54 protein-coding genes and 3 pseudogenes (2 of these 57 running past the window's edge) are annotated in these 54,941 nt (G+C 71.3%); 22 read left to right on the top strand and 35 right to left on the bottom strand.

Annotation, left to right across the window (positions count from 1 at the left end; genetic code table 11):
• The 8 genes from repSA (ACIP9H_RS11390) to ACIP9H_RS11355 all read right to left on the bottom strand — a co-directional run.
• Positions 1-974: the 5' portion of a replication initiator protein RepSA gene (repSA, locus tag ACIP9H_RS11390; protein WP_401958876.1), read on the bottom strand. It extends 427 nt beyond the left edge of the window; only the first 974 of its 1,401 coding nucleotides appear in the window; it begins with the start codon at positions 972-974; its stop codon lies beyond the left edge, outside the window.
• A gap of 5 nt (positions 975-979) precedes the next feature.
• Positions 980-1,162 carry a hypothetical protein gene (locus ACIP9H_RS11385; RefSeq protein WP_401958874.1) on the bottom strand — a complete coding sequence of 61 codons (183 nt, stop codon included), beginning with the start codon at positions 1,160-1,162 and terminating at the stop codon, positions 980-982.
• A 94-nt stretch (positions 1,163-1,256) separates the two neighbouring features.
• On the bottom strand, positions 1,257-1,571 hold the full coding sequence (locus ACIP9H_RS11380) for a hypothetical protein (RefSeq protein WP_401958872.1): 315 nt from the start codon (positions 1,569-1,571) through the stop codon (positions 1,257-1,259).
• 21 nt (positions 1,572-1,592) lie between these two features.
• On the bottom strand, positions 1,593-1,781 hold the full coding sequence (locus ACIP9H_RS11375; protein ID WP_401958870.1) for a mobile element transfer protein: 189 nt from the start codon (positions 1,779-1,781) through the stop codon (positions 1,593-1,595).
• A 3-nt stretch (positions 1,782-1,784) separates the two neighbouring features.
• Positions 1,785-1,964 (bottom strand): hypothetical protein, encoded by a 180-nt coding sequence (locus ACIP9H_RS11370; protein ID WP_401958868.1) that lies wholly within the window; start codon positions 1,962-1,964, stop codon positions 1,785-1,787.
• Positions 1,965-1,980: 16 nt separating this feature from the next.
• The gene (locus tag ACIP9H_RS11365; RefSeq protein WP_401958866.1) at positions 1,981-2,658 is read right to left on the bottom strand and encodes a DUF2637 domain-containing protein; all 678 of its coding nucleotides are present in this window, start codon (positions 2,656-2,658) and stop codon (positions 1,981-1,983) included.
• An 81-nt stretch (positions 2,659-2,739) separates the two neighbouring features.
• Positions 2,740-4,116, bottom strand: a complete 1,377-nt coding sequence (locus tag ACIP9H_RS11360) for an FtsK/SpoIIIE domain-containing protein (protein WP_401958863.1) — start codon at positions 4,114-4,116, stop codon at positions 2,740-2,742.
• Between the two features lie 3 nt (positions 4,117-4,119).
• Entirely contained in the window at positions 4,120-4,449 is a 330-nt protein-coding gene (locus ACIP9H_RS11355) for a hypothetical protein (RefSeq protein WP_401958861.1), read from the bottom strand.
• 180 nt (positions 4,450-4,629) lie between these two features.
• Here ACIP9H_RS11355 and ACIP9H_RS11350 point away from each other — a divergent pair, with 180 nt between their 5' ends.
• Positions 4,630-5,388 (top strand): GntR family transcriptional regulator, encoded by a 759-nt coding sequence (locus tag ACIP9H_RS11350; protein ID WP_401958859.1) that lies wholly within the window; start codon positions 4,630-4,632, stop codon positions 5,386-5,388.
• A gap of 878 nt (positions 5,389-6,266) precedes the next feature.
• Here the strand turns inward: ACIP9H_RS11350 and ACIP9H_RS11345 are convergent.
• The 9 genes and pseudogenes from ACIP9H_RS11345 to ACIP9H_RS11305 form a co-directional block, all read right to left on the bottom strand.
• Positions 6,267-7,508, bottom strand: coding sequence for a PP2C family protein-serine/threonine phosphatase (locus tag ACIP9H_RS11345; RefSeq protein WP_401958856.1), 1,242 nt, complete (start codon positions 7,506-7,508; stop codon positions 6,267-6,269).
• Between the two features lie 467 nt (positions 7,509-7,975).
• Positions 7,976-9,130 (bottom strand): tyrosine-type recombinase/integrase, encoded by a 1,155-nt coding sequence (locus ACIP9H_RS11340; RefSeq protein WP_401958853.1) that lies wholly within the window; start codon positions 9,128-9,130, stop codon positions 7,976-7,978.
• The gene (locus ACIP9H_RS11335; RefSeq protein ID WP_401958850.1) at positions 9,130-9,321 is read right to left on the bottom strand and encodes a helix-turn-helix domain-containing protein; all 192 of its coding nucleotides are present in this window, start codon (positions 9,319-9,321) and stop codon (positions 9,130-9,132) included. The genes ACIP9H_RS11340 and ACIP9H_RS11335 overlap by 1 nt, the downstream gene beginning before the upstream one ends.
• A pseudogene (gene repSA / locus ACIP9H_RS11330) lies at positions 9,318-10,708 on the bottom strand (replication initiator protein RepSA). The gene ACIP9H_RS11335 and the pseudogene repSA (ACIP9H_RS11330) overlap by 4 nt, the downstream one beginning before the upstream one ends.
• Positions 10,701-10,886: a hypothetical protein gene (locus ACIP9H_RS11325; protein ID WP_401958848.1), complete on the bottom strand. Its 186-nt coding sequence runs from the start codon at positions 10,884-10,886 to the stop codon at positions 10,701-10,703. The pseudogene repSA (ACIP9H_RS11330) and the gene ACIP9H_RS11325 overlap by 8 nt, the downstream one beginning before the upstream one ends.
• 91 nt (positions 10,887-10,977) lie before the next feature.
• A complete protein-coding gene (locus tag ACIP9H_RS11320; RefSeq protein WP_401958845.1) occupies positions 10,978-11,295 on the bottom strand; it encodes a SpdD-like protein in 318 nt (105 codons plus the stop codon).
• An 11-nt stretch (positions 11,296-11,306) separates the two neighbouring features.
• Complete coding sequence (locus tag ACIP9H_RS11315) at positions 11,307-11,465, bottom strand: hypothetical protein (RefSeq protein ID WP_401958842.1); 159 nt, start codon at positions 11,463-11,465, stop codon at positions 11,307-11,309.
• A 12-nt stretch (positions 11,466-11,477) separates the two neighbouring features.
• The gene (locus tag ACIP9H_RS11310; RefSeq protein ID WP_378354633.1) at positions 11,478-11,669 is read right to left on the bottom strand and encodes a mobile element transfer protein; all 192 of its coding nucleotides are present in this window, start codon (positions 11,667-11,669) and stop codon (positions 11,478-11,480) included.
• Positions 11,670-11,690: 21 nt separating this feature from the next.
• Positions 11,691-12,302: a DUF2637 domain-containing protein gene (locus tag ACIP9H_RS11305; RefSeq protein WP_401958839.1), complete on the bottom strand. Its 612-nt coding sequence runs from the start codon at positions 12,300-12,302 to the stop codon at positions 11,691-11,693.
• 200 nt (positions 12,303-12,502) lie between these two features.
• Here ACIP9H_RS11305 and ACIP9H_RS11300 point away from each other — a divergent pair, with 200 nt between their 5' ends.
• From ACIP9H_RS11300 to ACIP9H_RS11290, 3 genes are all read left to right on the top strand, one after another.
• Entirely contained in the window at positions 12,503-12,943 is a 441-nt protein-coding gene (locus tag ACIP9H_RS11300) for an SUKH-3 domain-containing protein (RefSeq protein ID WP_401958836.1), read from the top strand.
• Positions 12,944-13,403: 460 nt separating this feature from the next.
• The gene (locus ACIP9H_RS11295) at positions 13,404-13,835 is read left to right on the top strand and encodes a hypothetical protein (RefSeq protein WP_401958833.1); all 432 of its coding nucleotides are present in this window, start codon (positions 13,404-13,406) and stop codon (positions 13,833-13,835) included.
• Between the two features lie 233 nt (positions 13,836-14,068).
• Positions 14,069-14,368, top strand: a complete 300-nt coding sequence (locus ACIP9H_RS11290; RefSeq protein WP_401958831.1) for a hypothetical protein — start codon at positions 14,069-14,071, stop codon at positions 14,366-14,368.
• Positions 14,369-14,637: 269 nt separating this feature from the next.
• Here the strand turns inward: ACIP9H_RS11290 and ACIP9H_RS11285 are convergent, their stop codons facing one another.
• Both ACIP9H_RS11285 and ACIP9H_RS11280 read right to left on the bottom strand, forming a co-directional pair.
• Positions 14,638-15,210, bottom strand: coding sequence for a HEPN domain-containing protein (locus ACIP9H_RS11285; protein WP_401959000.1), 573 nt, complete (start codon positions 15,208-15,210; stop codon positions 14,638-14,640).
• Between the two features lie 38 nt (positions 15,211-15,248).
• The gene (locus ACIP9H_RS11280) at positions 15,249-16,373 is read right to left on the bottom strand and encodes a ParA family protein (protein ID WP_401958828.1); all 1,125 of its coding nucleotides are present in this window, start codon (positions 16,371-16,373) and stop codon (positions 15,249-15,251) included.
• A gap of 499 nt (positions 16,374-16,872) precedes the next feature.
• On the opposite strand from ACIP9H_RS11280, the pseudogene ACIP9H_RS11275 reads away from it, so the two are divergent.
• Positions 16,873-17,037: pseudogene (locus ACIP9H_RS11275) on the top strand (hypothetical protein); the annotation flags it as partial.
• A 120-nt stretch (positions 17,038-17,157) separates the two neighbouring features.
• On the opposite strand, the pseudogene ACIP9H_RS11270 reads toward ACIP9H_RS11275, so the two are convergent.
• Positions 17,158-17,430 (bottom strand): annotated as a pseudogene (locus ACIP9H_RS11270) (DUF4279 domain-containing protein); the annotation flags it as partial.
• A gap of 136 nt (positions 17,431-17,566) precedes the next feature.
• Here ACIP9H_RS11270 and ACIP9H_RS11265 point away from each other — a divergent pair.
• Positions 17,567-18,853, top strand: a complete 1,287-nt coding sequence (locus tag ACIP9H_RS11265; protein WP_401958825.1) for an alpha/beta hydrolase — start codon at positions 17,567-17,569, stop codon at positions 18,851-18,853.
• 38 nt (positions 18,854-18,891) lie between these two features.
• Here ACIP9H_RS11265 and ACIP9H_RS11260 read toward each other — a convergent pair whose 3' ends face one another.
• Positions 18,892-20,397 (bottom strand): metallophosphoesterase family protein, encoded by a 1,506-nt coding sequence (locus tag ACIP9H_RS11260; RefSeq protein WP_401587367.1) that lies wholly within the window; start codon positions 20,395-20,397, stop codon positions 18,892-18,894.
• Between the two features lie 181 nt (positions 20,398-20,578).
• On the opposite strand from ACIP9H_RS11260, the gene ACIP9H_RS11255 reads away from it, so the two are divergent.
• The 3 genes from ACIP9H_RS11255 to ACIP9H_RS11245 all read left to right on the top strand — a co-directional run bounded on the left by ACIP9H_RS11255 (position 20,579) and on the right by ACIP9H_RS11245 (position 24,141).
• The gene (locus tag ACIP9H_RS11255) at positions 20,579-22,639 is read left to right on the top strand and encodes a SpoIIE family protein phosphatase (RefSeq protein WP_401587365.1); all 2,061 of its coding nucleotides are present in this window, start codon (positions 20,579-20,581) and stop codon (positions 22,637-22,639) included.
• An 81-nt stretch (positions 22,640-22,720) separates the two neighbouring features.
• Positions 22,721-23,452 (top strand): hypothetical protein, encoded by a 732-nt coding sequence (locus tag ACIP9H_RS11250; RefSeq protein ID WP_401587362.1) that lies wholly within the window; start codon positions 22,721-22,723, stop codon positions 23,450-23,452.
• A gap of 467 nt (positions 23,453-23,919) precedes the next feature.
• Positions 23,920-24,141: a cold shock domain-containing protein gene (locus ACIP9H_RS11245; RefSeq protein ID WP_360901234.1), complete on the top strand. Its 222-nt coding sequence runs from the start codon at positions 23,920-23,922 to the stop codon at positions 24,139-24,141.
• Positions 24,142-24,151: 10 nt separating this feature from the next.
• Here the strand turns inward: ACIP9H_RS11245 and ACIP9H_RS11240 are convergent, their stop codons facing one another.
• Complete coding sequence (locus ACIP9H_RS11240; protein WP_401587359.1) at positions 24,152-24,592, bottom strand: Lrp/AsnC family transcriptional regulator; 441 nt, start codon at positions 24,590-24,592, stop codon at positions 24,152-24,154.
• 5 nt (positions 24,593-24,597) lie between these two features.
• Positions 24,598-25,956 (bottom strand): transaminase, encoded by a 1,359-nt coding sequence (locus ACIP9H_RS11235; RefSeq protein ID WP_401587356.1) that lies wholly within the window; start codon positions 25,954-25,956, stop codon positions 24,598-24,600.
• 366 nt (positions 25,957-26,322) lie between these two features.
• On the opposite strand from ACIP9H_RS11235, the gene ACIP9H_RS11230 reads away from it, so the two are divergent.
• Together ACIP9H_RS11230 and ACIP9H_RS11225 are read left to right on the top strand one after the other, a co-directional pair.
• The gene (locus tag ACIP9H_RS11230; RefSeq protein WP_360901228.1) at positions 26,323-26,532 is read left to right on the top strand and encodes a heavy-metal-associated domain-containing protein; all 210 of its coding nucleotides are present in this window, start codon (positions 26,323-26,325) and stop codon (positions 26,530-26,532) included.
• Entirely contained in the window at positions 26,529-28,814 is a 2,286-nt protein-coding gene (locus ACIP9H_RS11225; RefSeq protein WP_401587354.1) for a heavy metal translocating P-type ATPase, read from the top strand. The genes ACIP9H_RS11230 and ACIP9H_RS11225 overlap by 4 nt, the downstream gene beginning before the upstream one ends.
• A gap of 29 nt (positions 28,815-28,843) precedes the next feature.
• Here the strand turns inward: ACIP9H_RS11225 and ACIP9H_RS11220 are convergent, their stop codons facing one another.
• Positions 28,844-29,263 carry an SsgA family sporulation/cell division regulator gene (locus ACIP9H_RS11220; protein WP_360901223.1) on the bottom strand — a complete coding sequence of 140 codons (420 nt, stop codon included), beginning with the start codon at positions 29,261-29,263 and terminating at the stop codon, positions 28,844-28,846.
• A gap of 212 nt (positions 29,264-29,475) precedes the next feature.
• Here ACIP9H_RS11220 and ACIP9H_RS11215 point away from each other — a divergent pair, with 212 nt between their 5' ends.
• Both ACIP9H_RS11215 and ACIP9H_RS11210 read left to right on the top strand, forming a co-directional pair.
• A complete protein-coding gene (locus tag ACIP9H_RS11215; RefSeq protein ID WP_401587351.1) occupies positions 29,476-30,648 on the top strand; it encodes a winged helix DNA-binding domain-containing protein in 1,173 nt (390 codons plus the stop codon).
• A 67-nt stretch (positions 30,649-30,715) separates the two neighbouring features.
• Positions 30,716-30,904, top strand: a complete 189-nt coding sequence (locus tag ACIP9H_RS11210; protein WP_384291690.1) for a hypothetical protein — start codon at positions 30,716-30,718, stop codon at positions 30,902-30,904.
• Positions 30,905-30,937: 33 nt separating this feature from the next.
• On the opposite strand, the gene ACIP9H_RS11205 is transcribed toward ACIP9H_RS11210, so the two are convergent.
• The gene (locus ACIP9H_RS11205) at positions 30,938-33,352 is read right to left on the bottom strand and encodes a D-alanyl-D-alanine carboxypeptidase (protein WP_401587348.1); all 2,415 of its coding nucleotides are present in this window, start codon (positions 33,350-33,352) and stop codon (positions 30,938-30,940) included.
• 254 nt (positions 33,353-33,606) lie between these two features.
• Between ACIP9H_RS11205 and ACIP9H_RS11200 the strand changes: the two genes are divergently transcribed.
• The 4 genes from ACIP9H_RS11200 (at position 33,607) to ACIP9H_RS11185 (ending at position 37,772) form a co-directional block, all read left to right on the top strand.
• Positions 33,607-34,317, top strand: coding sequence for a GPP34 family phosphoprotein (locus ACIP9H_RS11200; RefSeq protein WP_360901211.1), 711 nt, complete (start codon positions 33,607-33,609; stop codon positions 34,315-34,317).
• Between the two features lie 285 nt (positions 34,318-34,602).
• Complete coding sequence (locus tag ACIP9H_RS11195; RefSeq protein WP_360901209.1) at positions 34,603-35,460, top strand: helix-turn-helix transcriptional regulator; 858 nt, start codon at positions 34,603-34,605, stop codon at positions 35,458-35,460.
• Between the two features lie 182 nt (positions 35,461-35,642).
• Positions 35,643-35,852: a DUF397 domain-containing protein gene (locus ACIP9H_RS11190; RefSeq protein ID WP_401592571.1), complete on the top strand. Its 210-nt coding sequence runs from the start codon at positions 35,643-35,645 to the stop codon at positions 35,850-35,852.
• Between the two features lie 384 nt (positions 35,853-36,236).
• Positions 36,237-37,772 (top strand): sodium:solute symporter family protein, encoded by a 1,536-nt coding sequence (locus ACIP9H_RS11185; RefSeq protein WP_401592569.1) that lies wholly within the window; start codon positions 36,237-36,239, stop codon positions 37,770-37,772.
• Between the two features lie 28 nt (positions 37,773-37,800).
• Here ACIP9H_RS11185 and ACIP9H_RS11180 read toward each other — a convergent pair whose 3' ends face one another.
• Both ACIP9H_RS11180 and ACIP9H_RS11175 read right to left on the bottom strand, forming a co-directional pair.
• A complete protein-coding gene (locus tag ACIP9H_RS11180) occupies positions 37,801-38,907 on the bottom strand; it encodes an ADP-ribosylglycohydrolase family protein (protein ID WP_401958815.1) in 1,107 nt (368 codons plus the stop codon).
• A gap of 141 nt (positions 38,908-39,048) precedes the next feature.
• The gene (locus ACIP9H_RS11175; protein ID WP_401592565.1) at positions 39,049-41,622 is read right to left on the bottom strand and encodes a bifunctional FO biosynthesis protein CofGH; all 2,574 of its coding nucleotides are present in this window, start codon (positions 41,620-41,622) and stop codon (positions 39,049-39,051) included.
• A gap of 121 nt (positions 41,623-41,743) precedes the next feature.
• Between ACIP9H_RS11175 and ACIP9H_RS11170 the strand changes: the two genes are divergently transcribed.
• Entirely contained in the window at positions 41,744-42,145 is a 402-nt protein-coding gene (locus ACIP9H_RS11170; protein WP_401592563.1) for a MerR family transcriptional regulator, read from the top strand.
• The gene (locus ACIP9H_RS11165; RefSeq protein WP_401592561.1) at positions 42,142-42,516 is read left to right on the top strand and encodes a thioredoxin family protein; all 375 of its coding nucleotides are present in this window, start codon (positions 42,142-42,144) and stop codon (positions 42,514-42,516) included. Before ACIP9H_RS11170 ends, ACIP9H_RS11165 begins: the two co-directional genes overlap by 4 nt.
• Before the next feature lie 4 nt (positions 42,517-42,520).
• Here the strand turns inward: ACIP9H_RS11165 and ACIP9H_RS11160 are convergent, their stop codons facing one another.
• The 5 genes from ACIP9H_RS11160 to ACIP9H_RS11140 form a co-directional block, all read right to left on the bottom strand.
• Positions 42,521-43,351 (bottom strand): TIGR03619 family F420-dependent LLM class oxidoreductase, encoded by an 831-nt coding sequence (locus tag ACIP9H_RS11160; RefSeq protein WP_401592559.1) that lies wholly within the window; start codon positions 43,349-43,351, stop codon positions 42,521-42,523.
• A gap of 116 nt (positions 43,352-43,467) precedes the next feature.
• Positions 43,468-43,890 (bottom strand): roadblock/LC7 domain-containing protein, encoded by a 423-nt coding sequence (locus ACIP9H_RS11155; protein ID WP_401592557.1) that lies wholly within the window; start codon positions 43,888-43,890, stop codon positions 43,468-43,470.
• Positions 43,887-45,983, bottom strand: coding sequence for a nitrate- and nitrite sensing domain-containing protein (locus ACIP9H_RS11150; RefSeq protein ID WP_401592555.1), 2,097 nt, complete (start codon positions 45,981-45,983; stop codon positions 43,887-43,889). The genes ACIP9H_RS11155 and ACIP9H_RS11150 overlap by 4 nt, the downstream gene beginning before the upstream one ends.
• A 139-nt stretch (positions 45,984-46,122) precedes the next feature.
• Positions 46,123-46,599, bottom strand: a complete 477-nt coding sequence (locus ACIP9H_RS11145; RefSeq protein WP_401592553.1) for a hypothetical protein — start codon at positions 46,597-46,599, stop codon at positions 46,123-46,125.
• Positions 46,600-46,694: 95 nt separating this feature from the next.
• On the bottom strand, positions 46,695-47,423 hold the full coding sequence (locus ACIP9H_RS11140; RefSeq protein WP_401958808.1) for an AMP-binding protein: 729 nt from the start codon (positions 47,421-47,423) through the stop codon (positions 46,695-46,697).
• A 301-nt stretch (positions 47,424-47,724) separates the two neighbouring features.
• On the opposite strand from ACIP9H_RS11140, the gene ACIP9H_RS11135 reads away from it, so the two are divergent.
• The 3 genes from ACIP9H_RS11135 to ACIP9H_RS11125 all read left to right on the top strand — a co-directional run bounded on the left by ACIP9H_RS11135 (position 47,725) and on the right by ACIP9H_RS11125 (position 51,528).
• On the top strand, positions 47,725-50,661 hold the full coding sequence (locus ACIP9H_RS11135; RefSeq protein ID WP_401592549.1) for a BTAD domain-containing putative transcriptional regulator: 2,937 nt from the start codon (positions 47,725-47,727) through the stop codon (positions 50,659-50,661).
• A gap of 173 nt (positions 50,662-50,834) precedes the next feature.
• Positions 50,835-50,969 (top strand): hypothetical protein, encoded by a 135-nt coding sequence (locus tag ACIP9H_RS11130; RefSeq protein ID WP_401592547.1) that lies wholly within the window; start codon positions 50,835-50,837, stop codon positions 50,967-50,969.
• Between the two features lie 355 nt (positions 50,970-51,324).
• The gene (locus tag ACIP9H_RS11125; protein ID WP_401592545.1) at positions 51,325-51,528 is read left to right on the top strand and encodes a hypothetical protein; all 204 of its coding nucleotides are present in this window, start codon (positions 51,325-51,327) and stop codon (positions 51,526-51,528) included.
• Positions 51,529-51,633: 105 nt separating this feature from the next.
• Here ACIP9H_RS11125 and ACIP9H_RS11120 read toward each other — a convergent pair whose 3' ends face one another.
• The 3 genes from ACIP9H_RS11120 to ACIP9H_RS11110 all read right to left on the bottom strand — a co-directional run.
• Positions 51,634-51,816 (bottom strand): hypothetical protein, encoded by a 183-nt coding sequence (locus tag ACIP9H_RS11120; RefSeq protein WP_401592543.1) that lies wholly within the window; start codon positions 51,814-51,816, stop codon positions 51,634-51,636.
• 299 nt (positions 51,817-52,115) lie between these two features.
• Complete coding sequence (locus ACIP9H_RS11115; protein ID WP_401592541.1) at positions 52,116-54,437, bottom strand: PQQ-binding-like beta-propeller repeat protein; 2,322 nt, start codon at positions 54,435-54,437, stop codon at positions 52,116-52,118.
• 136 nt (positions 54,438-54,573) lie between these two features.
• Positions 54,574-54,941, bottom strand: partial view of a VOC family protein gene (locus tag ACIP9H_RS11110; RefSeq protein ID WP_401958803.1) — the final stretch only. It continues 541 nt past the right edge of the window; 368 of the gene's 909 nt are visible here — the last part of the coding sequence; its start codon lies beyond the right edge, outside the window; it ends in the stop codon at positions 54,574-54,576.

Here is a 54,941-nt window from a genome sequence, read left to right as displayed (position 1 = left end):
CGGCGGTCGACGGTGCCGGTGGTCTCTGCGGCTTTGGTGGCGTACTTGGCGACGTAGGAGGCCACAGCCTGTTCGGTCAGTTCCCCGTCCGTGCCGGCGTCGGCAGAGCGGATGGGCTGCACGTCGAGCTGGGTGCCCCAGGTGAGGGTGCGGGCAGGCTGGTCTCCGGCCGCGGGGACGGGGACGGCGACGCGGCGTGCGGCGGCACCAATGGCGTCGGTGAGGAGGTCGAGGGTCGCCCACGGCGGGGGCGGGGAGTCGGGTCCGTCCGGGCCGTCGAAGCGGACGACGGCATGGAAGTGGACGGCGCCGCGACGTTGGTATTCGGCGACCTTCCCGAAGGAGACCCGGCACTGTTCGCGAGCGGCTTTCTGTGTGAGGCCGACGCGGGCGGCGACTTCGCGGCGGAGGTAGATGGTGAAGTACCGCCACAGGTCCGAGGCGTAGTTGTTCCACAGCACCGCCCCCGCGTAGTCGTAGCCGTCCGGGTCCAGCGGCGTGCCTAACGCGCCGTCGTCGTCGGCGTGGCGGAGCCCGCAGCGGCAGGCCGCGGTGCCGGGGCGGTTGTGGACGGGGCCGAAGGACGGAGCGGTGAGGGTGGCGAACACCTTCGGATGGACCCGCACCGTCTCGGGGGTGCCCTTGTTCGGGTCGCCGACGAGCCCGGCGCGGATGAGGTGGTAGGTGTCGCCCGCGTAGGTCCAGGCGCAGGCCGGGCACCGCGAGGCCCGGCGGTTGCCGCAGGCGACGCGGAGTCGTCCGCCGGGTTCGGTGTCGGTGCTGTAGGTGTGGAGGACGGTGCCGGTGGCACGATCGAGGGTCTTGGTGTAGCCGGTCAGGTGGATCGGGTCGGAGCAGCCGCCGGTGCGGCGGATCTGGTCCTGCCAACGGTCGAAGCCGTCCGACCCGGCCACCCGCAGCAGATCGCGGAGGGTGGCCGGGTCCAGGCCCGCCGCGGTGGCGGTGTCGGTCAAGCCGCTCACCTCCCGGTCCGGGCGAGGACCGGGGCGGGGGTGGTGTGGCCGGTGCCCCGGCAGGCCGGGCAGGCGACGCGGAGCGTGGCGCGGGAGCCATCGGCCAGGCAGGTGCCGGTGGTGATGGCGACGACGGGGAACCCGTCGCAGTGGCCGCAGACGGGCCGGTTCTGGTGGCGCTGGGGCATGATGTGCCAGTCCTTTCGGGTCCGTTGGATCTGGGAGGGAGCAGGGCGCCCGGGGCGGTCGATGCTTGGCGGCGTGTGCCGCCCCGGGGGCCCGTCAGTGCTTGTGCTGGTTGTTGAGCATCGAGCGCAGGACCACCGCGCAGACCGCGACGGATGCGGCGGTGACGGCGACGGCCAGGAGCAGCGAGACCAGGACCGTGCCGATGATGAGGACAGCGGCGGTGCCTCCGGCGACGATGGTGATCAGGGCGCCGGGGGTGAGCTGCACCGTGGGCCGGGCCGGGACCGGTGCCGGGGAGTGCAGGACGGTCGGGGCCGGGGTGGGCGGGTGCTCGGTGGGCACGAGCGGTGCGGCCGGCGGCGCCACGATGGTGATGGTCGGGTTCACGGGGATCTTGGGGCGGAGCATGGCGTTTCCCTCCTTTGGGCGTCAGGGCTGGCAGCGGTGGGTGCGGGCGGCGAGTTCGGCGCCGGAGCGGTCGCGGTAGTCGGTGGAGAAGCCGCAGCCGGGCGCGGTGCAGGCGGCGGTGTGACGGGTGCGGCCACGGCCGTCGTAGTAGCTGCCGACCTTGACCGGGCCGATGCGGATCACGTCGTAGAAGCGGTTCGGCCGCGACACGGTTCAGTCCTCCTGTCCGGTGAAGTCGTCGGCGTGGTCGGTGAGCCACTGCTGGATCTCGGGGTGTTCGTCGTCGGTGGCCTGGTTGATCGCGGCCTCGCCCATGCGCATGCCGTCAACCAGGCGGTTGGCGCGGGTCAGTTCGGCGGAGCGTTCCAGGGCGGCGCGGATGTGCGGTCGCATCGGGGTGTCCTCCTTCTCAGGTGAGTTGGGCAGCGATCACGTCGGCCAGGGCCGGCGGAACGCCGAGACGGGTCCGCAGGGTCGCTGCGTCGATCGGTGAGCCCGTGGCGGCGTGGTGGGTGTCGGCGACCTTCCGGGCGTGCGCCAGCAGCGCCGGCGGAACCTGCGAGGGTGCCGCGGCAGGAGCGGGTGCGGCCTCGGGCGTAGCGGGTGCGGGGAGTTCCGGCACGGGGTCGGGGGTGCGTTCGACCGTGACCCGTGGTGCCGGTTCGGCCGCCGGAGGGATGTCGGCCGCTGGCGTAGGCGCAGCGGAGGGTACGGGGGCGTGGTCGTGGGCGAGGAGGGTGCCGCCGAGGAAAGCCAGGGCGGGCCATCCCGCGACGAGGATGCGCAGCCAGGTCGGGACGGCGTTGATGTCGAGGAGTCCGGCGGTGGCGATGTTCGCCCCGAGGGACGCGGTCAGGGCGATGACGAACCAGGTCCAGGCGGCACGGGCGGGACGGTCAGCGGCGCGGAGGGTGCGCATGCGGCGCCAGGCGGCGACCAGGAGCAGGTCAACGGAGACGGGGTAGGCCCAGGCTTTCCAGTCGTGCTGGCCGGCGGCTTCGGCGATGTCGTGGAGATGGGCGAAGGACAGCGCACCGGCGATCACGGCCTGAATCAGCACGGGATCGAGGCGGTGGGGGCGGGCCACGGGGATCACCTCCTTGAGGCATGGGCGGGGTAGGGACCTGGCGCGAAGCGGTCGCACCAACCGTTGGGTCAGGGGGCGGGGTTATTCGGTGATCGGGCGGGGCCGGGTCAGCGGCACCACATCGGCCGGAGCAGCGATCTCCGGGACGTGCGGGCGGAACGGGGCCAGGACGGGAAGGTCCGGGACCAGGTGCGCGTGCGCGCGGCAGACGGCTGCAGTGTCGGTGATCGAGGTCAGCGGCGTACGAATCCGGGTCCAGCCGCCCGAGGCGTCACCCGCGACCGCGACCCCGGGGCGCTCCGCGGCGATGGCGGTTGCCGCGTGCATGGCCTCGGGTGAGATGTCCCCGAGGCCCATCTCGGCGGTCTGCCTGTCGTTGACCCGGTGGACCACGCGGCCGGTGAGCTGGGCCCGGAGCATGGTGGCGCCCTTGCCGAGTTCGGCGCCGAACCGCTGGCCGCAGATCTCCAGGTAGATGCCGACCGCGCGGGCCATCTGCGCGAGCCGGATCAACTGGGTGACCATGCGGTCCCGGCGTTCCTCGTCCTTCTTCGTCGCCGTCAAGAACAGCTCGGCGACCTCATCCACGAGGACGACGATCGGCACCGGCCGCACCTTCTTCGGCAGGCCCCAGATGTCGCTGGTGATCTCCCCGTTCCGCGTCGACAGCGCCGTGCCCTGGTACTCCTTGAGCAGATCGAAGCGGGCCTCCATCTCCCCCACGAGCGCATCGAGGAGGCCGGCGGCTTGTTCCGGGTCGGTGGCAAGCGCCGACAGGCGCGGCGCGTACGGGGTCTGTTCCACCCCGCGCTTGCAGTCGATCCCCACCAGAGCCACCGGGAGCTTGGCGAGTTGCTTGATCAGGTTGCGCTGATACACCGACTTGCCCGACTGATTCGCCCCCAGCGTCAGCGCGTGCGGGATCTCTCGGTAGTTCCGGGCGAACGCGGTCCCGTCCTCCCGCAAAGCGACCGGCACCACCATCGGACCGGACGGCAGACGCCGCGGCATCCGCACGGTACGGAGCACGTCGTAGCCGGTCATCCGCAGCTCCACCACACCGGGCTTGATCTCCACCACATGCACCGCGTGGACACCCCAGGCGTGCCGCAGCCGGTTCGACGCCGCCGCCACGTCATCGGGCTCCAGGCCGGCAGGGAGCCGGAGCCGGACGCGTAAGCCTGTGGCGGACCCGGCAACGCGGCGGATCTTCGGCGGGACCGGCTGCACCTCACGGCGAGCGACCGTGCGGACCATGAACGCCCGCAGCCGGGACGGGGCCACCGTCAGCCCGCACACATCCATCGTGGAGGCGTAGGTGAAGTGGAACCGGCCCATCGTGACCGGCAGGCCCACCAGCGACCAGTACACGCCCGGCGCTTTCACCCGGGCATAGCCCAGGCCGCCGGCAGCCCCCGCCAGGGGGGTGCCTATCTCGATCAGCGTCGCCAGATCCATGGCTCAGGCCACCGCCGTGATCGCCACCGCGCGGAACGAGATCCCGTGCCGGGTCTGGCCGTTGAACGTGTTCTCCCAGTCACGGGCCTTGAGCCCGATCACCGACACCGGCATCCCCGGCGTCAGCGTCGCATCGATCCCCGTCGACGGCACGGTCACCTGGTACAGGTTCCCCTCACCCTCATCCGAGATCAGCAGACCCACGGTCAGCAGTTGCGCACCGGTCTCCCGGTCGATCGCCACCTCACCGGTCTGCTTGCTCACCAGCTTCGGGGTAGGCGCAGTCGCAACGAACGTCACCGCGGACGAAAGGTCGATCTTGAAGGACGGCATGAATGCGTCTCCCTGTTCGTGAGGTCGCTCCGGACGAGCAACCTGTCTAGAGATGTCTCCAGTGAAGCCAACATCTCTATACACGTCAACGTCTCTAGACATGTTGGCTGAATCGGTCTCACGGGGAGGCGCCTGAACGGCTACCCGCTAGGCTGTCTAGAGAGGAAGGAGGGATCGCTCATGACCACCGAGGACACCGACCGCCGCCCCAAGTACCAGCGGATCGCGGACACGTTGAAGGACGCCATCCGGGCAGGTGAGTACGGCCCTGGTGATCGACTGCCAGGCGAAAACGAGCTCATGACCGTCCACGGCGTAGCCCGTATGACGGCACGGCAGGCACTGAGCGTCCTGCAGAACGAGGGCATCGCCGAGTCCCGGAAGGGAGCAGGTGTCTTCGTACGCGACTTTCGGCCACTGCGACGCCGCGGCATGGCGCGCCTGGCACAGGAGCAGTGGGGATCGGGCCGATCAATCTGGTCGGCCGACATCGGCGACCGCGAGTTGGTGGTGGACCAGGTCGCCGTGACCGAGGAAGCCGCCCCGGAACACATCGCCGGCGTACTCGACGTACCAGCGGGCGCAGCGGTGTGCGTGCGCAGCCGTCGCTTCGTGCTGGACGGGAAACCGGTCTTGCTGTCGACCTCGTACCTGCCAGCGGACCTTGTGGCGGGTTCAGCCATCACTCAGGAAGACACAGGACCAGGCGGCACCTACGCGCGCCTTGCGGAGCTCGGCTCCAAGCCCGTGCACTTTCGCGAGGAGATCCGCAGCCGGATGCCGTCCCAAGACGAGGCAACCAGGCTCGGGCTGTCCATGGGCATGCCCGTCATCTTGATCTGCCGCACAGCGTTCGCCAACGAGGGCCGCCCAGTCGAGGTCAACGAGATGACCTTGGACTCTGCCGCCTACATCCTCGAATACGACTTCGACGCATAGGCTCATGGTTGGTGCCTGATCCAGCAACAGGCGCGCTACGGACGGGAGCAGTCACGAGGGTGCGATGCTGATCGTTTTCAGGTGTCGGCAATGCGATGCTCCCTTGTCGAATCCTCTGGGGCAAGCCGAGTGGAAACCCCTGCCGAGCATGAGGGGGCGAGAGCACTACACGTACGGCCCTTCGACAGTGGCGGTGGGTTCCTTCTCTCCTGACCCGGATCCGTACGCTCCTGCCGGTTCAGTTGCCACCTGGGTTATCAACCCCCTGGACGGCGTGCTGTTGCGGCCCCATATAGACCCGACTCGGCTGTACGGGTGTTGCAGGTTGGACGGGCTCAACGGGCCGAACTTGATGTGCGCCCGCTGCGGCAGCGAGGTTGGCATCGAGAGATCGGATTGCTGGACCGAGTACGACATCCGGCTGCTGCGCTCGGCAGTCATCGAGAGTCGTCACCGCTGATCAACGACTCGCACACCGGCGGGTTGTTACAGATTTCCCTACCTCATCAAGACACCCGGCGTCGCTCACGCTCCGCCGGGCGCGCGGCCGACGTCCGGCCGCGCCCACGCTCCAGTCTTCGCCCCGCTCGGCGCGCCGTCCGCCGCCGCGCGCCCACAGAGGCAGGCCGAGGGCATGAGGTCAGAACCGCGGTGGCTGGGGCAGCCGGCGCTCCGATGCTTTAGGCAGCCACCATGGGGCGAGCCTCGAAGATCGGGGCCCACATCGGGCATGAGCGGGCAGGTCCACAGACCGCCCGAGTCGCCGCAAGCTTACGGGCCCCGATCTCTCGCCCCATGGCAGCTCCAGCCCAAAGCCTCTGCGCACCGACCGTCGGTGTAGGTAACGGCTTGCTGTGGGGACGATCAGCAGTGGCTGTCTAGCCCATGGTTGCCAGGCGGTCGGTGGTGTCGCCGCGCCACTCGAAGAGGAAGATCGTCGCGTCGTCGCTGGTGACCCCGCCTCGTGCACGCTTCAGCGCGTGGGAAAGGACCCGCACCATGGCCCGTACACTCGTCTCCTTGACCCCGACCTGCGTGATGATGTCGACCAGTTGGTCAAGGCCGAACTGTTCCCCTCCGGCCTCGCGTTCCTCGATGAGACCGTCGGTGAAGCACAGCACCCGATCGCCGCGTCGCAGCATCAGTTCACTGATGCGGGGCTCCTCTCCACCGAAGCCAACCGGCAAGGTCGTCCGGCTCTCCAGCCGCTGGATGACACGCCGGTCGCGGATGAGGAGCGGTTCCGGATGGCCAGCGTTCACCCATTGCAGGTGTCCTGTCGAGATGTTGAGGTGCATCATCTGCGCGGTGACGAAGTGCTCAGGCCCGAACTGTTCAGCGATGACCTGGTCCATGAACGCGTAGATCTCGGCCAGTTCAACATCGGCGCGTCGGGCGTGGCGGTACGCACCGATGGCCGCGGTCGCCATCACGGCGGCGTCCAGACCGTGGCCCATCGCGTCGATCACGGCCAGGTGCAGGATCTCGTCGTTGAGGGCGTAGTCGAAGCTGTCGCCCGCGACCGCGTAGGCGGGCTCGAGGATTCCCGCCACCTCGACCTGGGGGACGGACATCATCAGCGGGGGCAGCAGGGACCACTGGATCTCTGCGGCTACGGTCATCGGGGCTCGACGCCGAGCCTTCGTGAATTGATCGGTGTAGCTGTTCTTCGTCACCAGCATGTCGGCGACCATGCCGGCGAGCCGCCGCAGCAGCCGCCGGTCGTCGTCATCCACGGTGTCCATCGTGACGCCCAGCACCCCCACCTGATCGCTGCCATCTAGCAATGGCAGGAACAGCCGGATTCCGTCCGACAGCGGTACCTCCACGAGCGTTGCCTCCAGAAACGCCCGACCGGCATGAGATCCCGCGATCGGTACGGCCGTGCCACCGGCGAGTCGTCTGCCCGGCAGCGGCACGAGCATGATCTGTTCGTAGTCCTGCAGGAGCACGGAGACGGTACGTCCACCCATCCTGGCGATCTCTTCCGCGATCAGCGGCGCGATCAATTGCGGCGGCATCTCGTGGGCACGGTCGAGCAACGCGCCCAGCAGCCGTTCACCGAATCCCTCGGACCGGTCGACCGGGACGTCGTCAGGACCGCAGGGTACTTCCGACATACCCCTATATGAACATGATCTCCGCGCTCTCCTGCGCCGACACTCATGAGGCGAGCTGACAGGGCACTTCCGCCCCCGCTGCGCCGTGGCGGACTGAGTGTCTAACTGCGCTACAACGTCCCCGTACGGGGACGGACGAGCACGGACGATCGCGCACAGTTCACGCAGGTCACCGGAGGACCAACCCCAGGTCGCAGCACCACACGCATTGCTTCGGGACGAAGAGCGGCCGTGCCACATCCGTGCCAGATCGGGCGGGGTCTCACGGGGAATCGGGGTGCGCAGGGGTACGTGACGCCGGACTCCGCCCAGGGTAGGGAACCCGCAGGTCACAGCCTCGATCGCCCCACCTCGCTCCTAAAGCGGGTGTCGCAGGTTCGAATCCTGCCTGGGGCACAAGGGAAAAGGCCCCGGACCGATCAGGGTCCGGGGCCTTTGACATCCACTTTTGACATCAACGGCGGCGGTCAGCCGCGGTCGACGCGCCTCCTCAACAGCCGGTCCATGTGGCTGATGGCCTCGCGCTGAGTGTCCTGCACGACGTGCGTGTAGACGTCCATGGTGATGCTGATCTGACTGTGCCCGAGGATCTCCATCACCACGCGGGGAGCTACGCCGGCCGCGGTCAGCAGGGTGGCGCAGCCGTGCCGAGCGTCGTGCAGTCGGATGACGCGGAGCTGGGCGGTCTCAGCGACCCGAGTGAACGAGCGGTACAGGTTGCGCGGCTCGATCGGGCGGCCGGTGCGGGTGGTGAAGACGTAGCCCCCGTTGTCCTGCCACATCTCCCCTGCACGCTGCTGGGTGGCCGTCTGCCGCATCCGGTGCCAGCGCAGCGGCGCGATGCACAGCGCAGGCATGGGCACGGCCCGGCGACGGCGGCCCTTGGGGTCGTCGTCGTACAGCACCCCGCGCCGACGCTGTGTCTGCTGCCGGACGTAGAGAACGCGTTTGTCCAGATCGACGTCCGTCCAGCGAAGTCCGATGACCTCGCCCCGGCGCAGGCCCATGGCGATGGCCAGCACGAACGCGGCATAGAGCGGATCCTTGCGCGCGGCGGCAAGGAAGGTCAACGTCTCGTCCAGCGTCCACGGGCTCAGCTCACGGGCCCGAGGCCGCGGAGGCTCGACCAGCGCAGCCACGTTGCGGGCCACCAGCTCCTCACGGCAGGCCGCCGAGAGTGCAGTACGCAGAACCCGGTGTGACTCCTTGGCGGTTGGGCCCGTGGTGTCACACTCCAAGCCGTTCAGGAAGCGGCGGACGTCAGTGACACTCAGGGACTCCAGCCGCTTTGACCCGAGCCGGGGCACGAGGTAGAGGCGCGCGTGCGCTTCGTACTTGTCGTACGTGCTGAGCTTGCGACGCGGCTTGACGATGTTCTCCAGCCAGTAGGGCAACCACTCGGCAAGCTTGGCCGACCGAGTAGGCACGGGGATGCCGCTGTCGACCTTGTCGAGCAATTCGCGGCGCTTGGCATCGCATTCGGCCCAGGTCTTGCCGTAGGCGAACTTGCGGGCCCGGGTGCCGTCCGGCTGGAGGACGTAGACGGCGGCTTGGTAGCGGCCGTCCTTTCGCTTGGTGATGGTGCCAGCGCCGTTCGGGTTGCGCTTGCGCTGTCCAGGCATCAGGCCGCGGCCTCCTCGGTCTCGTGTGAGATGAAGTCCCGCACGGCGTCAGCGGGGATGCGGCGTGAGCGGCCGATGGTGATGGAGACCAGGCGGCGCGAACGGATCAGGTCATAGACGGTGGAGCGTCCGAGCTTGAGCCGCGCCATCACTTCCGGCACGGTCAGCAGCTCCGCGGTCGTGGTCGTCATGCTGCGGCGCCTTCCAGGGCCAGTTGGTCGCGCAGGGCTTCGCGGGCGGTGTCGCGGTTGAGCCGGATGTCGCGGTGGATGGTGGCGGCGAGGGCGGATTCGCCGGGGGTGTGGCCGTGGCCGGCGTATTGCCAGTCGGCCAGGACCAGGACGGTGTCGGGCTCGATGGGCTCCAGGCCGAGGTCCGCGTGTTCTTGGGCGGCGCGGTAGTCGGCGCGTTCCTGGCGCAGGGCGCCGAGGGTGGTGGAGTAGGCGCGGGATTTGGTGGAGAAGTGGCCGCGGAAGCCGAGCATGTGCGCCCAGGCCAACAGCCGCCGGTCCGGATACAGGTCGTCCAGGTCCCGGCAGGCTTCGATGAGGCGGCGGGCGTGGTCGGGCACGCCGTGTCGGTCGAGTTCGGCGAGTTCGCCGATGCGGCGGTCGAGGGTGCCGGTGTTCTCTGCGGCTTTGGTCGCGTACTTGGCGACGTAGGAGGCGACGGCCTGTTCGGTGATGTCCGAGCCGTCCCCGAAGGCCTTCACGGGGCGGACGTCGAGCTGGGTGCCCCAGCGGAAGGTCCGGGCCGGTTGGTCAGCAGCCGGCGGGACGCTGACGCTCGTGTAGCCGTGGTGTGCGGCGGCGCGGATGGCGTCTTCCAGTAAGCCCGTGGTCGCCCAGGCCGGGGGCGCGGTGTCGGGTCCTTCAGGGCCGTCGAGGCGGATGACGGCGTGGAAGTGGACGGCGCCGCGCTTTTGGAATTCGGCGACTTTCCGAAGGAGACCCGCAGAACCTCGCGCATGGCCCGTTGGGAGAGGCCGGCGCGGGCGGCGATCTCGCGGCGGAGCCGGTTGGTGAAGCGCTGCCACAACTGGCCCGCGTGGTTGTTGAACAGCACCGCCCCCGCGTAGTCGTACGTGGCGGGGTCCAGCGCTGTGCCGAGTACCGGGTCGTCGGAGGGGTGTTGGGTGCCGCACCGGCAGCGTCCGGTGTCGGGCCGGTTGTGCACACGGCCGAACGAGGGGGCGGTGAGGGTGGCGAAAACCCGCGGGTGGTCCCGCACGGTGGCGGGGATGTCGCGGCGCTGGTCTCCGGCGAGGCCGGCGCGGATGAGGTGGTAGGTGTCTCCGGCGTAGGTCCAGGCGCACGAGGGGCAGCGTGAGGCGCGGCGGTTTCCGCAGGCGATGCGGAGGCGTCCGCCGGGTTCGTTCTCGGTGGTGTAGTGGTGCAGGGTCTCGCCGCTCACCTTGTCTTTGGTGAGGGTCCAGCCGGTGAGGTGGATGGGGTCGGAGCAGCCGCCGGTGCGGTGGATCTGGTCTTCCCAGCGGTGGAAGCCCGGGGGCCCGGCCACCCGCAGCAGGTCGGTCAGGGTGGTCGGGTCCAGGCCCGCGAGGGTCGCGGTGTCAGACACGGGCGCCCTCCCGCGTCCGAGCGGGGTGGAGGGTGCCGGTGCCGAGGCAGGCCGGGCAGTGGACGGTGAGGGTGCGCAGGTGGCCGCGGTGGTCGCGTCCGCCGAGGGTGATGGCGGCGGAGGCGAAGCCGTCGCAGGTCGGGCAGATCCGCGGCGGGGGCGGTGTGGGGTGGGTCATGATGGGGGTTCCTTCCGGATCTCTGGTTCGGGCAGGGGCACGGCTCCCGGGGCGGGCGATACTTGGCGGTTGAGACCGCCCCGGGGGCCGGTCAGCGCTTGTGCTGGCCGTTGAGCATCGAGCGCAGGACGACCGCGCAGACGGCGACGGATGCGGCGGTGACGGCGACCGCCAGCAGCAGCGACACCAGGACCGTGCCGACGACCAGGACCACCGCGGTGCCGCCGCCGACGAGCGCGACCAGAGCGCCCGGGGTGAGCTGCACGACGGGCCGGGACGACACCGGAGCCGAGGTCGCGGGGACGGGCTCAGGGGCCGATGTGTGCTGCACGATGGCGCTCGCCTCGACCGGCAGCGGCATCACGGTGCCGGTGGGGGTGGGGTTGGTGGGGATCTTGGGCCGGAGCATGAGGGGTCTCCCTACTTCTCGATGAGGGTGTCGATGACGGGGGCGAGGATGCTGTCGGCGATGAGGTAGCCGCCGAGCAGCAGCACCAGGACCAGCCAGAGCGGCGGGCGGATGAGCTTGCAGCCGAGGTAGCCGACGACGATCAGGGCGAACCAGAGCGGGACGTCCACGGGCGGGATCTCCTATCGGGCCGTGCAGCGGTGGGTGCGGGCGGCGAGCTGGGCGGCGGAGGAGCTGGAGTAGTCGGCGGACCAGCCGCAGCGGTCGTTGGTGCACACCGCGGCGTGCTTGGTCTGGCCGTGCCGGTCTCGGTGGGTGCCGATCTGCACGGGGCCGATCCGCATCACGGAGTGGAAGAAGTCGCGGGCAGGCATGACGGTGGTTCTCCTCTCGGGTCAGGTGAGTTGGGCGGCGATCGCGTCGGCCAGTTGGGCGGGGACGCCGAGCCGGACGCGGAGCGTGTCGGTGTCGATCACGGTCCCGGTACGGGCGTGGTGGTCGTGGGCGACCTTCCGGGCGTGCGCGACCAACGCGGCCGGAACCGGTGGAACGGCCGGCGCAGGCTGTGAGGCGGGCAGGGCCGGTACGGGCTCGGCGGCGGCTTCCGGCACCGGCTCGGCCTCAGGGGCGGGTTCGACGCTGGCCGTCTGAGTCGGCTCGGGAGCCGGAGCCTGGTGGCCGGGGGCGTGGACTAGGAGGGTGCCGCCGAGGAAGGCCAGGGCGGGCCATCCGGCCACGAGGATGCTCAGCCAGTCCGGCACGTGGTCCAGGTCGAGGAGCCCCGCGGTGGCGATGTTCGCCCCGAGGGAGGCGGACAAGGCCACCGCGAACCACAGCCACGCGGCCCGGACCGGAGCGCCGTCCGTACGCAGGATGCGAAGCCGTCGCCAGGCAGCAACGAGCAGCAGGTCGACGCTGATCGGGTAGGCCCAGGCTTTCCAGCCGCTCTGTCCCGCAGCGGCGGCGAGGTCGTGCAGGTGGGCGAAGGACAGGGCACCGGCGATCACGGCCTGTACGAGGACGGCGTCTCCTGGACGCCCTAGATAGCGCTGGCCCGCATGTCCGCAGCCATGACGGCAAGCGCCTGGCCTCAACTCACTGAAGATCAATCACGGCCAGAGGTTGAGCCCGACGAGACGGCACCCATGGCGTACAAGTCCATGGTTCTGACCCCCAAGTTCATCGGCTAACGACCCACAATAAAGGCATGTCACCAGAGGCAGAGAAGGCATTGCGAGCAGCAGGATGGCTACCCGGAAGAAGTGTCGATACGACGCCCTGGCGCTTGCAGTTGGAGCAGGTAGGTCTTCACATGCACGATGCCGCGGAAGCGTTCCTCCGCGAGTTCGGCGGTCTGGACTTCGAGTACGCGGGGCCAGGCATCTCGCGAGCACGCGAGCCGTTCCATCTTGATCCAGCGCTCGCCGTGGGCGACGAGGATCGGCTGGAGGACTGGGGGCCCTCAGCCGGACGTCACCTCTTCCCGATCGGCTACCTCGATGACCGGTACCTCCTGAGCATCGACCAGTTCAGCGAGATCTACATCCTCGACCCGTGGGACGCCAGCTTCGGCCAAATGCCCGAGGCTTTGGAGAACCTCGTCCTCGGCGTCGCACCCACCAAGATCGACGCCTCTGATTCATCCTGACCGGCGTACGCCCCCTAGCGCCATGGACAGCCCAACGATCCAACTGTCAGCCGAGACCGGACAAGACGATCATCCAGTGGCGCGGTAAGACTTTCTCTACTTCATCAAGGCGCTCCCGCCGCGCAGAGCGCGGCGGCGCGCGGCCCGGCGCCTCGGGCCGACGCTCCAGTCTTCGCCCCGCTCCGGCCCGGCCGCCGGCCGCCCGCCAGACGGCGAGGGGTGGGCTGAGGGGAAACCCGCTGTGGCTGGGGCGGTCGGCTCCGCGGCTTTACGCAGCCACCATGGGGCGAGCCTCGAAGATCGGGGGCCCACTTCGGGCTATTGCGGGCAGCCGAGGTGCTGCCCGAGTCGCGGTTAGCTTACGGGCCCCCGATCTCTCGCCCCATGGCGGCTCCTGCCCAAAGCCGCTCTACCGACCGAGCGGTACAGTGCGAGTCGGGCGCCACCCAGGGAGAACCTCATGAACGGCGACCATGCCCGCCAGGAAGACGGTCCGCTGAGCACGTCTTCAATATGTCGTGAGGTGGAGTCCGACTCGTGGGCGGTGAGGGCCGCGGCCGGCCGCCGTCTCGCCGGCATGACCGACCAAGAGGAGATCAGGCCGCTCCTCTTGCAGCTAATGATGGACCCCCGTGATACCGGCGTCACCCAGGAGACGGCGGAGGCCCTCTTGGAGCGCAAGGATCTTCTAGGGCTGTGTTTGGTGCTCATGGCGCTTTCACGCGCCGAAGCGTGGTGGACGATCGACCAGCTGTCGGGAGAGGTGTACGGCTACCAAGACATGATGATCGCCGACGACCGAGCTGCGCAGTTCACGGAGCAACTCGTGACGCTCACCACTGACGAGGATGCCGGCGTCCAAGAGGAAGCCCTCCGAATGCTGGGAGAGTAAGAAGATCTGCCCTGGCTATACCGGGACTCTGGCCTGGGGCCCTCTGTGGGCCGTCCGAGGGTGGACAGCAGTGACAGATGGCGACAGCGACCGACAGCCAACCCACTGGTCACGACGTCGGCCGCTGTCATGTGTGCAGGTCAGCCGGAGAACGCGTCACTTCCAGAAGAACTGTTCGCGCAGCCGCCGAAGCGACCGCAAGCGATCAATCCCGGTGCGTTTAGGATCACCGCATGAAGAAGTCGGTCGTAGCAATGGGCGTGTGGCTGTATGACGGCACGGTGCCCACGACAGTCCGCATTTGGATGCTGGACTACGACTTTTGGTACGCCCTCGGCGAGGCAGACGGAACGCTGCAACCCGGAGAGGTCCCGGATTTGAATGAGGACGGCCGCCTCTACTACGTCCAGCATCTGCCAGGCGAGCCTGCCTGCGACCATCATTTCTGGCCGGCCACAGAAGGATTCCACACGCTCGCGGAAGCAGTTGCTTCAGCAGAAGCCACCGTTCCCGGCCCGATTTCATGGCAGTAAGGACCTGCAAATCACTAGATCGGTCGAACAGCCTGCAACGGCCGTCCCGCCCACAGCACACATCGAGAGGACCGGGCGTGCCACAGCCGTGCCAGGTGAGGTGGTGCCGAACGGGGAGCCACGGGGAACAACGGTGACGAGACCGCGTTGCCGCAGGTCAGCGTCCGCCCAGGTGGGGCATGGTCCGCAGCCTCAGTCTTCCAAACTAGGGCTCCAGCATTCAGGCGGGACTTGACCGGGTCATTAGTAAGACTCCGCGGACCTCGAGTTCATTTTGCTCCATTGAGGAAAGAATGGATCGCTGACACCAAACCCTCCACGAACTCTAGAGTGCCAGTTACATCCTCAATTTTGATGTCGTTCTGATCATACGGTGGAACTGGACTGATATCAGATTCGTGGGCGATAGCGTTTCGGCGTGCCACGATCAGCTTAAGCTCCTGCTTGAGATCCTTTACTGATCGACCAATCGTTTGGGCGACTTCATTCCACAATTCACCCTCACTTACAAGGCGAATCGCGTCTGCGATCTTGTCAGGAGCCTGGAACGAGAGAAATGAATGGCGGGACCGAATAACCTCGTCAAGCCACGCCACGCCCCCCTCATCCCTAAACCTCAAGACCGCTGAAAGTGGAACTTGAAACCTAAGCATCGCGCTTGGGGCGCTATCATCGTTGAAATGCTGTACGAGTCTTACGCGCACTTCCTCGTGTACGTACCTATCCAAGGCGCTAACAGCCTGAACAAGTGACCCTCGCAACAAATCATCAACCTGTAGAGCACCCGTTACTTGCGCGCTCAAGGCCGTTGCAGTGCCTGCAGTATGCCGAGCTGCCGCCATGTGCCTAAGAAACTCATCATATGCAGCGCTTGGCACGATTATTCTCCGTCCACATCAATCGGAACCTCTACAGGATCAAGGGATCCCACCGACTCTCCACGGCCAGAAGCCACAAGGCTCTCAATTCGGAGGGCCAGCTCAGAAAATTCCTCGTGGAACCTCTCGGTGGACTCGATATTCGTCTCCAAGACGACGCCGACGTTGGGGATTTGATCGGCGGTGAGTGCAAATACTGGAGTGCTCTGCTCCTGAGAAACGCCAATGAGGCTGTTAAAGTCGGCAATGTATGCAAGCGCCATATCTTGACCAACTCCGGCTGCGGTGTACGCCTCACGCGGCAGCGCTTGGCCGCTCTTTTCCAAAGCTGGTCGCAAGTTCGCTTTAAAGGCCGTGCCGATTTCGTCTATCCAGCGCTGAAAAGCTGCCGCAGGCTTGCCTGCGCGCGGCCGGAATCGCTGAACGATTGTACCGAGCACCTGAGCCTGCCGATTCGGAAATGGGTAAGCGGCTTCCGACAGAATCTCCATCGCGGCAGCCTGCGAAGCCCACCTTCGCCATCGCGGCAGCACTCGGGCCAGGGAGTCGATGGCCATCACAGAAAAGAAATCCGGAGCGACAGGAACAATCACATAGTCGCTGATGCCTACCAAGTTTTGATTGATCGCCCCCAACCCCGGACTCATGTCAATGAGCACATAATCAGCACCGATTGACTGTGCCGTAACATCGATGGCGTAGGAAAGGCTCCCTGGGACATTCTGTAGTGCCTGAATTGAGCCTGAGAGTTCCTGCGCAATGCCGAGTGTTACTTCGTACTCCGCGAGTCGAATGTCTCCAGCCATCAGGTGGAGGCCGGTACGACCTGGTACCTGAACCGTCTCGACCGCTTCGATAGGCCGCGGGCGCCCCTCAAATGCGGGGGCTACTGCAGAGCGAATAGTTGAGTCGCCGCGATTTTCGTAAAACGCCTCGAGTTCCCCCGAGCCCCTGAACCCCATAACCATGCCGGTGAGATTGCACTGGGGGTCGGTGTCGACCATGAGGACTGTATGGCCTCGCTCCGCAAGCATCCACCCAACGTGGAACACGCTGGTTGTCTTGCTGACTCCACCCTTGTGATTGAAGACGGCGATTCTAGTCAAGCTCTCCTGCTCATCAGTCATGGAGAACACCATGCCAGAACCTCTGCCACCTTACACCGCTAAAGCAACTAGAAGCGGCAATTGAGCTGCCTAAGTTTAGGTAAAACGCCACATAGTTAAAAATTTTAGCGTTATGGGAAAATTGCCTCATAGGATCAGTACAACCGTTCGGAGGAGCGCCCAAAATTGCCTAGCCAGTCCATGGTTGAGCGCCCACCCAAGTTGCTTCGGGGCGAAGCAGTCGTGCCACAGCCGTGCCACATAGGGCGGTCAGCCACGGTCAACGACGGTTCTCCCCAGTCGAGAAGTGACGTTGACCTAGGCTGCCGCTACAGCTGCGGTGGCCTGGTCGCTCCCGCTACAGATCACGCCGCCCTTACAAGGTTGCGGTATCTGGATCCGCAACCGCGGCCTATGTAGTCAGCCAGTAGCCTGCGGCCATCACCCCGCCGACGTTGGAGGCTCCGTGACCCATGCTGCTCTCACCGCACCGGATCGGCTCTGGTCAGCGCAGGAGGTCATGTCACGTCACAGCCCCGTCCCAGCGGCGGCCGGGGTCTACGGGTGGCACCTCGACAAGGCTCCCTGCGCGGACCTTGCTGACGGGCGCCTGCTCTACGTTGGTATAGCCCCGCGACACATGGCGAACCGGACCAGCACGCAGAACCTGCGCAAGCGCGTGCAGTACCACTACCGGGGCAACGCGGAGGGATCGACGCTTCGCTTCTCCCTTGGATGCCGCCTCACCGGTCGCCTCGTCGTTGAAGCAGCGCACGACTTCCAGTGCGGCAGCACCGTATTCGGCATCCTCGGCCGACAGCCTCGCTGCGACTTCGGCGATGCGATCCGTGTGCGGTCGGAGTCGGTCCAGGATCCGCGCGATCTGCTCGTCGACCGACATGCCGGGCTCACGGCACACGATCTTCCACCTGTGAGTGACCGGCACAGTTGGCGTACCGGCCCTGCGGCTTCCGCGTACGGTCGTCTCGTCGGGCTCGATGCCCAGCCACTCGGTGATCACCTGCGCACTGGTGCGACTGCTGCTCAGAGCGAAGTAGACGTACTGGCGAAGCGGCATTGCGGAAGAGTATCCGTCGGGCACCGCCAGGCCGGCACGCGGCTGTAGGGCCGCACCCGCAACCCCCGGGCGGCCGGGACGTCGTAGCGGATGACGGGTTCCGTCATCCGACGCGACGACACGAGGCAGACAGACCATGAAGAAACGCAGCGCACGCACGACGCTGACGACCCTGGCCGGCGTACTCGCCCTCCTGGCGGTGCCCGGCACCGCACGGGCCGCGGACGGGGGTCAGGGGCCGGACCGGGGCCGGCAGGGCGTGAGCGAGGTGCTCTACAACCTGGGCGACGAGGCGTTCCGGCCGCCCAAGTCCCTGGGCTACGTGGGGAACAACGAGCTGGACGGGGCGGTGTACGTGCCCGCCGACCTCGCCGAGGGCCGTCACCCGCTGATCGTGATCGAGCACGGCATCCACGCCACCTGCGCCGACGCGGACGCCGCCCGGGACCTGGCCGCCGCGAAGGCCGCGCTGGCGCGGGACGAGGAGACCGGCGACACCGCCGACGCCGAGAAGCAGCAGGCGGTCATCGACGCCACCGTCGCCGCCCTGTACGCGTGGCCGTGCGCGCCCGGCACGGACCAGATACCCAGCTACCGCGGTTACGACTACCTCGGCCGGGACCTGGCGCGCCGCGGCTTCGTCGTGGTCTCCATCGGGACCAACGGCATCAACTCCACCTCCTTCGGCCAGGCCGACACCGTCTACCAGGCGCGGGCGAAGCTGATCGAACGCCATCTGGTGATGTGGCGGCAGCTGTCGCAGTTCGGTGGGGGCCCGCTCAAGGGCGCGTTCACCGACGCCGCTTCGGGACGCGCCTCGGCGGTGGACTTCCGCGGCCACGTGGACCTGGGCAATGTGGGGCTGATCGGGCACTCCATGGGCGGCGCCGCCGTCATGCAGGAGATCGACGACCCGAACCGCGCCTCCTGGCCCCGCGGCGTCACGATCCGCGCGGCGTTCGCCCTGGCCCCGGCCGCGACATGGGACGAGGTCACCGTCACCAGGACGCCGTTCGCGGTGATGTGGGGGACGTGCGACACGACCAACGGCGGCACGTACGTCGAGCAGAACGCGGCCCGCAACAAGGTGCCGATCACGAAGTTCACGCTGACGGGCGGGGTCCACAACTTCTACAACACGCAGTGGTCGCCGGCCGGCGGGCAGGTCCTGTCGGAGGACGAGTCCTTCCCCGGCAGCCGCCCCGGCACCTGCATGGCGCAGTTCCCCGACGCCGACTACCCGCAGCGGGACCAGGACGAGCTGTCCGAGCGGCAGCAGCGCCTGCTCACCCGGGACTACGTCGGGGCCTTCTTCGCGCACCATCTGCTGGGCGACCGGCGGTACGACGCCGTCCTGCGGGGCGAGGAGCGGTTCCCCGGCGCGCCGGACGTGGTGGACGTGCGCTACGACGCGGGCAGGTGACCCGCGCCTGAGGGGGTGCGGGACGCGCCCGCGCCCCCTCAGGCGCCGCCCGGCAGGGCGATGGTGAAGTCGTCCTCGACCGGCGGGTCCAGCTCGTGCTCCCGCAGCCCCGTGGCGGCGAAGCAGCGCACGCGTATCGCGGCGGGGCTCACGTCCAGCCGCAGGAAGCTCTTGAAGAACGGCGGGCTGTAGGTGGCCGAGCCCGGGGAGAGCAGCCGGGTGAGGACCCTGCGGACGGGCAGCCGCATCCGCCGCTTGCGGTGCGGGCGGGGCGGCGCCCCCAGCAGGCCCGCGACGAAACGGGTGCGCGCGGTGACCGGCGCCCCGGTGGCGCGCGTGGGCTCGACGCCGAGACGCTCGGCGAGGGCCGCGGCCGCCTCGTCGGGGGTGAGGTCGAACAGGCGGCGCAGGCGCAGGCGGCGCCCGTAGAGCCGGCTGTAGAACGCGAGGGAGTCGCCGCGCATCGGGTAGCAGCGGAAGGCGTCCTCGGTGACGCCGCCGACCGCGACGCGCGGGATGGTGTGGGTGGCGTGCATGAAGGCCCCGCCGCCGCCGGAGACGACGTACTCGATCCGGCGGCCGTCCACGTCGACCGGGTAGTGCTGGTAGTTGTGGATGTCGCCGCCGATCGCGGCGACGTAGTGGTGGGCCGGGTCGCGGACGATCTCGTCGACCGTGCCGCCGCCCTCTATCGCGCACGGGTGGTGCTCGCCGTCCACGTAGATCGGGGAGCCGGTGACCAGGATCTTGGGGCGGGAGCCCCGGGAGACCCGGCGCAGCCACTCGCCCTGCTCCCGGTCGATGCCGCCGAGGAGCCCGGTGTCGATGCCGATGATCCGCACCGGCCCGGAGTCCATCGCCCAGTACGGGCCGGGCAGCGACGCGGCCTGCGCGGGCGCGGACCGCATGCGGCGGTCCTCGTCGAGCCGGGCGTCGTCGGGGGTGTCCGGCCGCGCCCACAGCAGGGTCCGCCACCAGGCGGGGCTCAGCGCACGGGGTCGGGGGGCGGGCGGGAGCGCCGGGGCGCGGCAGAAGACCCGCATGAAGCCGGTGAGGCCGTCGTACCAGTCGTGGTTGCCGGGGATGGGATAGATCGGGGCGTCGTAGTCCCGGTAGGGCCGGAAGAACTTGGTGCCGTACTCGTTGGCGCTGCCCACGGGGTACAGGACGTCACTGCAGAGCACGGCGTAGCGGGTGCCCTCACCGGCCTTCAACAGGCCGGGGACCACGGCGTACTGGGGGTCGTCGCCCTCGCCGGTGTCGCCGAGGAGGAGGAACGAGAACGTGTCGGGGTCGTCCCGCTCGATCACCAGGTCCGCACCGGCGGCCCCCCGTTCCACCTGGCCCGCGACCCAGCGCTGCCGGTCCCGGCCGGTCGGGTCGCCGAACAGCGACGCCAGGGGGCCGTTGCGCGCCTTCCACAGCGTGGCCGGGTTCAGCCACGACAGGTTGACCACCCGCGCGGGCATCAACTCCTGGTACGAACCGGGCTTCTGACTCTCCCAGCCGGCACCGGCCAGGGAGTCGCGGGAGGAGTCGGACACCCGCGCACCCTAGCAACCGGAGCTGAGCCTCCGGTGCGCCGGGGACCGCCCCCACCGCCCGCCCGCCGCCTCCGGTGGCGGAGCCCCGCGCGCGGTGTATTTACTGAGAAGTGGTGGCAGCCGCACCCGAGGAGCCGAGGTCAGCCATGGCGCCGGAACGACGAGACGGCCGGGCGGGGGAATGAGCACCGGCCCCGTGGCGGAGGCCACGGGCAGCTTCGAGAAGGCCCTGTTCGACCAGTCGCGGGCCGGGCTCGAGGTGTACGACGCCGATCTGCGGGTGCTGCGCGCCAACCCCGCGTCGCTGCGCATGCGCGGCATGCCGGCCCGTTCCGTGATCGGTGCGCAGCTGGAGGAACTGGACTCCGGTATCCCCCTGTCACCGGTCGTGCGGGAGGCACTGCGGACCACCGGCACGCTCGTCGAGCGGCCCGTCGCCGCGTATCCGGGAGGCGATCCGGAGCACCGGCACGAGTACGAGGTCGCCGGCTACCACCTCCAGGACGGCGGCGGCCGCACCATCGGCGCGGCCTGCATGTTCCACGACGTCACGGGCCAGGGGCGGGTCCGGCGGGGCATGGACCTGCTGAACATCGCCCGGGCGGGCATCGGCAGCACCCTGGACGCGCTGCGGACCGCGCAGGAGCTCGCCGACGTCTCCGTGCCCTGCTTCGCCGACGCGGTCGCCGTCGACCTGCTGGAGTCCGTGCTCACCGGCGACGCCCCCATGGGCCCGATCTCCACCACGCTGCCGATGCGGCGTGCCGGGTTCAAGGCACGGGAGGGCCAGGTCGGCGCCTATCCGATGGGCGGCGCCAGTTACTACGCGATCCCGACCCCCTACACACAGGCGCTGGGCGATCTGCAGCCGCGCCTGGTCGGCGTGCTGCCGGAGAAGGGCGGCTGGCTGCTCCACGACCGGGCGCGGGCCGAGTTCATCGCCCAGAGCGGCATGCGCTCGCTCATCGTGATGCCGCTGACCGTGCACGGGCTGGTGATGGGCCTGGCCAGCTTCTACCGGAGCGGCTCGCGACCCGACTCCTTCGACGAGCAGGACCTGGCCCTGGCCACCCAGCTCGCCGCGTGCACCGCGCTGTGCCTCGACAACGCCCGCCGCTTCACCCGCGAGCACACGATCGCGACGGCGCTCCAGCGGAGCCTGCTGCCGCGCACACCGCCGCAAGTCGCGGCGGTGGATCCGGCGCACTGCTACCTGCCGGGCCGCTACGGCGCCCACTGGTTCGACGTGCTGCCGCTGTCCAGCTGCCGCGTGGGGCTGGTCATCGGCTACGTCCCCGGGGAGGACCTGCACGCGTCGGTCGCCATGGGACGGCTGCGCACCGCCGCGTCCACGCTGGCCGCGATGGACCTGCCGCCCGACGAGCTGATCACCCACCTCGACGACGTGGCGCAGAACATGGCCCGCGAGCAGGACGCCGACCCGGTCACCCTGCACCACGCGCGGGCGCCGTTCACCGCGTCCTGCCTGTACGTGACGTACGACCCGATCACGCGGCAGTGCTCGGCGGCCACCGCGGGGCACGACGGCCCGCTGCTGACCACCCCCGAGGGCGCCGTCAGCTTGCTCGACGTACCGCGCGGGGCCCCGCTGGGACGCGGCACCCCGTACGAGATGACAACCACGGAACTGCGGGACGGCAGCCTGCTGACCCTGCACTCGGACAGCGTCGCCGACCGGTACCCGGCCGAGGCCGGGGAACGGCTCAGCCGGCTGTGCGACGTGGTGTCCGACCCCGCGACCGCGCCCAGGGACATCTGCGACGCGGTCGCCTACCGGCTGCTGCGCGGCACCCCGCAGGACGGGGCGGCGCTGCTGGTGGCCAGGGTCCGCGGCATCGACCCGGACCGCATCGCCACCTGGACGTTCCCGGCCGAGCCCCCGTCGGTCCCGGAGGCCCGGCGCGCGGCACGGGACCGGCTGGCGCACTGGGGGCTGGAGGAGCACGTCCCCGTCACGGACCTGGTCGTCAGCGAGCTCGCCACGAATGTCGTCCGCCATGCCGTGGGGCCGATCCGGCTGCGCCTGATCCTCGACCTCAACCTGACCGTCGAGGTGTCCGACGCCGCCGACACCGCCCCGCACCTGCGGCACGCCCGGCTCCAGGACGAGAACGGCCGCGGGCTGTTCATCGTCGCCTCCCTCACCCGGCACTGGGGGACGCGCTACGAGGACGACGGGAAGACCATCTGGGCCGAGCAGGACCTGTCGTCCGCGGCCTGACGCGGGCGGGAGACGAGGGACGCGCGGACCCCGGGAAAAAACCGGGTGTGTGTGCGAACCGCGCTTGATAGCTTCGCCGGTGTGCCGAAGCTGAATCAGATCATCGCCGTGGAGAAGGGCGTCAAGTCCAAATCCCTCCAGGAGCTCACGCAGGCCCATCACGACGTCCAGAAGCCCGCGCTGCTCGCCGGTATCGCCCGGACCTACCAGCCGAAGGACGAGGAGGGCGAGCAACTGCCGCCCGAATCCACCCGGGTGCAGGTCAAGGCCGAGGACGTGCTGCGGACGACGGCGGCGACGCTGACCCGGCTGTTCGACGTGACGGCGACGAAGGACTGGGCGAACCGGTCCGCGGCCGCCGACGTGACGGTGGACGGCCGCGTCGTGCTGGCGCAGGTGCCGGTGCCGTATCTGCTCTTCCTGGAGAAGCAGTTGACGGACCTCCACACCTTCGTGCGCAAGCTCCCGGTCCTCGACGCCGCGGAGTCCTGGCACCCGGACCCGTCCACGGACTGCTGGAAGACCGAGCCGGTGCGGACGATCCGCACGAAGAAGGTGCCCCGCAACCACGTGAAGGCGGAGGCCACCGAGAAGCACCCGGCGCAGGTCGAGGTGTACTACGAGGACATCCCGGTCGGTTACTGGACGACGGTCAAGTTCTCCGGTGCACTGCCCGCCCGCCGGGTGAACGAGCTCCTGGACCGGGTCGAGAAGCTCCAGCAGGCCGTCAAGTTCGCCCGCGAGGAGGCCAACGGCGCGGAGGTCACGGACCAGCGCGTGGGCGACGCCGTTTTCGGCTACCTGTTCGGGTAGCCGCAGGAACGCCCCCCGTGCGAGCGGGGGGTGCGCGTGAGAGCGCAAGCTGAAACTGAACGTCGAAGCTGATCCAGGGGTGGCAGTTGAAGGTTCGAATCCTTCCCCCGGCACCGCGTGCCGGGGTGGCCCAAGCAGGCAGAGGCGGCCCTGTCAATCTCAGATTCTCGCTCCAGTCTCAGTATTCGCCACCGAACACCGGATCGACCGAGTGCGGACGACCGTCGACGGATGGGGGTTCAATTCCCCTCTGCGCCTCTTCGCGGCGCGGTAGTTCAATGGCAGAACACGTCGACCTCAGCATGATCCGCGACTCTTAAACGCCGCCGGTGTGCGCAATTGGGTGGCATCCCAGGAACCCGGGAGCTGGATACGCTCCCGGGTTCCGTCACGTTCGCGGGCGGGGGCGCGGCGGTACGGGTGAACAGCGCGGGCCGGATGCCGCGGGAGCGCCTACGCTCGGCCTCATGGCGAACGCGACCGTACGCGAGTGGGACGACGAGGCGGGCTGGGGCGTGCTGGACTGCGCCGAGACGCCGGGGGGATGCTTCGCGCACTACGGCAACATCGAGATGGCCGGGTTCCGGACCCTGTCGGCGGGCCAGTCGGTGGTGCTGGAGTGGGAGGCCCCCGGCTTCCGGCAGGACGGGTACGACTACCGCGCGCTGCGGGTCGTGCCGAAGGGCTGAGCGTCCGGCGTCAGCCCACGTCCCACAGGAAGCGGTGGGTGTGGATGCCGAAGTACGGGAAGGTCTCGACGTCCGTAACGCCCTCGAGGGGCCGGACGACGTCGTTGACGAAGTCCAGCAGCTCGGGCGGGCCGGGGCAGACGACCTCGGCGAACAGCGCGTAGGACCCGGCGGTCAGGACGGCGTAGACGACCTCGTCGCGGGCGGAGAGGGTGTCGGCCACCGCCCGGGGGTCGCCGTCGACGCGCAGGCCGAGCAGCGCCATGGCCTGCCCGCCCATCGCCATTGGGTCGGTGACGCCGACGACCTGCACGACCTTTCCGTCGACGAGCCGCTGCAGCCGCTGGCGCGCCGCCGACGGGGAGAGCCCGACCTTGGGGCCGAGGTCGGCGTAGGGGATGCGGCCGTCGGTCTGGAGTTCGCGGAGGATCGCGCGGTCGATGTCGTCCACGGGGGTCAGCCTGCCAGTTCCGCCAGCGCGTCGGCGAAGAGGGCGGTGTGGGTGTCGACGTCGGCGGCGGTGGTGTCCGGGCACATCAGGGCCATGTTGTGGAACGGCGTCATGAGGACGCCCCGGTTGGCCGTCCACAGGTGCAGGAAGTCCTCCAGTTCGGGGTCGGCGGCGGCGGCCGACGCGGTGCCGGTGCGCGGGGCGGGCGAGGAGAAGCGGTACTCCGTGCGGGCGCCGAGGGTGCTGACGGACCAGGGCAGGCCGTGCTTGGCGACGGCGCCTTCGACTCCGTCCGCAAAGCGGGCGGCGAGGGCGGACATCCGTGTGAACGCCTCGTCGGTGAGGACGTGTTCGAGGGTGGCGCGCATGGCGGCGACGGACAGGGCGTTGCCGGCGAGGGTGCCGCCGACGCCGCCCATGTCGACGAGGTCGAGGTCGGCGCGGCCGAGGAGCCGGTCGGCGAGTGCGGCGGACAGGCCGTAGGCGCCGGCGGGGACGCCGCCCGCGACGGCCTTGCCGACGGTGAGGATGTCGGGCTCCAGGGACCAGGCGGCGGTGGCGCCGCCGGGACCGGCGGAGAAGGTGTGGGTCTCGTCGTTGATCAGGAGCACGTCGTGGCGGCGGGTGAGGGCGCGGACCCCGTCGAGGTAGCCGGGTTCGGGCAGCACGATGCCGATGTTCGTGAGCGCGGGTTCCATGAGGACGGCGGCGACGTCCCCGTGGGCGAGTTCGCGTTCCAGTCCCTCCAGGTCGTTGAACTCCGCGACGCGGCTGGTCAGGGTGACGTCGCAGGGGGCGCCGACGTTGCCGGGGCGGCTGACGCCGCCGCGTCCGCCGGGGCCGGTGACGATCAGCGACTCATCGACGCTGCCGTGGTAGCAGTAGCTGTTGACGAGGATCTTCTGCCGTCCGGTGACGGCGCGGGCGAGCCGGATCGCCCAGCGGTTGGCGTCGGTGGCGGTGAGGGTGAACGACCAGCGCGGCAGGCCGAAGCGGCGGGCGAGTTCGGCGCCGACCCATTCGGCGTCCTCGGTGGGCAGCATCGCGGTGGCGCCGCCCTGTTCGCGGAAGCGGCGCTCGACGGCTGCGGCGACGGGTTCCGGGGAGTGGCCGGCCATGGCGCCGGTGTCGCCGAGGCAGAAGTCGACGTAGCTGTGGCCGTCGATGTCGGTGACACGGGCGCCCCGGGCGCCGGCGAGGTAGCGCGGGAAGGCGCCGGCGGTCTTGTTCATCCAGGTCATCGGTACGCGTCCGAAGAGGTGGTCGGCCGCTTCGTAGGCGGCGCGGGACTTCGGGTTGCGGGCGACGGCGTCGGCGGTCTCGCGGGCGAGCAGTGCGCGCAGCCGGGTGCGGTCGAGGGACATGGGCGCTGCCTCCTGTGCGGCGGATGACGCGACGCGCTGACGCTACTGCTGATTCGAGCGTCACATCAATGCCTTGCGCGTGAATCACGCGATCCGGCGCCGAATGCGTGATCGCCCCGCACGGGAATCGCATCCCGCCAGCACTGATCGCCGCACCCCGGGCCGCCATTGGCCCATACGCCCGTTGGCCGTTCGCACCGGTGCTTTTCTTGACGTCGCGGGCACCGCGCGTGACACGGACCTCGGCCGGCACTCCGCCTACTCATACCCCTAGGGGGTATAGTGTGGTCATCGGGTGGACGGCCTCGCGGTCCTCGCGGTCCTCGCCGCCCACCGGAACACGCACTTAACGCACGAGGAGAACCCATGTCTGTCACCTACAGCGTCTCCGGGATGAGCTGCGGTCACTGCGAGTCCGCGGTCACCAAGGAGGTCTCCGCCCTCCCCGGCGTGACCGGGATCGAGGTGGACGCCAAGACCGGTCTGCTGACGGTCGCCTCCGCCGCCCCGCTGGACGACGACGCGATCCGCGCCGCCGTGGACGAGGCGGGCTACGAGCTGGTCGGCAGGGCATGACTCCCGCGGATCGCCCGCAGGTCCTCCCGCCGGTCGCCGCGGCGCCGGTCACCGAGCTCGAACTCGAGATCGGCGGGATGACCTGCGCCTCGTGCGCCGCGCGCGTGGAGAAGAAGCTCAACCGGATGGACGGCGTCACGGCCACCGTCAACTACGCCACCGAGAAGGCCAAGGTCGCGTTCGGCGACGGCATCGGCGTGACGGACCTGATCGCCACCGTGGAGGCCACCGGCTACACCGCGGCCCTGCCCGCGCCGCCGGCCCCCGCCGCGGCTCCCGGCGACCCCGCCGGCACCCCCTCCGCGCCCGACGAGCTCACCACCCTGCGGCAGCGGCTCGTGACCGCGGTCGTGCTGGCCGTGCCCGTGATCGCCATGTCGATGGTCCCGGCCCTGCAGTTCACCAACTGGCAGTGGCTCTCGCTGACGCTGGCCGCGCCGGTCGTCGCGTACGCCGCGTGGCCCTTCCACCGGGCCGCCTGGACCAATCTGCGGCACGGCGCCACCACCATGGACACGCTGATCTCGCTCGGCACGCTGTCGGCCTTCGGCTGGTCGGTGTGGGCGCTGTTCTTCGGCGAGGCCGGCATGCCCGGCATGAAGCACCCCTTCGAGCTGACCGTGGCCCGCGGCGAGGGCTCGGCGAACCTCTATCTGGAGGTCGCCGCCGGTGTCACCGCCTTCATCCTGGCCGGGCGCTTCTTCGAGGCCCGTTCCAAACGCCGTGCGGGCGCCGCGCTGCGCGCCCTGATGGAGCTGGGCGCCCGGGACGTCGCCGTGCTGCGCGACGGGCGCGAGGTGCGGATCGCGACCGCGGACCTCGCGGTGGGCGACCTGTTCGTGGTCCGTCCCGGCGAGAAGATCGCCACCGACGGCGTCGTGCGGGAGGGGACCTCGGCCGTCGACGCGGCCATGCTCACCGGTGAGTCGGTGCCCGTCGAGGTCGGTCCCGGGGACTCCGTCACCGGCGCCACCGTCAACGCCGGCGGACGGCTGGTCGTGGAGGCCGTCCGGGTCGGCGCGGACACCCGGCTCGCGCAGATGGCGCGGCTCGTGGAGGACGCGCAGAACGGGAAGGCCGCCGCCCAGCGGCTCGCGGACCGCATCTCCGCGGTCTTCGTGCCCGTCGTGATCCTGCTGGCCCTGGGGACGCTCGGCGTGTGGCTCGCGCTGGGCGAGGGCGCCGTCGCGGCGTTCACCGCGGCCGTCGCCGTCCTGATCATCGCGTGCCCGTGCGCACTCGGCCTGGCCACGCCGACCGCCCTGATGGTGGGCACCGGACGGGGTGCGCAGCTCGGCATCCTCATCAAGGGTCCCGAGGTGCTGGAGACCACCCGCCGGGTCGGCACCGTCGTGCTCGACAAGACCGGGACCGTCACCACGGGCGTCATGACCCTCACCGGCGTGCACCTTGCCGACGGCGAACGGGAGGACGAGGTCCTGCTGCTGGCCGGCGCCCTGGAGGACGCCTCGGAGCACCCCATCGCGCGGGCCGTCGCCCAGGCGGCCCGCGAACGCGCCGGCGACCTGCCGGGCGTGGCGGACTTCCGGTCGCTGCCCGGTCTCGGCGTCCAGGGCACGGTGGACGGCCGGGCCGTCACCGTCGGCCGCCAGACGCCGCCGGCGCCGCTGCCGGAGAAGCTCGTCCTCGCCAAGGTGCAGTCCGAGGCGCTGGGCGGCACCGTGGTGACCGTCTCGTGGGACGGGCGGCCGCGGGCCCTGCTGGTCGTCGCGGACGCGGTGAAGCCCGGCAGCGCCCGGGCCGTGGCGATGCTGCGCGAACTCGGTCTCACCCCGGTGCTGCTGACCGGGGACCACGAGGCCGTGGCCCGCTCGGTGGCGGCCGAGGTCGGCATCGACGCGGCCGACGTCATCGCCGGGGTCATGCCGGAGGAGAAGGTCGCCGTCGTCCGGCGGCTCCAGCAGCAGGGCCGGTCGGTCGCCATGGTGGGCGACGGCGTCAACGACGCGGCCGCTCTGGCCCAGGCGGACCTGGGTCTGGCCATGGGCACGGGAACGGACGCCGCCATCGAGGCGGGCGACCTGACCCTGGTCCGGGGCGACCTGCGGGTCGCGGCGGACGCCATCAGGCTGTCGCGCCGCACCCTGGCCACGATCAAGGGCAATCTCTTCTGGGCCTTCGGCTACAACGTGGCGGCGCTGCCGCTGGCCGCCGCGGGCCTGCTCAACCCGATGATCGCGGGCGCCGCGATGGCCTTCTCGTCGGTCTTCGTCGTGGGCAACTCCCTCCGGCTGCGCGGTTTCCGGCCCCTCGCGGACTGAGTCCGGCGGCAGTCCGCGCCGCGGTCGCCTCACTCCTCCCCGAGGAGCGAGGCGATCACGGCGTCCATGTCGACGCCGCGGAACTCGTGGCCGGGCGGGACGGCCTCGTAGACCCGGGCCAGGAAGATCCGCAGGTCGGTGGTGGCGACCTCGACGAGGGCGACGCCCGCGGGGGCGCGGAACTCCAGCACCGTGCGGTCCGGGCCGGCGGGGCGGACGTGGACGTCGCCCTCGCCGGCCGGTTCGTAGAGCCCCGTGGTGAGCAGGCCGCGGGCGAAGACCCAGGTCACCTCGGCGCCGTCGAGCGACACCGAGGGCGGGAAGGCCATGCGCGCCGCCAGCGGGTCGTCGCGGTGGTAGCGCAGGGTCGCCGTGATCTCGTGGCCCTCCGGCCCGGACTTCGGGGTGTGCAGGCGGGCCTGGACGATGTGGTCGATGTCGGTGAGCATGGCTGGGTCCTCCGGGGGTGCCGTGCCGGGTCCGGTGTGCCTTCCGTCGGGGATGAGAGCGTCGACCGCCCCGTGTCTTACGCGGGTTGGGGGACGACTTACGGCGAGGTGATGTGACCTGCGTCACACCGTGCGGCAGCGTTGTCGGTGGGCCGTGCCACGATGGCCCCGCGGCGCCCGCCAGGACGCCGCGGGACACGACGGGGGTGGCCATGGGAGCGCGGCGCGAGGTCGGGGCGGAGGAGCGGCGGCACCGGATGGCGGCGCGGCAGCGGCTGACCGCCGACGGGCGCGCGGAGCGGCCGGAGGAGGCCGCGGAGTCGCTGGTCGCCCTGCACGGCACCGACCCGGCGACGGTCTACCTGTCCGCCGCGGCCCGGATGCGCGTCCCGGACGCGGCGGCGATCGACCACGCCCTGTACGAGGAACGGAGCCTGACCCGGCTGCTCGCGATGCGCCGGACGATGTTCGTGGTCACGGCGGACGCCCGGCCCCTCGTCCACGCGGCGGCGGCGCACGCGATCGCCGCGGCCGAGCGCCGGAAGCTGACGGCCTGGCTCGCCGAGGGCGGCGGCTGGGACGAACGGTGGCTGGCGGAGGTCGAGGACGCCGTCCTGGTCGCCCTCGCCGGGGGCGCGGAGTCCACGGCGGCGGAACTGGCCCAGCGGGTCCCGCGCCTGCGCGAGCAGGTGGTGGCGGCCCGCGGCAAGCCGTACGAGGCGACGCAGAACGTGTCGAGCCGCATCCTGCGCGTGCTGGCCGCCGAGGGCCGGATCGTACGGCGGCGCCCGGTCGGCGGCTGGACGAGCAGTCAGTACCGGTGGGCGGCCGGCGCGGTGCCGCCGCCGACCCCGGCCGGCGAGGCGCGGGCGGAGCTGGTGCGGCGCTGGCTGGCGGCGTACGGGCCGGGCACCGAGGCCGATCTGAAGTGGTGGACGGGGTGGACGCTCACCGAGGTCCGCACGGCGCTGGCCGCGGTCGGCGCGGAGCCCGTCGGACTGGCGGAGGGCACCGGCCACCTGCTGCCGCAGGACATGGCGTTGGAGCCCGACCCCGGGCCGTGGGCGGCGCTGCTGCCCGCGCTCGACCCGACGCCGATGGGCTGGCGGGGGCGCGACTGGTACCTGCCGGAGGACCCCGCGGACCGTGCCGCGCTCTTCGACCGCTCGGGCAACATCGGCCCCACGGTGTGGTGGAACGGCCGGGTCGTGGGCGGCTGGGCCCAGCGCGCGGACGGCAGCGTGGTGCACCGTCTGTTCGCCGATCCCGGACGCGAGGCGGCCGCGGCGATCGGTGCGGAGGCGGCCCGGCTGCGCGGCTGGCTGGGCGGCACCCGCGTCACCCCCCGCTTCCGGACACCGATGGAACGCGAGCTGTCGGCCTGAACCGCCGTCACTCCGGGTATGCCGCACCCGACGGTCGGTACACAGAGCTGACAGTGGAGGTGACCCCATGGAACAGGTGGCGGTGTTCTGCGGCAATTGCGACTGCGGCTGTCCCACCCTGTACGTGGACGAGAGCGCGCCGCCCGAGCAGAGGGTCGTGATGACCGACGACTTCGGGCAGCGCGTGCGGATGAGTTCCGACCAGTTCCGTTCGCTGGTGGAAGAGGCGAAGGCGGGCCGGCTGGACCACGTCTAGCGGTCCGGCCGGCCCGCCTTCGCGGGTGCGCCGTCAGCCGAGGCGGGTGAGCTTCGAGCCGAAGGACGGCTGGGTCAGGTCGCGTTCGAGTGCGACGGGGACCTTGATGCTGCTGTCGCCGTTGCCGACGGTGAGGGTGCCGATCGTGGTTCCGGCCGGCGCCTTGTGCGGGATACCGCCCTTGGCGGCGACGACCGAGATGTCGACCTTCAGCCCGGTCCAGCCGATCGCGGTGACGTCCTTGGTGGCCACGACGCGCGTCCGGCCGCCGAGGCCGTCGTCGATGTAGCCGACGACGTCACCCTTCTTGATCACGGTGTCCGAGGTGAGGGTGGACAGGGCGGCCTGCAGCAGGGTGCTGCTGCGGGTGAGCACCGTGTCGATGATGGGTGCCTTGTGCTGCCCCAGCATCGCGCCGATGATCAGCTGCTTCGTGCCGCCGATCTCACGGACCGCCGCGAAGAGCAGATTGCCGCCGGCCTTGGTGCTGGTGCCGGTCTTGATGCCGACGACGTTGTCGTAGCCCGCGAGCTGGTTGTAGTTCTTCTGCTTGTCGCCGTTGATGTCCCTGTACTCGATCTTGGTGGCGATCTCCGCGAACACCGGGTTCTTCATGGCGGCGTGACCCAGCTTCACCTGGTCGCTCGCCGTGCTGACGGTGGTCGCCTCCAGGCCGCTGGGGTCGGTGTAGTGGGTGTTCTTCATCCCGAGCTGCTGGGCGGCGGCGTTCATCTTCTTCACGAACGCCTTCTCCGAGCCCGCGTCCCAGCGGGCCAGCAGGCGCGCGACGTTGTTCGCCGACGGCAGCATGACCGCCTCCAGCGCCTCGTACTCGCTGAGCTTCTGTCCTTCGGTCACCTTGACCACGGACTCCTGCTCCGCCTGGCCGCTGACGAACTGCTCCTCGGCCGTCTTGTCGACCGGGACCGTCTCGCCGTCGCCGCCCTTCTTGATCGGGTGGTCGCGCAGGATCACATAGGTCGTCATGACCTTCGCGACGCTGGCGATCGGCACGGGCTTCTCCTCGCCGAACGCGCCCAGCCGGCCCAGGCCCTCGGCCTCGACGACGGCCTGGCCCTGCGGGGGCCACGGCAGCGAGAGCTCGTCGCCCTCGAAGGTGTACGAGGACTTCGCCGTCAGGGTCAGCTCGGGCGCGGGCAGCGGGCGCAGCGCCTGCACCAGGACGAAGATCACCGCCAGCAGCAGCACCACCGGCGTCCAGATCTTCACCCGGCGCACGGTGGTGCGCAGCGGGGTCTGCACCGGCGGCGGGGTGTTGGTCAGCTCCGCCAGCAGCTTGAGGGGTTCGTCCGGCTCGGGCGGGAGCGGCATCTGCTTGGTGCGCGAGCCGAGGTCCTCGGCGGCCGGCCGGTCGTCGCCGACGAGCGGGACAAACGTTCCGCCGCCCGGCCGGGCGGGCGTCGCCGCGGGCGCGGAGGCGGCCGGGCGTGCGACGGCCTTCCCGGCCGTGCCGGAGCCGTCGGTGCCGCCCGTCCCGCCCTTCTCCGGCGCGGCGGCCGGGGCGCCCGGCGCCCTCAGGGTGAGCGTTCCCTCGCGGGGCGGGGCGTCCGCGCCGTCCGCGCGCGGCGCACGCAGCGTCATGGTGCCCTCGCCGGTCCGCGGACCCGCGCCGGAGCCCCCGAACCAGTCCGCCGAGCCGTTGACATGGCGGGGGGTCTCCTGGGAGGGGCCGCCGGAGTCGTCGCCCCCGGCGGAGGCCGCGGCCCTGCCGGAGTCGCCCGAGTCGCCGGGACCGTCCTCGTCGCTCTCCTCGGCGTCCTCCTCGGCGTCCTCCGCGGCCACGGACCCGTCCGGGTGGGCCGCCGGGTCCGCTCCGCCGGAACCCTCCGGGGCGTCAGAAGCCTCCGGGCCGCCCGTGGCACCCGTGCGGTCCGCGTCCCCGGGGCGTTCCGCTTCGCCCGCGGGCTCCTCAGGCGCCGCTGTGGCGGCCTCGGGCGCGTCGTCCGGCCCGTCGGGGCCGCCGGCGGCTTCCGCTTCCGCTCCGGCGCCCTCAGGGGCTTCCTCGGGGGCGTCGGAGGCCGGTCCGGCGCCGGAGCCCGTCGCATGGTCCGGGTCGTCGGGGTCGTCCTGCCCGGAGCGGGCATCCGCGGGCTCGTCCGCCGGAGCGCCTGCGGCGTCGGTACCGGATTCCCCGGGGCTCCCCCCGTCGTCCGCCGCGGAGGCGTCCTCGGCGTCCGGCGCAGTCCCGTCCGGCACATCGTCCGCGTCCGCTCCGCCGTCCGGCGTACCGGGACTACGCCGCTCCGGCTCCGCCGCCGCGGGCGCCCCGGCCGCCGCGGGCGGCTCCGGCGCGGACTCCGGTGCGTCCGGAGACGTTTCCGCCGGCTCCCCGCGGAAGACCGCGAGCCTCGGATCCACCGCCCCGCGCCCGGTCGCCTCCCCGGCCGACTCCTGCTGATCCGCCCTGCCGGGGGACTCGCCCGCCACGCAGACCTCCTCCACACGTCGTGCGGAGCGCCGCCGCGGCGCCCCGCTCACCCATACACCAATTTCCGGGCCCCGGCAGAACAGCCTCCTCGGGACCCGCCGACGGGACACCTGCGCCGCCCCCACAGGCGGCGCCGCCCCGGTGCAAGACGCAAACGACATATGAGTCGGTTCCCGCACGAACGGGCAAGGCGCTCTCGACAGGCCGGTGTGAGAGGCGTCACCCTGTCATTCATCCACGCGGGGAGGCATGGATGGGCAGGAGCCGCAGAACACTTCCGGAGGAGCTGTTGCTGCTCGCCCTGGACCCGGCCACGGGTACCACGGCGCAGCCGCAGTCTCTTGACCTCGGTCTGGCCGGGGCACAGCTAGTGGAGCTGTGTCTGGCCGGACGAATAGCCCCTGACGGGGATCGTATCGCCGTGGTGCACCCACGGCCGACAGGAGATCCGACCCTGGACTCCGCGCTCGAACTGCTGCGCCGACGCGGCAGCCCGGTGCGCGCCGTCCACTGGATCGGCGGGCCCCGCCTGGGGCTGCGCCAGACGTATCTCGTGCACCTGGAGCGGTGCGGCATGGTGCATGCCGTACCGGGCCAGATGTGCGGGGTGCTGCCGACCACGCGCTATCAGGCGACCGACAGCGAGGTCAGCCGGGAGATCAGGGCCCGGCTGGACAGCGCGATCCGCACCGGTGTGCCACCGGACCCGCGGACCGCGGCCCTCGCCGCGATCGCCCATGCGGTGGGCCTCGGCAAGCATTTGTACCCGGGCAACGAGGGCCGGTCCTCGCGATCGCGTCTGCGTGACCTGATCCGGTACGACCCCATGGGCGGCCTCGTCGCGCACGCCGTGATGGACGTGCAGAACGGCGCCGCCGCACCGCCCAAACGCGCCCCCGCCCAGGGGCGCCCCGCACCGGACCGGGCGACGGGCCACGGCATGGTGCGGGCGGGCGCCCGCTGAACCGCGGTGCCGGGGTCAGGGCCCCGGCACCGGCGACAGCACAGCCGTTGCGCAGCGGCGCGCGGGACGAGGAACCGGTTCGCCCGGTCCTCGTCCCGCGCGCCGCTGCCGTTTGTCCGCTCTTTTGAAGAGCGCAGCATACGACCATTTCCCAGCGGTGGGATGACCGATAGTGGCAGTCTGCTGACGAGCAGTACACGCCGGTTCACGTGGCCTCACGTCGGCCGGCGTCCGCAGACATCAGCGCAGAACACGCAGCCGCTCGCAACCGGAGGTGCGCATCCCGTGGCCGCCAACGTCAATCCCACCGTCAGGCGTCGCCGACTCGGGTCGGAACTGCGCAAGTTGCGCGAACAGAAGGGGATGACGGCCGAGGAGGTCGCGGCCCGGCTGCTCGTCTCGCAGTCGAAGATCAGCCGGCTGGAGAACGGCCGCCGCAGCATCAGCCAGCGCGACGTCCGCGACCTGTGCGGGGTGTACGGGGTCGACGACGCCCGGCTGGTCGACTCCCTGATGAACATGGCCCGCGAGTCACGCCAGCAGGGCTGGTGGCACGCCTTCGGCGACGTCCCCTACAGCGTCTACATCGGCCTGGAGACCGAGGCCGAGTCGCTGCGCGTGTACGACTCCCTGGTGGTGCCCGGCCTGTTGCAGACCCGGAACTACGCGGCCGCCGTCATCGAGGGCACCCTCCCGGAGGCGACGCCCGAGCAGATCGAGAAGCGGATCGAGATCCGGCTGCGCCGCCAGGAGCGCGTCACGGACCCGGACCTCCCGCTGCGCTTCTGGGTCGTCATGGACGAGTCGGCGCTGCGCCGCGTCGTCGGCAGCCGGGACGTCATGCGCGAACAGCTGGAGTACCTGGCCCAGATGAGTACGCAGGCGCACGTGACCGTGCAGGTACTGCCGTACGAGGCCGGCGCCCACCCCGGCATGTCGGGCAACTTCGCGATCCTGGAGTTCGCCGACGCGACCGACTCCAGCGTGGTCTACATCGAGGGCGTCACCAGTGACCTCTACCTGGAGAAGCCGACCGACGTGCACGGCTACAGCGTCATGTACGAGCACTTGAGGGCGCAGGCGCTCAGCGCCGAGGCGAGCCGGGTGTTCATCGCGGACGCCGCGAAGGAGTACGCGCGCTGACGGTGCGCCGCGCTTCCGGTGGTGAGAACCGGGGCCCAGGAGCGTACACCCGCGCCACCGCAAGACGGAAGGTGAACTTGGAATATGCCACCCGTTGGAGGTAACAGCGGCTGTGGCCAGTGATGTTGGCGAGTAGCTTCGATCACGTCAGAGCTGCACGATTGAGAAAGCTCGGAGCGATCATGGCTATTCAGCTCGGAAACACCAAGGCGTGGGTCAAGTCCTCGCGCTCCCAGGGGAACGGGGCCTGCGTCGAGGTCGCGTCCCGCAACCTCTCTCTTGTCGATGTCCGCGACTCCAAGGACCCCGACGGCCCCACCCTCGGCTTCCCCCCCGACGCCTGGTCGGCGTTCGTCACGGACGTGAGCCGTGGCGCCTTCGACCTGGACTGAGCACCACCGCAGTACCCGCAGAGCCCTCTCGACCGGCACGCCGTCCTGGCCGAGGGGGCTCACTGCTGTCCCAGGCCGTTTGCGGGCGGTCCCCGCCGGTGAACACGGGTGGGCCGATGCATTGACATCCAGGGGAGAACAACGGGTCGTTCCGGCGAAGTACCCGCCCATCGTCGGCCGCAGGACGTGTTCACGACAACGTCAAGTAAGGTCAAGAACAAGTAAAACAATTCTGCCATCTGATCGCAGTTCATATCCCTGAACGCGACTGGTCTTGACCATGCCCCCACCGCGCGGTTCAATCTGGGGCGCCGCCCCGCGACGGACGTACCGGCGAAGTACGCACCCGTTCACAAGGCGGACCCCTGAAGGGGGCAACAAGGCATGAACAGTCTCGACTGGGCCGTACTGGTCGCGTACTTCGGCGTGATGGTCGGTATCGGCCTGTGGTCCCACAAACGTGTCGACACCGTCGGCGACTTCTTCACCGCCGGCGGCCGCATGCCGTGGTGGCTCTCCGGCATCTCGCACCACATGTCCGGCTACAGCGCGGTCATGTTCACCGGCTACGCCGGCATCGCGTACACCTACGGCGTCACCTCGTACGTGACGTGGTCCTTCCCGATCGCCATCGGCATCGCCATCGGCGCGAACCTCTTCGCGCCGCGGCTCAACCGGCTGCGCTCCCGGCTCCATGTGGCCTCCCCGCTGGAGTACCTGAAGAACCGCTACAACGTGCCCACGCAGCAGGCGCTCGCCGTCTCCGGCGTCCTGCTGAAGATCGTGGACGTCGGCGCCAAGTGGGCGGCCATCGCCACCCTGCTGTCGGTCTTCACCGGTGTCTCCCTCAACCAGGGCATCCTGATCACCGGCGCAGTCACCGCCGTCTACTGCACGGTCGGCGGGCTGTGGGCCGACGCCCTCACCGAGCTGGGGCAGTTCATCATCCAGCTGCTCGCGGGCCTGGCCATGCTGGTCGCGGTGCTGGGCAAGATCGGCGGCATCAGCGGGCTGTGGACCGTGTGGGACAAACTGCCCGACAACCACACCGCCCCGACCGCCGGTCCGTACACGGTGACGTTCCTGCTGGCGTACCTGTTCATCAAGACCTTCGAGTACAACGGCGGCATGTGGAACCAGGCCCAGCGCTACATGGCCACCGCCAACGCCCGCGAGGCCACCCGCTCCGCCCGGCTGTCGGCCCTGCTGTGGTTCGTCTGGCCGCTGGTCCTCTTCTTCCCGATGTGGGTCGCCCCGCTGCTGGTGCAGGCGCAGAAGCCGGACGCCTCCGACTCCTACGCGCTGCTGACCGAGCAGTTGCTGCCGCACGGCCTGCTGGGCCTGGTCGTCGTCGGCTTCTTCTCGCACACCATGGCCATGTGCTCCTCCGACGCCAACGCCATCGCCGCGGTCTTCACACGCGACATCGCACCCGTGGTGTCCAAGGCGGCGCGGTCGTGGAACGAGCGGGCCGGGCTGGTCGCCGCCCGCGTCACCACCGTGGCGTTCCTCGCCCTGTCGATGGCGGTGGCCACCCAGGTCAACTCGCCCGCCTTCAAGGACATCATCACCGTCGTCATCAAGTGGGTGGCCGGGCTGATGGGCCCGATCGCCATCCCGTTCATGCTCGGCCTGCTGCGGTCCTTCCGCAGGTCCGGCCCGACCGCGGCCCTGGTGTCCTGGGCGGCGGGGCTGTTCGCCTTCTGGCTGACCAACTACGGCCTGGACGGCGTGCAGTTGCAGATCCAGATCGTGACGCCGCTGGCCGTCTCGCTCGTCCTGTACGTGCTCATCGGCTACGTCAAGCCCGAGGACACCCCGGAGCGGGACGCCCTGCTGGCCCGGATCAACTCCGACGACGACGGCAGCGGGGACGGCGCGGCGGCCGAGGCCGTGCCCGAGACACCGGCCACGGCCTGAGCGCCCCGGTGCCGCCGCCCGTGCGCGCTCAGGCGGCGGGGTAGCGCTCCAGCCACGCCGCCGAGACGCCCCCCGGCCCGTGCAGGGCCGAGGCCTGCGTCATCTCCATGGCGAAGTCGTCCGCGAGCTGGAGGATCGTGCCACGGCCCTCCAGCTCGGCGAGCCAGGCCGGCGGCAGCGCGGTCTCTCCGTGCTGGACACCCAGCAGGTTGCCGCAGATCGAGCCGGTGGAGTCGCTGTCGCCGGAGTGGTTGACCGCGAGCAGCAGGCCGTGCCGGACGTCCTCGGCCACCAGCGCGCAGTAGACGCCGATGGCCAGGGCCTCCTCCGCGGTCCAGCCCTCGCCGAGGGCCTCCACCCGCGCTGCGTCGGGCAGGCCCTGGCGCACCGCCCCGAGCGCGGCCCGCAGGGCGGCGGAGGTCTCCTCGTGCCCCGGGCGCCGGGCGATCAGGGCGAGGGCGTGCTGCACCGCGCCGTCCAGCGACTCGCCGCGGGCGAGCCCGTGGACGATCACCGCGAAGGCGCCGGCCGCCATGACCCCCGTGGGATGGCCGTGGGTCTGCGCGGCGCATTCCAGGGCGAGCTGCAGGACGAGCTGCGGCTCCCATCCGACGAGCAGCCCGAAGGGCGCGGACCGCATGACGGTGCCGCACCCCTTGGAGGCCGGGTTCTTCGGCTTGTCCAGGGTCCCCATGCGGTCGTCGCCGAGCCCGGTCAGGCAGGCCCGGCCGGGCGCGCGGCGGGAGTAGAGCCATTCCTCGCGGGCCAGCCAGCCGATGTCCTTGCGGCGCTCGTCGGGGCCCCAGTCGCTCTGCGTGGCGGCCCAGCGCCGGTACGCCCGGTGGATGTCGGTGGGCGGGTGCCACACGCCGGTGTCGCGGCGCACCTGGGCGCGGATCAGGCCCTCGGTGGTGAAGAGGGTCATCTGGGTGTCGTCGGTGACGGCGCCGCGCCGGCCGTAGGCGGGGACGTAGTCCGTCACGCCCCTCTCGCCGTGCGCGCCGCGGATCGCGGCGAGGGAGTCGAACTCGATGCCGGCGCCGAGCGCGTCGCCGATCGCGCCCCCGAGCAGGCAGCCGCGGACCCGGCTGCGGAAGTCCTGCTGCTCGTCACGCCCCCATACCGCCCCGGCCATGCCACTGCCTCCTTCGCAGACGCCGCCCAGCACTGTAATCGACCACGAAAGGCCGGATCCCGGCCGTGAACGGAATGTGGCCAGTCACTCGTGGCGGCGTTCCGGACAGATGCCGGACGGTCCCGGAATGTGACCCGGCGGTCAGTCCCCCAGGACCGGCAGGAGTTCGGGCAGGTGGCCGTCGGAGGCGAGGCCGGTGGCGATGCGTTCGGCGGGGACCTCTCCGTAGGTGGTGGTGCGCTGGCGGGCCGGGCGGCCGGCCGCCTCGGCGATGGCGACCAGGTCGCGGATGGACCGGTAGGAGCCATAACTCGACCCGGCCATGCGGGAGATGGTCTCCTCCATGAGGGTGCCGCCGAGGTCGTTGGCGCCGGAGCGCAGCATCTCCGCGGCGCCGTCCGCGCCGAGTTTGACCCAGCTGGTCTGAATGTTGGAGATGTGGCCGTGGAGCAGGAGCCGGGCCATGGCCGTCACCGCGCGGTTGTCGCGCGCGGTGGGGCCCGGCCGGGCGATGCCGGCCAGGTAGACGGGGGCGTTGGTGTGGATGAAGGGCAGGGTGACGAACTCGGTGAAGCCGCCGGTCTCCTGCTGGATCCGGGCGAGCAGCCGCAGGTGGGCGAGCCAGTGGTGGGGCTGGTCCACGTGCCCGTACATCATGGTCGACGACGAGCGCAGGCCGAGCGCATGGGCGGCCTTGACGACCTCGATCCAGGTGGCGGTGGGGAGCTTGCCCTTGGTCAGGATCCAGCGGACCTCGTCGTCGAGGATCTCCGCGGCGGTGCCGGGGATGGAGTCCAGGCCGGCCTCCTTGGCCGCGGCCAGCCACTCGGGGATCGACATCCCGGTGCGGGTGGCGCCGTTGACGACCTCCATCGGGGAGAAGGCGTGCACGTGCATGCCCGGCACGCGCTCCTTCACCGCGCGGGCGATGTCGAAGTACGCGGTGCCCGGCAGGTCGGGGTGGATACCGCCCTGCATGCACACCTCGGTCGCCCCGACCTGCCAGGCCTGCTCGGCCCGGTCCGCGACCTGGGACAGCGACAGGGTGTAGGCGTCGGCGTCCGTGCGGCGCTGGGCGAAGGCGCAGAACCGGCAGCCGGTGTAGCAGACATTGGTGAAGTTGATGTTGCGGGTGACGACGTAGGTCACCTCGTCGCCCACGGTGTCCCGGCGCACGTCGTCCGCGATCCGGGCCAGCGCGTCCAGCGCCGCGCCGTCGGCGTGGAACAGCGCCAGCGCCTCGGCGTCGGTGAGCTTCGTGGGATCGTCGGCGGCCACCGACAGCGCCGTGCGCACGTCGGCCTCGATGCGGTCCGGGACGAATCCGGGCGCGGCCTGCTCGCGCAGCGCCTCCCAGTCGCCGTACACCTCGTCGAAGTCGTCGCGGCGGTCACCGGTGCGGCCCTCGGTGTCGATGGTGCGGTGCAGATCGGTGCGGCCGGTGGCGGTGAAGGCCTCGTCGGGCTCCTGCCACGGGCGGCCCTCCACCACCGCGTCCTCGCGGGCCAGCCCCGTGGCGGGGTCGGCCAGCGCGGTGACGTGCGGCAGCAGCCGCGGGTCGAGCCACGGCTCACCGCGGGTGACGAACTCCGGGTAGACGCAGAGGCGTTCGCGCAGCGTGAAGCCGGCCGCCGCGGAATGCGCGGCGAGCTCGTCGATCCGCGGCCAGGGGCGCTCGGGGTTGACGTGGTCCGGGGTCAGCGGGGAGACCCCGCCCCAGTCGTCGATGCCGGCGCCGATGAGGCGCGCGTACTCCGCGTCCACCAGATTGGGCGGGGCCTGCAGGTTCGCGGAAGGCCCCATGATGTGCCGGGCGACCGCGACCGTGGCGACCAGGTCGTCCAGTTCGGCGTCCGGCATGCCGCGCATCGCCGTGTCCGGCTTGGCGCGGAAGTTCTGGATGATCAGTTCCTGGATGCCGTGGTACGAGCGCGCGACGCGGCGCAGCGCGAACAGCGACTCGGCACGCTCCTCGTACGTCTCGCCGATCCCGATCAGCAGCCCGCTGGTGAACGGCACCGAGCTGCGTCCGGCGTCCTCCAGCACCCGCAGCCGTACCGCCGGTTCCTTGTCGGGCGAGCCGTAGTGGGGGCCGCCCGGCTCGGACCACAGCCGGGTCGCGGTGGTCTCCAGCATCATGCCCATCGACGGCGCCACCGGCTTCAGCCGCTGGAAGTCCGTCCAGCTCATGACGCCGGGGTTGAGGTGCGGCAGCAGCCCCGTCTCCTCCAGGATCCGGATCGACATGGCCCGCACATAGGCCAGGGTGTCGTCGTAGCCGTGCGCGTCCAGCCACTCCCGGGCCTCGGGCCAACGGTCCTCGGGCTTGTCCCCGAGCGTGATCAGCGCTTCCTTGCAGCCCAGTTCGGCACCGCGGCGGGCGATCTCCAGCACCTCGTCCGGGGACATGAACATCCCGTGCCCCGCCCGGCGCAGCTTGCCCGGCACCGTGACGAACGTGCAGTAATGGCACTTGTCCCGGCACAGCCGCGTCAGCGGGATGAACACGCTCTTGGAGTACGTGATGACGCCCGGGCGCCCCGCCGCCTCCAGCCCCGCGTCCCGGACCCGGGCGGCGCTCTCCATCAGGGCGGCCAGGTCGTCCCCCCGGGCCTGGAGGAGCACCGCGGCCTCGGCGGTGTCGAGGGCGACGCCGTCACGGGCACGCTTGAGCGCACGGCGCATGCTGTTGGCGGTGGGCGGGGTGTGCGTCATTCTCCGAGCATAGGTGCGCACTCCGTCAGCGGGCGCTGTCGCGTAGATCACCGGGGGGATTGCCGCCGGACGGGAATTTCCGGCTGGCCTTGACGTCGGGGTCAAGGTCTACGGTCGGTCCATGCGGATCGGGGAACTCGCCGAACGGGCCGGCACCACCACACGCGCCCTGCGGTACTACGAATCGCTCGGGCTGCTGCGGGCCCGGCGCACCGGCAACGGCTACCGGGCCTACGACGAGGCGGACCTGAGGCTGCTGCGGCAGATCCAGCTCCTGCGGGACGTCGGCTTCGAACTGGAGGACACCCGCCCCTTCGTGGACTGCCTGCGGGCCGGCCACCCCGAGGGGGACTCGTGCCCGGCCTCCCTGGAGGTCTACCGGCGCAAGCTCGCGGAACTGGACGAGTACGTCGCCCGGCTCACCGAGGCACGGGGCCGGATCGCCGGGCAGTTGGCCCGCGCCGAGTCGGCGGCGGCTCCCGCACCGCGTTGTGAGTTCACGTGCGAGGGGAGTACGACATGACCGATACGAGGACAAGCACGAGGCCGGAGTCGGGGCCGGGGACCGGCCCCGGGCACCTGGCCGAGGCGACCGACGCGACGTTCGCCGCCGAGGTGCTGGCCGCCGGGGTGCCGGTGCTGGTGGAGTTCGGCGCCGACTGGTGCCCGCCGTGCCGTCAGATCGAGCCCGTGCTGCGGGAGCTCGCCCGGGAGGAGGAGGGGCGGCTGAAGGTGGTCCGGCTGGACGTGGACCACAGCCCGTCGGCGCAGAGCGCCTACGGCATCCTGTCGGTGCCGACGCTGATGGTCTTCCGCGACGGCGAACCGGTGTGGTCGGCGGTCGGGGCGCGCACCAAGCGGCGGCTGCGGGAGGAACTGGCCGGCGTGCTGTGAGCGCTCACAAATACTGCGCGTAGTCGTCCAGGGTGCGCAGCACGTCCGCGGTGCCCGCGGAGGGCAGTTGCAGCACGACCTCCTCCACCCCCAGGTCGCGGAAGTAGCCGAGCTTCCCGGCGTTCGGGCGGACCGCGTAGGGCACGACCCGGGGGCCGGCCGGGTCGCGGCCCGCGTCGGCCCACGCCCGGCGCAGCGCCGGCAGGCTGTCCTTGAGCCCGCCGCCGCCGATCGGCAGCCAGCCGTCGGCGTACTCGATGATGTGACGGAACAGCACGGGCCCGGCGGCGCCGCCGACCAGGGTGCGGGGGCGGGTTCCGGAGGCGGGCTTGGGCCAGGCGTGGCTCGCCTCGACGCTCGCGTGGACGCCCTGGTAGGCGGTCGGTTCGGGCGCCCACAGGGCCCGCATCGCCGCCATCCGGTCCCGCACCAGGTCGCGGCGGCGGGGCCAGTCGACGCCGTGGCCGGCGGCCTCCTCCACGTTCCAGCCGAAGCCGACGCCGAGGGTGAACCGCCCGCCGGACAGGAAGTCCAGGCTCGCCACCTGCTTGGCCAGAACGATGGGATCGTGCTGGGCGACCAGGGTGATCCCGGTGCCCACGCGGAGCCGCCGGGTGACGGCCGCCGCCGCGGCGAGGCCGACGAACGGGTCCAGCGTGCGGCCGTACTCCGGCGGCAGGGGCCCGCCCATCGGCGCGGGGGTGCGCCGGCTGACCGGGATGTGCGTGTGCTCCGGCAGGTACAGGCCGTCGAAGCCGCGTTCCTCCAGCTCCCGGGCGAGCCGGACGGCCGGGACGGACTGGTCGGTCAGGAAGATCGTCGTGGCGATCCGCATGGCGTCGTCGCACCTCCCGTGTACGGGGCGACCTTAAGGCCCCGCGCGAGGCGCGGGAAGGACGCCGCACGGCTCGCGCACCGGGCGGGCGACGACGGCGGTCCGCGGGAGGCGGGTCAGCCCGCGGTGCCGACCGGGGCGTTGCGGAGTTCGGTGACGAGGGCCGGGGTGAGCAGTTCGCCGGCGCGGTCCGCGAGCACGGACATCTCGTAGCCGACGAGGCCGACGTCGCAGCCCTCGGAGGCGAGGACACCGAGGCAGCTGCCGTCGCGGATGCGGCCGACCATCATGAAGCCGCCCAGCATCTCGATCATGACCAGCTTCATGCCGTGGAACCCGTGCGCGGTGGCCGCGTTCTGGGCGAGCGAGGTGATGCCCGACACGACCGCGGCCAGGTGGTCCGCGCGGTCGCGGGTCAGCCGCTCGGAGGCCGCCATCAGCAGGCCGTCGGAGGAGACCGCGACGGCGTCGGTGACGCCGTCCGTGGTCCGTACGAAGTCGGAGATGAGCCAGCCGAAGCTCTGGACGGCGGTGGTCACGATGGCGTTCCTTCTTTGGTTCTGTACGGGACCGCTTGGGGGACGGCCCCGCGGGCGGGTACGGAGGGGGAACCGTTCTCGGCGCGGGCGACCCCGGCCCGGAAGGCGTTGAGCAGCGTCGAGATCCCGGGCTTGGGCGCCGGGGGCGGCGGCTCCTCCTCGTCGGGGGCGAGCAGCCGGGGAGGCAGGATCACCAGCGCGGAGACACCCCCTTCAGGGGTGTCGAAGAGGCGTACCTCGATGTCCTGGCGGCGGGCGAGCCGGCCGACGACATGGTGCCCGAGGAAGCGCGTCGGGGCGGACAGGAAGATCTCGTCCCCGCTGTCCGTGAGCAGCGCGTTGGCCCGCTGGAGGTCGGCTGGGCTCATGCCGACACCGTGGTCGACGACGGCGAAGCAGTACTCCCCCATCTGCTCGTCGCGCCAGCCGTGCACGTCGACGGACTCCTCGGGCGGGGAGAAGGTCAGCCCGTTCTCGATGAGTTCGGCCAGCAGGTGGGCGACGTCGGTGACCACGTGGCCGCGCAGGCTGCCCCGTTCGACCTGGGCGACCATCACCCGGCGGTACTGCTCGACCTGGGCGACCGCGGAGCGGACGGCCTCCAGCGCGGTCGCCGGGCGGGCGTTGGGACGGGCGGTGTGCTGGCCGGTGAGGACCAGCAGGCTCTCGGCGTTGCGGCGCATGCGGGTGGCCAGGTGGTCCAGCTCGAAGAGCTCGGCGAGTTCGTCCGGGTCGAGCTCCCGGCTCTCCAGCCGGGTGATCAGGCCCAGCTGGCGGCGGATGAGGCCCTGGTTGCGGCGGCCCAGGTTGGCCAGCGACTCGGTGGTGTTGCCGCGCAGCCGGGCCTGTTCGGCCGCCAGGTCGAGGGCGGTGCGCTCGACGTTGCGCAGGGCGGCGGCGACCTCGGCGATCTCGGCGGCGCCGTGCCGCACCAGGACGCCTGCGGGCTCGGCGGATTCCGGCGGGGCCGCGCCCGCGGTACGGGCCTGCTGGATGCGCTGGACGGCCTCGGGGAGCCGCCGGCGGGCGATGTCGTCCGCACCGCCGGCGAGGGCGGCCAGCGGGCGGGTGATGGAACGGGAGGCGAGCGCCGCGGCGGCGCTGACGATCCCCAGGATGAGCACGCCCACGGTGATGTAGAGGGCGAGCGAGCCGGCGGCCTGGTCGCTGAGCGTCCTGGTGCGGGCCGTCACGTCGGCGCCGACCGAGCGCTGCACCTCGTACAGCTCGTCGTTGAGGGCGCCGGTGCCGTTCCACCAGGCCCGGGAGTCGACGTTCAGGCGCGAGCCGTCGACGCCGCGCTCGGCCAGCTGCTCGTAGGTGAAGGTGTTGTTGGCGGCGGTGGTGCCGAAGGCCTGGTCCAGCAGGAGGCGCTGCTCCGGCGTGGCGACCTGCCGGTAGCGGCCGATCGCGGCCAGCCGCTCGGCGCGCTCCTGGATGAACTCCAGGTACTCGGCGCGGCGGAAGGCGCCGTAGGCGAAGACGCCGTTGAGCGAGCTGCGCTCGTTGGCGAGCGCCTCCTTGGCCTGGGCGAGCGCCTCGAGCGCGGCGACACCGTCGCGCAGCTCCCGGTCGCCGCGGGTGGCGGTACCGGCCGCCGGGTCGACGGCGTTCAGGCCCTGGATCGCGTAGGTGTAGAAGGTGTTCGTCGCGTCGCGGCCGGCGATGTCGGAGTCGACGTCGGCGCGCGTCCCGGCGAGCCGGCCGAGCCGCGTCTGGATGACGTCCTCGACGGCCGTCTGGTCGCGCAGGTCGTGCAGTTGGACGTCGACGAGCCTGCGGGTGGCGACGAGCTGCTTGCCGTACCGGGTCTCACCGCCCAGCAGGCCGTTGGTCAGTCCGCGTTCCAGCTGGAGCTGGTGGACGAGCGACCGCAGCCGCAGCGACAGTTCGATCTCGGAGCGGGTGGTGCTGGCGTCGTTGTAGTCCTCGGCGCGCAGGTCCACGGCGAGTCCGACGAAGGCGAGCAGCAGGCAGGTGGGAACGGCGAGGACGACCGCCACCCGGCCCCGGATGGTCCGCCATCCCGGCAGGGGACGGGGGAGGGCTCTGAAGATCGATCGAGGTCGCCGCCGCGCCTTCCGCACCGTCATGCGCCAGCATGGTAGCGGCCGGAATGGAACCGTCAATTTCCGACCCGTTAGCTGATGTTGGCCTTTGGGTGGCCGGAATCCCGCAGTGTCGCGAAAACGGTGCGGACGTCTCATCCGGGACATGGCACCCACCCCGGGGTCACCGCGGGGCGAACGCCGGGGCCGCGAGGTCCACGGTGAGGGCGTGGCCCAGGTCGTTGGTGAAGGTGGCGTACGATCCCCCGGCGGCGCTGCCGGTCCCGTCACCCGTCCCGTTCCCGGTCCCGGCCTCGGCGCGGACGAAGGGGCGGGACCGCCCGAGGGCGACGACCCAGATCAGGTTGCCGTCGGAGTCGAGCCGGGCGAAGAAGCCCTCCGCCTCGCGCGAGCCGTCGCCGCAGCACAGGTACCCCGTGCCGTCGGGGAGTTCGGCGGTGCCGTACGGGTGCGGATCGGCGGCCGTGACGAGCCCCGGGTCAGCGGCGAGCAGGGCCGGCAGGTCGACGGGGTCGCCGACGCGGAACGCCGACAACCGCGGGCCGTCGAGGTCCACACCGAACGCGGTGCCGTCCGCCCGGTACAGCCCGTCGCGGGCCGGGACCTCGCCGGCCAGCCACAACTCGGTGATCAGACCCATCGGCCGCGCTCCTCCCGCTGTGCGCGACCAGCCCATCAGGCGGCCGCTCGGCCCGTCTCGACCTGCGGGCGAACAGCGGGCGAACTCCCCTCCCGTCAGGCGGGGCCGAGCGGCCTCGGGCGGCGGAGCGCGTGGACGGGCAGCAGCATGCGCCAGACCGCCTCCTCCAGGCCGTGGACGGAGGCGATCCAGCCGAGGCTGTCCTCCGAGGTGCCCGTTCCGGCGGCGGCGGTCAGTTCACCGACCACGTCGGCGAGGTCGCCGTGCCGCAGCGCGGGCTCCATGCGGCCCCCGCCGAGTCCGTCGGCGACGTACCGCTCGTAGGCGGGCGCGGTGCGCAGCACCCCCACCGGCCGCCACTCCCGCGCCAGGCGCGGCACCGGCTCCCCGCCCACACGGCGGCCGTCGGCCTCCAGGACCTCGGTACGGGTGCGGTCGACCGCCAGCGCGGTCCACGCGTCGGCCCCCGTGAGGACCGCCGCGGGACGGCACCGCTCGACGGCCTCGGCGACGGCACCCGGCCCGTCCGGGCCGCCCGCGACCAGCGGCACCGCGGCCATGCCCGCGTACAGGCAGCCGTAGAAGGCGCCGGCCAGGTCCACGCCCTGGGGGTAGTCCAGCAGGACGCGGCTGCCGGGCGGCAGCAGGCGTCCCAGGCCCGCGGCGACCGCGCGGGCACGCCGGTCGAGACCGGCGAAGTCGCAGTCGTACGGCACATAGGGGCGGCCGTCGGGCTGCCGCAGCGCGCGGCGGCGCAGCGCGGGGCCCGGCAGGCGGTACACGCTCACCACGGAGCCGCCGATCCCGGCCCGGACGCCACTCACCGGCTCCCGTCCGCGGCGCGAGCACACCGGCGGCCCTTCACCCCCTCGTGAGGAACGGCGGCTACGCCAACGGCATATGAGCACAGATCATGCGAAAAGACGGCGAACATTCCCCGCAACCCCTCAGAGCGTGCCCTCCGAAAGTCACCCATAGGTGACCGCGAACAGGTCGGCACGGCAAACTGGCACAGTCGGCAGATCCGAAAGACCGGAACTGTCGTCTGCGGACACTGTTCCGGTTCGCGATGAACGATCGATATACGAGCTGTTCGCGGACGGCAGTCGGCACCTGGGGGCAGGCATGCAGAGCGGTACGGACCCCGGCGGAGCGCTGCGCTTCGCGGTCCTCGGCCCAGTGCGGGCCTGGCGCGGCGGACAGCCCGTACCCGCCGGCCCACCCCAGCAACGGGCGCTCCTGGGCGCGCTGCTGCTGCGCGGCGGCCGCACCGCGACCGCGCAGGAACTCGTCGACGCCCTGTGGGGCGAGGAGCCCCCGCCCACCGCCCTGGCCGCGCTGCGCAGTTACGCCTTCCGGCTCCGCAAGGCCCTCGGGCCCGAGGCCCTGGCCACCGTCGACGGCGGCTATCTCCTCAGCCCCGGGGACGACTTCGACCTCTTCCGCGCCGAACGGCACTGCGCCGCCGCCGAGAAGGCCCGCGCCGCCGCCGACCTGGCCACGGCCCGGGACGAACTGCGCTGCGCGCTGGCCCTGTTCGACGGCGAACCGCTGGCGGGACTGCCCGGCCCGTACGCGGAGACCCAGCGCACCCGGCTGCTGGAATGGCGACTGCAGATCACCGAGACCTGCCTGGACCTGGACCTCCAGGCGGGCTGCCACGCCGAGGCCGTGTCCGAGCTGACCGTGCTCTCCGCGGAGCACCCGCTGCGCGAACGGCCGCGCGCCCTGCTGATGCTGGCGCTGTACCGCGGCGGACGGCAGGCCGAGGCGCTGGGCGTCTTCGCCGACACCCGAAGACTGCTCGACGACGAGCTGGGCGTCGACCCCGGCACCGAGCTCACCGAACTCCACCAGCGCATCCTGGAGGCCGACCCGGCGCTGCTGCCGCCGCCCGTACCGCAGGCCGAGACGGCCGCGGAACCGGTGCGCCCGGCCCAGCTCCCCGCCACCGTCGCCGACTTCACCGGGCGCGCCGCCTTCGTCCGCGAACTCGGCGACCGCCTGGCGGGCGCCTCCGCCGAGGGCGGCGTCATGGCGGTCTCGGCCGTCGCCGGCATCGGCGGCGTCGGCAAGACCACGCTCGCCGTCCATGTGGCGCACGCCGTCGCGGGAGCCTTCCCCGACGGGCAGCTCTACGTGGACCTCCAGGGCACCGGCCCCCGTCCCACCGAGCCCGAGACGGTGCTCGCCTCCTTCCTGCGCTCCCTCGGCGTCACCGACAGCGCCATCCCCGACTCGCCGGCCGACCGCGCCGCGCTGTACCGCACCACGCTGGCCGGACGGCGGGTCCTGGCCCTGCTCGACAACGCCCACGACGCCGCCCAGATCCGCCACCTGCTGCCCGGGACGCCGGGCTGCGCCGCCCTGATCACCAGCCGTACCCGGATGGTCGACCTGGCGGGGGCGCACCTGGTCGACCTCGACGTGATGAGCCCCGAGGAGGCGCTGCAGCTCTTCACCCGCATCGTGGGCGAGGAGCGCGTGGCGGGCGAGCGCCAGGCCGCCCTCGACGTCGTCGCCGCCTGCGGCTTCCTGCCGCTCGCCCTCCGCATCGCCGCCTCGCGCCTGGCGACCCGGCGCACCTGGACGGTCTCCTTCCTCGCCCGCAAGCTCAGCGACGAGCGCCGCCGCCTGGACGAGCTCAAGGCCGGCGACCTCGCCGTCAAGGCCACCTTCGAACTCGGCTACGGCCAGCTCACCCCGCAACAGGCCCGCGTCTTCCGTCTGCTGGCCCTCGCGGACGGCCCGGACATCTCGCTGGAGGCGGGCGCGGCCGTCCTCGACATGGACGTCCACGACGCCGAGGAACTGCTGGAGGCCCTGGTCGACATCAGCCTCATCGAGTCCGCCGGGCCCGCCCGTTACCGCTTCCACGACCTCCTGCGGCTGTACGCGCGCGACTGCGCCGAACGCCACGAGGGCGAGGAGGCCCGCTGCGCGGCCCTGTCCCGGCTGCTCGACTTCTACCTCGCCTCGGCCGCCCGCACGTACGAGCTGGAGAACCCCGGCGACCGCGTCCTGGACCACCTCAGCCCGGTCGGCCGCCCCGGTCTGGTCTTCGCCTCCCGGCAGGAGGGCCTCGACTGGCTCTTCAACGAGGCGCCCAGCCTGCTCGCCGCCGTCCAGCAGGCCGCGGGCGACGGCTGCGAGGGCCCGATGCGACGGGCCGTGGACCTGCTCTTCACCGCCCAGGACCTGATGGAGTCCGGCATCTACGCGCGCCAATTCGAGCAGGCCACCCGCGCCCTCGTCACCACGGCGCACGCGTGCGGCGAACCACTGGTGGAGGGGCGGGCCCGCGTGCTGCTCGGCCAGCTGAACTGGCTGACGGGCCGTTTCGAGGAGGCCGACCGCGAGGCGGAGAGGGCGCATGCCCTGGGAGTCGCCACCGGGGACCCGCTCACCGCGAGCTACGCGCCGAACCTGCGCGGCATGATCGCGCTGGTGACGCGCCGCTTCCAGGAATGCGCGGACTACCACGTGACAGCGATCGCCGCCTTCGTGTCCGACGGCAACAGGCAGGGGGGCGCCGCCGCGCTCAGCAATCTCTCGCGTGCGCAGATCGAATTGGGGGACACGCCCTCGGCCATCGACTCCGCGGAAAGGGCGTTGGCCATCTACCGCGACCTGGGGGCGGGATTCCGGCTCGGCAACGGCCTGTACGCACTGGCCATCGCACTGACCGCCGCCGGACGCCTGGAAGAGGCACTCGCCCGCCTCGGCGAGGCCCTGGCGCTCTTCCGCGACGCCCGGCAGCAGTTCTGGGAGGGCATGACGCTCTTCCGCATGGCAGAGGTCCATCTGGCCGCGAACGCCCACAGGCAGTCCGCCTCCGTCGCCGAGCAGTCGCTGATCCTGCTGCGGGTGGTGGGCGGCACGCTGCGGCAGGCGACCGCCCTCGTGGTGCTCGGCAAGGCACTCGACGGCATCGGGCAGACCGACCGGGCCCGGGCCTGCTGGTACGACGCGTTGAAGGACTTCACCGCACTGGGGTCTCCCGAGACGGACGAGGTGCGGCAACTCCTGGGCAGCCCGCCGGAGTCCGCTGTCGCGGTCTGACGTCCCGACCGCGCAACACCGCAGGCACAGGACGTCAACAATTCCGTTTATCAGTTGATTATCGCCCCCTGCCACGCTTCCATCAGTGCAAGAAACGCCCGCCTGGTGACGCACGGGGGTCGTCGCCAGGCGGGCTCGCAGCATCCGGTTTCCGCGAAGACGAAGGAGACAACATGAGCGAGACGACGCCCGAGACCGGCACGGTGGACGAGGAGCAGCAGGTCCCCGTCGCGGACGACGAGACGATCGAGGAGCCTCCCGCCAAGGACGACGGCACCGTCAAGCCCGACAACTGGCACTCCTCCTGAGCCAAGCCGCACAGGGGGGACACGGGGGAAGCACCACCAGGGGGAGCAGGGGGGCACGGGGGAACACGGGGGAACAGGACCCGAGGACGCACCGGGGGGGCGTCACAGGGGGGGAGTACGAAGGGAACAGGGACCGACTGCGGCGCGGAGGGGGCGTCGTAGTCGGTCTTTGTCATGTCCGGGGAATCAGCACGATCGCCGCAACGCGTGATCCTCATGTGGCGCCAGTCGTGAACTGATAGCTTCCGTAGGCAAGTTGAGCCGAATCCATCGCCCGTTAAGGGGCCGGCTCGCCGTAACGCCCTTGTACGAATGTGACTACCGGGCCCAGCGCCCGGCTTCTCGTGGAGGCGTCATGAAGCTCGTACGCAAGGCCGCAGTCGTCCTCGCCGCCCTCGCGGCCGGACTCCTCGTCACGGCACTCCCGGCCGCCGCCGCGGACAGCCCGGACAACTGGCACCAGACAATTGTCAGCCCCGACAACTGGCACCAGACGATCGTCAGCCCCGACAACTGGCACCAGACGGTCATCAGCCCGGACAGCCTCCGCACCCCGTGATCGCACCCCCGCGCACCGCGTGACCGCATGGCCCTCCCGTTCACCGTGGGAGGGCCATCCGCGTTTCCGCACCCCGCCGACGGCAGCCGAAGCGCCGCCCGTCCCTCAGATGTTGTGCGTGCGGCGCAACTGGTCGCCGAGCCCGCGGGGGAGCCGGGCGAGGCGGCCGGCGTCGATCACGGGGGCCGGGTCGACGGGGGCGGTCCGCCGCCGCGGGAGCACGACGGGGGTCTGCTGACCCGGGCCGGCCGGCGCCTGGTCGTGCTCGAACTGCCGCGGTGTCGCCATGATGTTGCGTCCCTTTCGCCGGTGCGGGACGCGTCCGCGTGCCGAGGGGCAGAGCGGGCGCGTCCGGATGGAGCCGAAAGGAGCAACGTCCCTCACCGGCCGTGCGTAACGGGCGGATCGGACATTCGGCGGGCGTACGCGGGGCGCGGGCGACCGGCCTACCGCGCCGCAGGCCGCCCCCCGCGTGGCGCCTGTGGCGTGTGGGGCGTAGGTTGCGTAGCGGCGGCCGTCGCCCGCCCCTTCCGTGTGAGGCAGCGACGGCCGCCCATCGCTCCGCGAACCGCGCGGCGCGCGGGGGCTCAGGCGCGGCGCGTGGCCGCCTCCGTGCCCTTGACCGCGTTGAGCGCGTAGACGCAGCGGTCCTTGCTGCTGGCGTAGACGACGCCCTCGGCGACGACCGGGGAGCCGGTGATCTCGCCGCCCGTCTCCAGCTTCCAGCGCAGCTGGCCGCCGCCGGCGTCCACGGTGTACAGGCAGTGGTCCTTGGAGCCGAAGTGGACGCGCCCGTCGGCGACGACGGGTGAGCCGACGATCTCGCCCTGGGCGGCGAAGCGCCACTTCGGGGTGCCCGAGACCGCGTCGAGGGTGTAGAGCGCGCTGCCCGCGCCGAGCATGACCGAGCCCCCGGCCACGAGGACCGGCTCGACGCTCTGCCGCTGCTCGGTGGCGACCCGCCAGCGGTCCCGCCCGTCGGCGGGGTCGAGGGCGTAGACGGTGCCGAGGTAGTCGGCGACGTAGACACCGCCGCCGGAGATGCCGGGGCCCGGGACGTACGCGGGCGGTCCGAACATCACCGCGGGGGCGTCGAAGCGCCACCGCTCGGTGCCGGTGCGGGCGTCCAGCGCGAGCACGCGGCTGCCCGCGGTCGCGAACACCGAGCCGTCCTCGACGACCGGGCGGGTCGGCATGGCGCCGCCGTCGCCGGTCGGGAACGACCACCGCTCGGCGCCGGTCGCGGCGTCCAGCGCGTGCAGCCGGCCGCCGCCGTGGAAGTAGACGACACCGCCGGTGATGCTCGGCCCCGACTCGGGGGTCTCGAACTCCGTCTGCGCGCCGCCGCGCTCCCAGCGCAGCCGCCCGCTCGCCGCGTCCCAGACCTGGACGCCGCCGCCGCGCGTACCGGTGACGACGCTGCCGGCCTCGGCCCGCAGCGAGTAGATCCAGCCGTCCACCCCCGTGCGCCACCGCTCGGTGCCGTCGGCGGCGTCCAGGGCGTACAGGCTCGGCCCGTCGGAGCCGTGGATGCGGCCGTCGGAGACGGCCATCGTCCACGCCACGTCACGGGTCTTGAACTGCCGCCGCCCGGTGGCGACGTCGAGCGCGTGCACCTCGAAGGAGGTGACGTAGAGCCGGCCCGCGGAGACGACGGGGGTGCCCCACACGTCGTTGGACATCCGGAACCGCCACGGACGCCACTCCCCGGCCGGGCCGGCGGGCGGCTGGGCGCCGCCGCCCTGTCCCTGACCGGGCACGGCCACCGGGGCGGCGCCGGCGGCACCGCCGCGGCCGGACCAGCCGACTCCGTCGCCGGCGGGCGCCGCGGCGGTCTGGTTCTTGCGCTCCGCGACCCGCATGCCGGGCCCTATCGGTGCGGAGCCGGCGAGCTGCACGGGGCCGCCGGGGGCCTCGGCAGGGGCCCTGGGGGGCTGTACGGGGGCCGCGGGCGGCTTGGGCGGCATCGGGGGCGCGGCGGGGGCGCCGGGGCCCGCAGGGCCGCCTGCCCGGCCGCCGCTGCGCCGTTCCTCTATGAGGCCGACCGCCGCGGGCGGCAGCCAGGCGGAGGCGGTGCCGGTGTCGTCCCCGGCGGAGGAGAACAGGTGCGGCGCCAGCTGCGCCTGAAGGTCCGCCGGGCTGGGCCGGCGCTCGGCCTCCATCCGCATGCAGGACTCGATCAGCGGCCGCAGGTCCGCCGGGAGCCCCGCCAGGTCCGGGCCCTCCCGGAGCAGCATGAAGACCGTCTCGACCGGGTTGGCGCCGTGGAAGGGCGCGTGCCCGGTGGCCGCGAAGACCAGCGTGGAGCCGAGCGAGAAGACGTCGCTGGAGCCGGTCACGCTGCGCGAGTCCTTCGCCTGCTCCGGCGACATGTACGCGGGCGTGCCCACGGCCACGTTCGTCATCGTCAGCCGCGTGTTGGACACCCCGCTGGCGATGCCGAAGTCGATCACGCGCGGGCCGTCCTCGACCACCAGCACGTTGGACGGCTTCATGTCCCGGTGGACCAGGCCCGCCCCGTGGATCGACTGGAGCGCCTCCGCGATACCGGCCGCCAGCCACCGCACGGCCTGGACCGGCAGCGGCCCGGACTCGTTGACGATCTCCTCCAGCGAGGGCGCGGGGACGAAGGCCGTCGCCAGCCAGGGCACCGCGGCCCTGGGGTCGGCGTCCACCACCGCGGCCGTGTAGAAACCGCTGACCGCGCGGGCGGCCTCGACCTCGCGGGCGAAGCGCACGCGGAACAGCTGGTCCTCGGCGAGCTCGGCGCGTACGGTCTTGATCGCCACGCGCCGGCCCGACGCCGAGCGCGCCAGATAGACCAGGCCCATGCCACCCGCGCCCAGCCGGCCCAGCACCTCGAACGGGCCGATCCGTCTCGGATCGTGCTGCGTCAGCTGCTGCACCACTGCCCTGCCACCTCCCCGTGGGTTCCCCCCATCCCGGGGTCCGTCCCCTGATTCTTCATGGGATGAGTATCAGTTGCGAACCCGGGGCGGTGTCGACACGCGATTACCTGAGATTCGCTTGCGGATCGGGCGTATGTCAGGACGGCTTCCGGCCGACCGTCGTGGCCGGGTCGATGAGCCCGAATTGTGCTCCCTGGTCGTCGCTCACCAGCAGAAACCTTCCGAACGGGGAGTCCAGCGGGCCGCGTGCGACGCGTCCGCCGAGCCGCACGGCCGTCTCCGCCGCGCGGTCGGCGTCCTCGACCGCGAAGCAGACGAGGATGTGCGGGGGCATCTCCTCGGGGTACCGCCCGCTCATCCGGAAGCGGCCGAGCACGGCGTCGGCGACGGTGACCTCCTTGCCCGCGGGCACGAAGATCCTGAAGTCGGTCTCGTGGTTCCCGTCGCCGACGGCCTCCCCGGCGGTCCCGGTGCCGGCCGCGGAATCGGCGACGGGGGGCCCTT

This window comes from Streptomyces sp. NPDC088732, from assembly GCF_044751205.1.
GTDB lineage: Bacteria > Actinomycetota > Actinomycetes > Streptomycetales > Streptomycetaceae > Actinacidiphila.
This window is presented reverse-complemented; position numbering and strand designations above follow the sequence as displayed.

Bases quoted from the DNA above. Each gene is read 5' to 3' on its own strand.
- ACIP9H_RS11120 (WP_401592543.1), bottom strand. From the start codon at position 51,816: ATGGCGACACCGCGGCAGTTCGAGCACGACCAGGCGCCGGCCGGCCCG.
- ACIP9H_RS11190 (WP_401592571.1), top strand. From the start codon at position 35,643: ATGGCTATTCAGCTCGGAAACACCAAGGCGTGGGTCAAGTCCTCGCGC.
- ACIP9H_RS11170 (WP_401592563.1), top strand. From the start codon at position 41,744: ATGCGGATCGGGGAACTCGCCGAACGGGCCGGCACCACCACACGCGCC.
- ACIP9H_RS11350 (WP_401958859.1), top strand. From the start codon at position 4,630: ATGACCACCGAGGACACCGACCGCCGCCCCAAGTACCAGCGGATCGCG.
- ACIP9H_RS11265 (WP_401958825.1), top strand. From the start codon at position 17,567: ATGAAGAAACGCAGCGCACGCACGACGCTGACGACCCTGGCCGGCGTA.
- ACIP9H_RS11360 (WP_401958863.1), bottom strand. From the start codon at position 4,116: ATGGATCTGGCGACGCTGATCGAGATAGGCACCCCCCTGGCGGGGGCT.
- ACIP9H_RS11185 (WP_401592569.1), top strand. From the start codon at position 36,237: ATGAACAGTCTCGACTGGGCCGTACTGGTCGCGTACTTCGGCGTGATG.
- ACIP9H_RS11200 (WP_360901211.1), top strand. From the start codon at position 33,607: ATGGGCAGGAGCCGCAGAACACTTCCGGAGGAGCTGTTGCTGCTCGCC.
- ACIP9H_RS11165 (WP_401592561.1), top strand. From the start codon at position 42,142: ATGACCGATACGAGGACAAGCACGAGGCCGGAGTCGGGGCCGGGGACC.
- ACIP9H_RS11135 (WP_401592549.1), top strand. From the start codon at position 47,725: ATGCAGAGCGGTACGGACCCCGGCGGAGCGCTGCGCTTCGCGGTCCTC.
- ACIP9H_RS11380 (WP_401958872.1), bottom strand. From the start codon at position 1,571: ATGCTCCGCCCCAAGATCCCCGTGAACCCGACCATCACCATCGTGGCG.
- ACIP9H_RS11310 (WP_378354633.1), bottom strand. From the start codon at position 11,669: ATGCCTGCCCGCGACTTCTTCCACTCCGTGATGCGGATCGGCCCCGTG.
- ACIP9H_RS11345 (WP_401958856.1), bottom strand. From the start codon at position 7,508: ATGTCGGAAGTACCCTGCGGTCCTGACGACGTCCCGGTCGACCGGTCC.
- ACIP9H_RS11370 (WP_401958868.1), bottom strand. From the start codon at position 1,964: ATGCGACCGCACATCCGCGCCGCCCTGGAACGCTCCGCCGAACTGACC.
- ACIP9H_RS11295 (WP_401958833.1), top strand. From the start codon at position 13,404: ATGAACGGCGACCATGCCCGCCAGGAAGACGGTCCGCTGAGCACGTCT.
- ACIP9H_RS11130 (WP_401592547.1), top strand. From the start codon at position 50,835: ATGAGCGAGACGACGCCCGAGACCGGCACGGTGGACGAGGAGCAGCAG.
- ACIP9H_RS11290 (WP_401958831.1), top strand. From the start codon at position 14,069: ATGAAGAAGTCGGTCGTAGCAATGGGCGTGTGGCTGTATGACGGCACG.
- ACIP9H_RS11150 (WP_401592555.1), bottom strand. From the start codon at position 45,983: ATGACGGTGCGGAAGGCGCGGCGGCGACCTCGATCGATCTTCAGAGCC.
- ACIP9H_RS11180 (WP_401958815.1), bottom strand. From the start codon at position 38,907: ATGGCCGGGGCGGTATGGGGGCGTGACGAGCAGCAGGACTTCCGCAGC.
- ACIP9H_RS11285 (WP_401959000.1), bottom strand. From the start codon at position 15,210: ATGGCGGCAGCTCGGCATACTGCAGGCACTGCAACGGCCTTGAGCGCG.
- ACIP9H_RS11385 (WP_401958874.1), bottom strand. From the start codon at position 1,162: ATGCCCCAGCGCCACCAGAACCGGCCCGTCTGCGGCCACTGCGACGGG.
- ACIP9H_RS11340 (WP_401958853.1), bottom strand. From the start codon at position 9,130: ATGCCTGGACAGCGCAAGCGCAACCCGAACGGCGCTGGCACCATCACC.
- ACIP9H_RS11255 (WP_401587365.1), top strand. From the start codon at position 20,579: ATGAGCACCGGCCCCGTGGCGGAGGCCACGGGCAGCTTCGAGAAGGCC.
- ACIP9H_RS11235 (WP_401587356.1), bottom strand. From the start codon at position 25,956: ATGTCCCTCGACCGCACCCGGCTGCGCGCACTGCTCGCCCGCGAGACC.
- ACIP9H_RS11280 (WP_401958828.1), bottom strand. From the start codon at position 16,373: ATGACTGATGAGCAGGAGAGCTTGACTAGAATCGCCGTCTTCAATCAC.
- ACIP9H_RS11220 (WP_360901223.1), bottom strand. From the start codon at position 29,263: ATGCTCACCGACATCGACCACATCGTCCAGGCCCGCCTGCACACCCCG.
- ACIP9H_RS11335 (WP_401958850.1), bottom strand. From the start codon at position 9,321: ATGACGACCACGACCGCGGAGCTGCTGACCGTGCCGGAAGTGATGGCG.
- ACIP9H_RS11245 (WP_360901234.1), top strand. From the start codon at position 23,920: ATGGCGAACGCGACCGTACGCGAGTGGGACGACGAGGCGGGCTGGGGC.
- ACIP9H_RS11300 (WP_401958836.1), top strand. From the start codon at position 12,503: ATGTCACCAGAGGCAGAGAAGGCATTGCGAGCAGCAGGATGGCTACCC.
- ACIP9H_RS11355 (WP_401958861.1), bottom strand. From the start codon at position 4,449: ATGCCGTCCTTCAAGATCGACCTTTCGTCCGCGGTGACGTTCGTTGCG.
- ACIP9H_RS11160 (WP_401592559.1), bottom strand. From the start codon at position 43,351: ATGCGGATCGCCACGACGATCTTCCTGACCGACCAGTCCGTCCCGGCC.
- ACIP9H_RS11175 (WP_401592565.1), bottom strand. From the start codon at position 41,622: ATGACGCACACCCCGCCCACCGCCAACAGCATGCGCCGTGCGCTCAAG.
- ACIP9H_RS11325 (WP_401958848.1), bottom strand. From the start codon at position 10,886: ATGACCCACCCCACACCGCCCCCGCCGCGGATCTGCCCGACCTGCGAC.
- ACIP9H_RS11320 (WP_401958845.1), bottom strand. From the start codon at position 11,295: ATGCTCCGGCCCAAGATCCCCACCAACCCCACCCCCACCGGCACCGTG.
- ACIP9H_RS11225 (WP_401587354.1), top strand. From the start codon at position 26,529: ATGACTCCCGCGGATCGCCCGCAGGTCCTCCCGCCGGTCGCCGCGGCG.
- ACIP9H_RS11145 (WP_401592553.1), bottom strand. From the start codon at position 46,599: ATGGGTCTGATCACCGAGTTGTGGCTGGCCGGCGAGGTCCCGGCCCGC.
- ACIP9H_RS11230 (WP_360901228.1), top strand. From the start codon at position 26,323: ATGTCTGTCACCTACAGCGTCTCCGGGATGAGCTGCGGTCACTGCGAG.
- ACIP9H_RS11210 (WP_384291690.1), top strand. From the start codon at position 30,716: ATGGAACAGGTGGCGGTGTTCTGCGGCAATTGCGACTGCGGCTGTCCC.
- ACIP9H_RS11125 (WP_401592545.1), top strand. From the start codon at position 51,325: ATGAAGCTCGTACGCAAGGCCGCAGTCGTCCTCGCCGCCCTCGCGGCC.
- ACIP9H_RS11215 (WP_401587351.1), top strand. From the start codon at position 29,476: ATGGGAGCGCGGCGCGAGGTCGGGGCGGAGGAGCGGCGGCACCGGATG.